Origin of the sequence: Capnocytophaga sp. oral taxon 863 str. F0517 (assembly GCF_000466425.1) — a bacterium.
Taxonomy (GTDB): Bacteria; Bacteroidota; Bacteroidia; order Flavobacteriales; family Flavobacteriaceae; genus Capnocytophaga.
On record NZ_KE992168.1, the window covers coordinates 19,908 to 77,578 of the forward strand.

The following is a 57,671-nucleotide window of genomic DNA, read 5'->3' on the forward strand; positions in this document are numbered from 1 at the left end:
GAACCCTACCGATAAAGTACAAATCGCTGATGAGAAAATTGTAGCCCTACAAGGAGAGATTACCGATAACAAAATCAACCTCTTAGCTAAAAAAATAGGTACTTCCAAGGTAAGTATTCTCTCGGCAGAAGGAAAGGAAAGAGGAAGCTTTGAAATTACCGTGACACCTGTATTCCAACTTTCTTTTACTCCTGAAAAACTAACTATAGAACAACAGAAGACTGCTCAGATAACCATCGTCGGCACCCTGAACCCTACCGATAAAGTACAAATCGCTGATGAGGAAATTGTAGCTCAACAAGGAAAGGTTACCAACAACAAAATCAATCTCTTGGCTAAAAATATAGGTACTACCAAAGTAAGTATTCTCTCAGCGGAAGGAAAGGAAAGAGGAAGCTTCGAGATTACTGTAACCCCTAAACTATTACTTTCTTTTTCTCCTGCAAAAGTGGTTATAAAGAAGGGAGAAACTGCTACAATTACTGTAACAGGGGTATGGAATGCTTCCGATAAGATACGTATTGTCAATGAGACTATTGTTTCCCTACAAGGAGAAGCTACTAATAACAGAATCAACCTCTTAGCCCTTAAGGTTGGTAGCACACAGGTACAAGTATTAACTGCTGATAGTCGTGATAGAGGTAGTTTTGAGGTGGTAGTATATGAAGATCTCAAGAAAATAACCCTTCCTCATAAAGGCGATATCCCTCACTACAAAACAGAGATCACTAGTAAAGAAGAATACAAGCAACTTATCGAGCAAACACTCAGAACACATGAATTATTAAAAAGAGTATTAGAACAGTTAGAGAAATATCCTTTAGAGAAATATCGTTACAATGATCAAAATGCTCTTTACCTTGAAGGTATCAGAATCTCCAGGGCAGCGAAACTGTATTACAAGGAAAATAAGGAAACAGCCGACCTTAAGAACCTAAAGAATACCTATGAGAATTTGCACCAATATGGGATTGGTTATACCGAAGTAGAGATTATGGTACGTTTGGCCGAGCTATATCGCCAAGAGTTTCCTCATAATACCGAGATCGAAAGAATTATTAAGGACAACTTCAATGGAGAGTATGGAAATTTGGACGGGCCTATCCTTACCAATTACCTTAATAAAAATATCGTAAAGGCTTTCAACGATATTATTGATATAGTCAATAAGCTTAAATAACCCCAGATGAAGCGTGGAAATGAAGTTTTCACGCTTCATTTTTTACTAACCGATACCCTACTCCCTTGACGGTCTTTATTCTCTCCTGACCGAGCTTGTCGCGGAGCTTCCCAATATGGACATCTATGGTACGACTCTTAGCAGCGGAAACCCCTCCCCAAATTTGGACAGCTATCTCCTCTCGGGAAAAGAGGTGATTCGGAGCCGAAAGTAGAAAAGCAAGTAGTTCACACTCCTTTTTGGTGAGTAGGTATTGCTGTCCCTCTCGGGTAAGGGTATAGCTCTCTTCGTCCAAGGAGAAGTCTGCGCATACCAAGGGTTGCTTTACCTCTTTTCGTTTGTGAAAACAGAGATTGACAAGGGCTTGGAGCTTATAGATAAGGAGCTTGACCTTCATATCCTTACGAACAAAATCATCCGCTCCGGCTTCGAAGCCTGCCAAGAGGGCATAGTCCTGATTTTCCTCAGCCAAAAGGACAACTACAGGACGGATGGTCAGCTGTATTTGGCGCAACTGACCACATATCTCCACCCCATCCGTATCGGAGAGAAAGATGTTCAGAAGCAGCAGTTCAGGAGTAGCTCGCTTAAGCACTCGTAAGGCTTGCGCTCCCGTTATAGCTGTAAGCACCTCAAAACCTGCTTGTTGCAAAGTAGGGGCTATATATTCCAACCATTGGGTATCACTATCCACAATCAGGAGCCTGATAGGAGTGGTATCAGGGGCTAAGGTATTCATGCTAATATTGTTCTAATACGGCAATACGCTTTTCTATAGGAGGATGTGTGGCTAAAAGAGCACGCAAACCTTCTGCCTTATAATCAATAAAAAGCTCTTTTACTTCCTCATTATCAATCTCTTCAATGGCGGAATGTCCTGATATTTTCCTTAAGGCACTGGCCAGTGCCAAGGAATTATGAGTAAGCTCCACAGCTCCCGCATCGGCCATATACTCCCGTGAACGTGAAAGTGCCAATTTAAAAAGTATAGAAATTAGGTATATCAGAAAAAAGACTACCATTACAAGAATGACCATCAATAGCAGCCCTATCACTACAGCTCCTCCTTTCCCACTAATATTCTTAGAGGAACGAGAATCAAGAAGATTGCTATGCAGTACCAAGCGAAAGGCAACATTGGCTATGGTGGCAAAAATCCCTACAAATACTATCGTTACAATCAGCAAACGTACATCACGGTTACGGATATGGGTCAGCTCGTGTGCTATAACCCCCTCCAACTCTTCATCATTGAGCGCATTAATGATCCCACGGGTAAGAGTAATGGCAAAGGTCTTTTCATTGATACCCGAAGCAAAAGCATTCAGCGCCTCACTCTCTATGATATAGAGCTTGGGCATGGGCATTCCCACCGACATACATAAGTTTTCCGTTAGGTTATAGATTCGTTTGTTATCCCTTCGTTCCAGAGGGTGAGCATGGGTAGCCATTTGGATCATTTGGGTATGAAAAAAGTAAGAGATAAAGAACCATATAGCTACTCCTATAAGAATGGTTGGGATTATAGTAAGGAAAGAAGTATTTGTTTGCTCTATGTCTCTACCTGATGCTATATACAAGACCACATATACCCCTACCAAAATAAGTAGCGGAAAAGCCAAAAGAAACAATACTGATTTGGTATTGTTTCTTGTTATTTGCTGTTGTATACCCAGGTATTGCATCCTAATTAATGACTAATTCTTAAAAATGATATATAGGAAGTCTGTAGCGCTGCTGGCTCTATCCCAAACTTATCTCTGACAGATTGATATAATTCTGCAATGGTCACCATTGTTTTTATTGTTTTTTGTAGAGTTTTTGCCTAAGCTCCTCAGTTGTAACAAAAAAATGTCCATATCCCTTTGCTGTAAGCCCTTTCCTCAACTCTTTATCACCCGACCATATTTTGTGCTTATATTGTAAATAAAATGCTACAAAAGGAGCATCATCACTATCTATACCTTCTACTATTTTTTTTGCCTTTTCATTATTTTCTTTTGAAATTTCTTCCATGGATAACATCTTTACCCCCTTCAGTAAGCTTGATAATTCCTTCCTTATTTCCTTATTTGTTTTATTCAAAAACTTTGAAAGTCTTGGTAGATGTTCTTCTATTTCATCTAATAAATATTCAGGTACTAAGTACTGTATCGTTTTCCTCTCTTTAAGCACTGTTGCTACAACTCCGTTAGGAGAAATCAAGGCACTAAAAAATATATTACTATCAGTTATAACTATCATTTTTCAGCATATTTTTCCTCCATCACTTTAAAATATCGCTTAGCAAAACCTCTCTTCACCTCTTTAGACAATTCCATAATGAAGTCACGATGGGCTATAGGTATCCCATCCTCATCTTCTTCTAAGATCTCTACAGAAGGGGAGGCTATAGCTTTTCCCTTAGCCTTAGGCAGCTCTATCTCTACAAAGGGAAGAGACTTTACATATTCTAAGAAGGCAGCAGCCCATTCGCTGTTGTTATTTACTTTGAGTATTGTGGTATCCATAGCTGTTTATTTTAGTATATTTTCCTTTTTACGAAAAAGAAATCTCAGGTGCCTTATCCAATTGCTTACGTTCTTCTTTCCCTAAGTCAAAGAACGGTTGTGGGGTCATATGCTTGAATCCTGCTACGATATTGGTAGGAATGGATTGGATCGCGGTATTGAGCTCCTTGGTAGTGGAGTTAAAATAGCGACGTACAGAAGCCAATTTGTTCTCTATATCAGCGATTTCCTCTTGTAGGTGCATAAAGTTGGCATTGGCTTTGAGTTCGGGATAGGCCTCTACTTGTACATTGAAGGCGCTCATTGCAGAAGAGAGTTCCTGCTCTGCTTCTATTTTATCATTTACACTTGTAGCACTCAGCGCTCGGGAGCGTGCTTGGGTTATTTTGGTAAGCACCTCCGATTCGTGATTCATATAGCCTTTTACCGCAGCTACCAGCTGTGGGATGAGGTCATGGCGCTGCTTGAGCTGTACATCTATATCGGCAAAAGCATTCTCTCGGTTATTGGCCAAAGCCACTAATTTGTTATTGGCACTGATGTACCATAGCACGATCACTCCTACTATGGCTATAACAATAATAAGTCCGGTCATAATATTCTATTTTAAGTTTGATGCAAAAGTACTAAAAAGTATTCAATATTCCTAATTCCTATTTTTTAACTTAGAAGCTGATAGGCCGCGAAGGCGGATAGATAGGCAAAACCTGTCATGAAAATCCACTGCAAAATCGCCCATTTCCAGCTATTGGTTTCCTTGCGTACGATAGCAAAGGTACTGATACACTGCATGGCAGATGCAAAGAATAGGAGGATGGAAACTCCCGTGGCCAAATTGAACACTGAGGTACCATCGGGGCGCATTTCCTGCTGTAGGCGTGTCACTACGGTACGCTGCTCGGCATCTCCTTCCTCTACATCTACCTCCCCTAAGCTATAGATAGTGGCCAAGGTGCTGACAAAAGTCTCTCTTGCTGCAAAGGATCCTAATACGGCTATACTAATCTTCCAATCATAGCCTAAGGGACGGAATACAGGCTCTACAAACTTACCCATATTTCCCAATAGGGAGTTTTCAGTTCGGTAGCTTAAGAGGTAGTGTTCCTTCTCGTCCTGATCCCAACCATATTCAGTAGCCAGTTGCTCGGCATGAGCCTCTGCATTGCGGTACTTCTCACTCAGTCCATGGGTTTGTAGGAACCATATGAGTACGGTTATAAAGAAGATAATCTTCCCAGCACTCAGCACAAAGGCCTTTGACTTGTCATAGACTGTTAATAGCACATTTCGTGCCAAAGGCACTTTGTAGGTCGGCATTTCTACAATAAAATGGGTTTGTATAACATTCTTCAGCACTAAGAACTTACTCAAGAGCCAAGCGGAGAAGATGGCCATAAACACCCCAAAGAGATACAATAAGAAAAGAGCTACCGCCTGATTATTGAAAAAGAAGTAATTCCCCTCGGGGATCACGAGCTTTATCATAATCAGATAGATAGGGAGTCGTGCTGAACACGTGATAAAGGGAGTCACCAAAATGGCAATCAAGCGCTCGCGCCAACTCTCAATGGTACGGGTAGCCATCACAGCAGGGATGGCACAAGCCGCCCCCGAGATCAGAGGAATGGTACCTTTTCCATTTAGTCCAAAGGGGCGCATGATTCTATCCATAAGAAAGACCACCCTACTCATGTAACCACTCTCTTCCAAGAGAGAGATAAAGAAGAAGAGCAAGGCTATTTGTGGCACGAAGGAAACTACCGCAGTAAGCCCAGGTATCACGCCATCGACCAAGAGCGAAGTGAGAGATCCCTCGGGAAGTATGCTTCCTATCCAAGTACCTACCCAGCCCAAAGCACTCTCTATCCAGCCCTTGGGATATTCACTCACGTAGAAGATCATTTGGAAAATGAGCAGTAGTATCGCCATAAAGATCACATACCCCCACACCTTGTGCAGAAGGATTTTATCTAAAAGGGCACGTGTCCCCACAGCAGTTACCTTATAAGTATCTTTAAGCGCATGATTGATGGCCTGATAACGGAGAATTGTTTCTCTCTGCTGCATTTTCTTGATTTCTGCATCCGTCTTTATATTCTCTTTTTGAAGTTCTACCTTACGCAAAGCACCAATGACTTCAAAATTCTGAGAGATGACCATCCAAAGTTTCCCTAATTCTTCGTTGGGAAATTTCTCTTGGAGCGACTTGAAATAAGGAGGATCAATGCGGTTGATGTCAATAACCTTTTCTAAAGGAAGTTTTTTGTAATTGATAATCAACTCCTTGAGTTGTTCCATTCCTACTTTCTGTCGGGTACTGACAAGGACGATGCGTGTATGGAGGGCTTCCTCTAAGGCTGGGATATCGATGGTTATGCCACGAGGCTTCATTCGATCGGCCATATTGATAGCCAAAATGATCGGAATTCCAAAATCTTTTATCTGGGTATAGAGATAGAGGTTTTGCTTGAGGTTCTCCACATCGGCTACCACCACCACTACATCGGGAAAGTCTATATCATCTTTGTCCAAGAGGCAGCTTACGGCCACCTTTTCATCCATAGAATTAGGGTTGGTACTATAGGTGCCTGGCAGGTCGTATATTCGAGCATTGATTGTTTGGGAGAGCTTGCAGAAGCCCACCTTTTTATCCACAGTAACTCCTGGGTAGTTCCCCACATGCTGGTTCATCCCTGTTAGCAGGTTGAAGATAGAGGATTTCCCCACATTGGGGTTTCCTATCAAGGCTACTTTTATTTCATGTTTACTCATAGTGGTCGGAGTTAATAGGTTCTACTTCGATATACTGTCCCATTTCCTTTCGAATAGCCATATGAGTATCATTAATAATCAAATAGAGTGGATCACCCAAGGGAGCTATCTCGACCAATTCTATCGTATTTCCGGGAAGGCATCCCAGCTCCAATAGTTTTATAGGCAGCTGTTCTGTCGCTACATCTTTGATAAGACATTTATCCCCACGCTTAAGGTCGTTGACGGTAAGTATCATATTTATTTATACTTAATTTAAGGTGGCAAAGATACTATTTTTTCCCTAAATATAAAAAAATTATTTCAGCTTTTCTCCTTAATAAAAACTAAAAAACGGAGCAACTCAATTGAGTTGCTCCGTTTTTCATCATATTATAAGAAGGTTTTTACTTTTTCTAAAGCCTCTGCGATACCTTCCGGTTTTTTACCTCCTGCGGTAGCGAAGAAAGGTTGACCACCGCCCCCTCCTTGGATACATTTACCCAATTCGCGTACAATTTTACCGGCATCCAAGCCTTTATTTTTAGACAATTCCTTGTTGATATAGCATAAGAGCAAAGCCTTGCCGTCTTCTTGTGCAGCTCCAAAGAAAATAAAGGCGTCTTTGACTTCTTCACCGAGCATAAAGGCTAAATCCTTGAGAGTAGCCAAATCCAAATCCAAGCGCTTGGTCAGGCATTGCACATCTCCGACAGCTACAAATTCGCTCTTGAGTTCGCTCTTGAGCTGTTTGGCCTGTTCTCGCTTGAGCTGTTCCAACTCCTTGTGTAGGCGTGCATTTTCCTCCTGTAGATTGGCTATAGCCTTAACGGGATCTTGAGGATTCTTAAGGGAGGATTTAACCTCTTCCAAGAGTTTCTCTTGTAATAGGAAGTGCTTAAGAGCACCTGCATTGGTTATAGCCTCTATACGACGCACCCCAGCGGCTACTGCGCCTTCGGATACAATCTTAAAGAACCAGATGTCCCCTGTATTCTTCACATGGGTACCTCCACAGAGTTCTCGGCTTTCGCCAAACTGTATCATACGCACCTTATCACCATATTTTTCTCCGAAGAGTGCCATAGCTCCTGCTTCCAAAGCCTGTTGGATAGGAATATTGCGATGCTCCTGAAGTGGAATTTTCTCATAGATACGTTTGTTCACCAATCTCTCTACTTCAGTAAGCTCTTCCTGAGTAAGTTTGGCAAAGTGTGAAAAGTCAAAACGCAAAGCCTCTGGTGATACATGCGATCCCTTCTGCTCCACATGGGTACCCAACACCTCTCTTAAGGCCTGATGCAATAGGTGAGTCGCACTGTGGTTGGCTTGAGCTAAAGTACGACCTACAGGGTGTACTTCCGCCTTGAACGGATCGGTAAGGTTCTCAGGCAGGTGTTCCGCCAAATGGATAATAAGGTTGTTCTCCTTCTTAGTATCTATAATATAAGTGATTTCTCCATTGGCCGACTGTAGCGTGCCTCGGTCTCCTACTTGTCCTCCTCCTTCTGGATAGAAAGGAGTGGTGTTGAATACCAATTGGTAAAGGGTACCGTCCTTTTGACTCTCTACCTTACGGTATTTGACTAAGCGAACCACTGCTTCCAAAGTGTCATACCCGATAAATTCTTCTTCTTCATCATCACGAAGTACTACCCAGTCACCTGCTTTTACCTGAGCAGCGGCACGAGAGCGTTCTTTTTGCTTTTGGAGGTGCTCCTCAAAAGAGGCCTCGTCCAAGGTCATCCCACGTTCTGAAAGAATAAGGGCAGTGAGGTCTTTAGGAAAGCCATAGGTATCATAGAGTTCAAAGGCTTTACCACCAGAGAGTTGCTTATCAGTGGTGTTCTGTATCATGACATCCAACATCAACAGACCTTGTTCCAAGGTTCGTAAGAATGAAGCCTCTTCTTCCTTAATCACACTGACAATGAGTAGGAATTCCTTTTCCAATTCAGGGAAAGTACCGCCCATCTGTTTGGCTAAGGTCTCTACCAACTTATAGATGAATGGCTCTTTCTGTCCTAAGAAAGTAAAGCCATAACGAATGGCACGGCGCAAGATACGACGAATCACATAGCCCGCTCCATTGTTGGAAGGCAATTGCCCATCGGCTATGGCAAAGGCCACCGCACGGATATGGTCAGAAATTACACGGATTGCTACATTGATCTGTTCTTGTTCAGCAGTTACCTTGATACCATTGGTATAGCTGGTTTTGGTAATCTCTTCCACCTTTTGAATCAGAGGAGTGAAGACGTCCGTATCATAGTTGGACTGCTTGCCTTGTAGCACCATACAAAGGCGCTCGAAGCCCATCCCTGTATCTACATTCTGGGCGGGGAGCTTCTCTAAGGAACCATCGGCCTTACGGTTGAACTCCATAAAGACATTGTTCCAAATCTCAATCACCTGTGGGTGATCATTATTAACCAAATCACGACCTGCTATCTTGGCTTTTTCTTCATCCGAACGAATATCCACATGGATTTCTGAACAAGGGCCACAAGGGCCTTGGTCTCCCATTTCCCAAAAATTATCCTTTTTGTTTCCTAAGAGGATATGGTCTTCGGCGATACGCTCTTTCCAAATGTCGTAAGCCTCTTGGTCAAAAGGTACTCCTTCTTCAGGACTTCCCTCAAATACTGTTACATAGAGGTTTTCCTTCGGAATCTTATATACTTCAGTGAGTAGTTCCCAAGCCCAGCTGATAGCTTCCCTTTTGAAGTAGTCGCCAAAAGACCAGTTACCCAGCATCTCGAACATGGTATGATGGTAGGTATCGCGACCTACTTCCTCCAAGTCGTTGTGCTTACCCGATACGCGAAGGCACTTTTGGGTATCCACCACACGTTTTTGCTTAGGCTTGGCATTGCCTAAGAAAAATTCCTTGAACTGGTTCATTCCAGCATTGGTGAACATTAGGGTGGGGTCGTTCTTAATCACCATAGGAGCAGAGGGAACGATGGTATGTCCCTTGCTCTCAAAAAATTTTAGAAATAACTCTCTTATCTCTTGTGAGGTCATAATTTATTCCTTTTTAAGCCCGCAAATATACAATAAATAATCATCAAATGCAATATAGTCACTGCTTTTTTCTACAAAGATTGTTCCTTTAGCTTTTGAGAAAAATAGTAATGAAGTCTTTCTAACAAAAAATCTTTGTCAAAAAAAGTTTTTGTGTAGTATGTTGTAAATATTTTTATAAGAGCCCCATCCTGTTCCAGCGAAAAAGGAAAAATACTCATAAAAGCCATTAAAGTATCCCTTATATAAGAATTATCCAATGCTGGCTTGTTTGTTTTGTAGATTTCTGAGAGTATTTCTTCTCTTAGGCACTTAGAGCGCAACAGAAAATCCTCTTTTTGAAGATTTTCTTTTTGAATATCTATATAGCGCTCAGCATAATTGGTAGGTATAAGCAAGTTACTTATATAGCTTTCTTCATTAAGAATGACATCAATCATAAATGTCACTTCTATTTTGAGGAAATCAAGTGCTTTTTCTGTTCCAATGACATTTTTTTTATGATACCAGCTCACCGCAGCTACATAGCTCATAATAGCCTCCATGGTTGTAGGATCTATTTCCTCAAAACGCCCCAACTCTCCAAAAAAAATTTTGAGCTTATCAAGCAAAAGCTCTTGAGGAAATCCTAAAAGAGATAAGCTACCGCAAGTATATTCCATCATCAGATCATCCTGCTCCGGTTCATTGATAAAACAATGCTGCACCACACCAATAGTATCCCAATCTTCTTTAGTCTGTAAGAGCGAAAAAGAAAAAACGCCATTGAAAAAAGTTTCCCTATATAATTCCTTTGCTTTCTGAGAATAAGTATCATAATCATTACCACTCTTTATATTCTCTAACTGTTTTTGGATTGCCTGATGAGAAATGGGATACCTACTTAAGTTAAGCAACGGGAGAAAATAAGCAGCAAACAAAGCCTCTTTTTTGATAAAGGATAATTCTCCATAAAAGTTCTCATAACAGAAATCGCTACATTTTTCTAAATATAAGTCATATGAGCTTTGCATATCTGATATTATTGTCTTTTTCAAAAGAAGGGTCTATTGACAAATGTTGTCGATGATAAAGAATCCTCTTTAAAACTTCTCATAACGAACCTCCACTCCTTCAGGAGCAAAGGATTGTAGTATCTCTGCATTTTTATTAGTCAGCCAAAGGTGGGTGGGAGTAGCTTCAGCCTTAGCCAGTAGGTTGTTTTGGGAGAGAATACGCTCGGTCTGTTTGGCTACTGCCTCAGCAGAGTCTATAATTCGGATATTCTCTGGGAGAATCTCCGAGATAAGGGAGGTAAGATAAGGATAATGGGTACAGCCCAAGACCAAATAATCCATTCCCTGAGCTACCATAGGACGGAGATATTGCTCCAGAAGGGCAAACATCTCAGGGGTGTCTATCTTTCCCTCCTCAATAAGAGGTACTAGTCCTACTCCTTCTTGCCTGAGCACATGTATTCCTTTGTCAAGCAAGTGCTGACAAGTATTGGCAAAGAAAGCACTCCTTAGCGTACTCTGTGTGGCCAAGACCCCTATTGTTTTCGTTTGGCTATAAAGTCCCGCAGGCTTAATAGCGGGTTCTATCCCTATAAAAGGCACTTGATATTTAGCCCTAAGGTGAGTTATAGCATTGGTAGTAGCTGTATTGCAGGCTACAATGATGAGTTTGCTATTGTGGTCTAATAGATACTCCGTATTTTTCTCACAAAGAGCTATAATCTCCTCGCGAGACTTTTCCCCATAGGGAGCATTGAGGCTATCAGCTAAGAATAAGGTACTTTCATAAGGAAGCTGGCGCACCACTTCCCTCCAAATGGTAGTACCCCCTACCCCTGAATCAAATAAACCAATAGGACTTGTCAATGATTAATGATTATTTAGTATTACTTTTAGTGTATCTCTTCTAAGAGCCTCCATGCGAGCTAAAAACTTTTTGCTCAACATATTTTTATGCTTTTGAATAAAAATCATACTTGAAAACATAAATCTCCCTCCCTTATAAGTTTTAGATAAGGGAGGTAGAATTATCTTGTTGAATTATTTATTTCTATTCTCTTTTCTTATTATTTTCCTTTCGCATGATCTCCCCTATTTGATTAGAGGCAGCAAAGGATGCAATCATATTGTTAAGCATTTCAGCACCTGCCTGTGGGGAGTTGGGCAAGAGTATAAGGTTGCTCTTGGTATCCTGCCCTACTGCCTGTAGGGTATCATAGTGCTGGGTGACCACAATCAGTGCAGAAGCCTCCTGAGAGCTGATTCCTACTTTGTTGAGCACATCCACACTCTCCACCAAGCCGCGTGCAATCTCACGGCGCTGGTCGGCTATACCTTGCCCTTGTAGGCGCTTGCTTTCGGCCTCAGCCTTAGCTTTCTCTACAATTAGGATACGCTGGGCATCTCCCTCATACTGTGCGGCTACTTTTTCACGTTCGGCAGCATTGATACGGTTCATAGCCGCTTTTACCTGCGCATCAGGATCTATATCGGTAACCAAAGTCTTGATAATATCATACCCATAAGTCTCCATGGATTCCTGTACCTCACGCTTTACCGCGATGGCAATATCATCTTTCTTAACAAAGACATCGTCTAGTTTCATCTTAGGTACTTCAGCTCGTACTACATCGAATACATAGCTGGTAATCTGGTCATGAGGATATTCGAGCTTATAGATAGCATCATACACCTTATCCTTGATCACGACAAACTGAACCGATACTTTAATCTTCACAAAAACATCGTCCAAAGTCTTGGTCTCCACAATAACATCTAACTGCTGGATCTTAAGGCTGATACGTGCTGCAATTTTATCAATTATAGGAATTTTCAGTTGCAAACCCGAATGGCGAATGCTTTGGAATTTCCCAAAACGCTCTATAGAAACTGCTGTTTGCTGCTTTACTGTAAAGAACAGAGAAAAGAACAAAAATAAGGCCAACAGAACAAAAATGATAGTTGTATAATCCATAAAAAAATAGGGTTTTATTTTGGGCAAAGTTATAACTTTTTGATGAAAAAAACAAGTGAAAAATCATCCGTATAAAGGTTGTACAAATGAATAAAAATCTCTATTTTTGCACTCTATTACGCAGCCTATGGAATGGACACAAATGTACATCAAATCCTTGGGTGAGATGTCGGCCAGAAGCTATGTACTCCTCCTGAAAGAAAGCCAAGGGACACGACAAGTCCCCATCGTAATAGGAGAGAGAGAAGCCATAGCGATACAATATAGTAATTTTGGGAAATTCTTCGTCACTCAACCACCTATCTATAATGTATTGTTCGATGTGATGAGGGCTTATCAAATACAGATTACCCAAATACAGATTACTGAATTTCGGGAAGGGACTTTCTATGCTCATATGCTCTGCCGAGCAGAGGAAGCTTTGGTACAGCCCATCTGTATAGGAGATGCTATGGCCATGGCTATTGTTGCTAAAGTTCCCTTATATATGGCCAGCGAACTGGTAGAGAGATATGGTACCGCACAAGCCCCTGAAGAAGACCTTCCTGAAGAGGAAGCCGAAGCGCGTGCTAAAGCCAAAAAGAACCTAAAACGCTACCTGACCACCGAATTGGAAAAACTCATGGAAACTGCCATAGCAGAAGAAAACTACGAGTTGGCCGCAGAGATCCAAGGAGAACTCACACGAAGAAAAAACATATAACACCTTGTTTATGAAATTAATATATACCTTGATATTGCTAACCCTCCCTTTCCTCGGTAGGGCACAGTCCCCAACAGGGATCATCCCCAGTACAGGAATGAGTATGGAGAGCATCCTAAGAGGCGTACTGGGCATGGGCGTACTGCTGCTAATTGCCTTCCTCTTTAGCCACAACCGTAAGGCTATTGCTTGGAAGACTGTAGGAATAGGATTGGGACTACAGCTACTTTTAGCCTTTGGGGTGCTGAGAGTGGAATGGGTTAGAGACATTTTTGAGGTTGCAGGGAGCTTCTTTCTGCTTATCTTAGACTTTACGAAAGCGGGAAGTGACTTCGTCTTTGGCAATCTGATGGATAAAGATGGAATCGGGTATATCTTTGCTTTTCAGATATTGCCAACCATTATTTTCTTCTCTGCCCTTACTTCTATCTTGTTCTATTATGGTATCATTCAGGTATTCACTCGTGCGCTGGCTTGGGTATTGAGCAAATCCCTAAAGATATCGGGTGCTGAAAGTCTTTCTGTGACAGGGAATATCTTCTTAGGACAAACGGAAGCTCCCTTGATGATCAAGTCTTATTTGGAGAAAATGACCCGAAGTGAGATTCTCCTTGTCATGGTAGGTGGTATGGCAACTGTCGCCGGAGGGGTATTGGCCTCATATATCAATTTCTTAGGAGGAGATGATCCGCAGGTGAGGTTAGAGTTTGCCAAGCACCTATTGGCAGCCTCTGTTATGGCTGCCCCTGGAGCGGTGGTAATCTCTAAGATGCTCTACCCACAAGAGGAAGCCATTCCAACGATGTATGAGACCTCCAACGAAAAGTTTGGTAGCAATGTTCTTGATGTAATTAGCACTGGTACTAGCGAAGGACTAAAATTGGCTGCCAATGTAGGAGCCATGCTCTTGGTGTTTGTTGCCCTGATTGCCATGATCAATTATTTCTTAGGTTGGGTAGGTAATATAACACACCTTAACCCTGTCATCAAAAACAGTGATATACTCCCCTATGATCGCTTTTCTCTGGAGATGATTTTAGGCTCTATCTTCTCTCCCATTATGTGGCTTATAGGAATTGCCAAAGAAGATATGATGCTGGTAGGGCAACTCTTAGGAATCAAGCTCGCTGCTTCGGAATTTGTAGGCTATACCCAATTGGCCGCACTAAAAAATCCAGATGCTCCTATACACCTCATGTACCAGAAGTCCGTAATTATGTCCACTTACCTCCTATGTGGGTTTGCCAACTTCGCCTCTATCGGGATACAAATAGGTGGTATCGGTTCGCTTGCCCCTGGTCAGCGTAAGACACTCTCTGAATTTGGCCTCAAGGCTGTATTAGGGGGTACCCTTGCCTCCCTTATGTCGGCCACCATGGCAGGAATGATCTTAGGATAATGACAAGTGACCAATGACTAATGACTAACCACTAAACACTAACCACTAACCACTAACCACTAATAACTAAACACTAATAACTAAACACTAACAACTAATTATAAAAAATGGAACGAATTGCAAGTTTTTGTGTAGATCACCTCAAGCTGCAAAGAGGAATCTACCTCTCTCGTAGAGACGTCGTAGGTAATGAAGTGATTACCTCCTTTGATATTCGTATGAAAGCCCCCTATCGCGAACCTGTCTTAGGAGGCGCTGAGATACACACTATGGAACACTTAGCCGCTACTTGGCTGCGCAATAGTGATTGGAAAGACAAAATCATCTATTGGGGGCCTATGGGCTGTATGACTGGAAATTACCTGATTTTAGCAGGCGACTATACCTCTAAGGATATCGCCCCTCTAATCACCCGCCTATTCGAGTATATAGCCCATTTCGAGGGTGATATCCCTGGTGCTTCTGCTGTAGAATGTGGTAATTATTACAACAATAATCTCCCTATGGCCAAGTACGAAGCCAAAAAATACTTGGAAGAGGTACTCTACCACCTCAAAGAAGAGAATTTGAATTACCCTAAGTAGTAAAAAGTAAAGAGCGGAAAATTAGTCTTCCGCTCTTCTCTTTTTATTGTTCTTTCTTTATTTTTCTCAACTCTTCTTTGGCATCAAACCTATTTTCTATAAGATTATCCTTAATGATATTACCGTCCTTAAGTACCACGGTACGCTTGCTAAATTGGGCAATGTCATCCTCATGGGTTACAAAGCCTATGGTGCTACCCTTATCATTAAGCTCTTGGAAGAGCTCCATAACCTCGTAGGAGGTGCGGGTATCAAGGTTCCCAGTAGCCTCATCAGCCAAAAGAATCACCGGATCATTGACTAAGGAGCGTGCTATAGCCACACGCTGTTGCTGCCCTCCAGAGAGCTCACTGGGCATATGGTGTAGGCGCGATTCCAAACCTACCTTCTTGAGGGCTTCTATGGCGCGTTCACGGCGTTCCTTGGCGGAGATCTTAGGATTGTACATCAGGGGTAGCTCTACATTCTCTATAGCTGAAGTCCGTGCCAGAAGGTTATAGGCCTGAAAGATAAAGCCTATCTTGGTATTGCGAACCTGAGCCAATTCGTTCTTGGACATATTCCTAACGGATATACCATCCAATATATAATCTCCTGAAGTGGGTCTGTCCAAGCAGCCTAAGATGTTGAGCAAGGTCGATTTGCCCGAACCACTCGGCCCCATGATGGTAACAAACTCCCCTTCATAGATATTCAAGTGGATTCCCTTGAGCACTTGCAGGGTCTCTCCACCCATTTTGAACTCCCTTTTTAGGTTTTTTATCTCAATAATTGTCTTACTCATAGCCTTAGGGTTCTTATTTTGCTTTAGAATTCTGTCGTCTGTGAGGTGGTTTCGGCATGAAGGGGCTACTACCATCCTGCTGATTGCCTTCTGCCTTAGCCGAAGGATTGAAGCTATTGAGTGCGGTAACTACCTCTTCTCCCTGAGAGAGCCCACTGACTACCTCTACATGGATGCCATCATTACTTCCTATCACAATTGCTTTTTGAGCAAGACTTCCATCTGTGTTCTCTACCCATACTTGTTTGTTCTTTCCCTTGCTACGCTTCACCTCTGGCATAGGAGTCTTGATCCCTTTCTGCACATAATATTCGGCTAAAAGAGCAAGGTCTGGAGAGAAGTTAATGGCTTTGTTGTTAAGAACTACCACATCTTTAAGCTCATTGGTATAGATGACAATAGTCGCGGTAAGGCCAGGCTTGAGCTTCTCTTCCGGATTTTCGGCATCTACAATAACCGTATAGGTCACCACATTGGAAGTTGTGGTAGGGGAAAGCCGCACTTGAGATACTATCCCTTGAAATTCCTCCAAGGGATAGGCATCCACGGTGAAGGTTACCCGCTGTCCTACTTTCACCTGTCCTATATCGGCCTCATCCACATTGGCCTCCACTTGCATTTTTTTAATATCTTTGGCTATCTTAAAGAGGGTTGGCGCACTGATAGAAGCAGCCACCGTTTGTCCTACCTCTACTTCTTTGCTGAGGATCACCCCATCGATAGGAGCATAGATATTGGCATAGCCCAAGTTGGTTTTTGCCTGATTGAGCATCGTAAGGCGTTGGGTCACGGCAGCCTTGGCGTTATGAAGTTGGTAATAAGCTTGCTCATAATCGGCCTTACTAATGATTTGGCTATCATACATTTTCTTTTTCCTATCATAGTTTTGTTGGTAATAGGACACCTCATTGAGCGCTGCATTATAGTTGGCTTGCGCATTGATCACATTCTCCTGCAGATTGGTTTTATCTAGCTCGGCTATGAGCTCTCCCTTTTTTACCTGAGAGTTGTAATCTACATATATTTTGCTCACTAAGCCTGATACTTGGGTACCTACCTCGACCTCATCTACCGGTTGTACACTTCCAGTGGCGGTCACCTCGGTAGTGACATCCCCTTTCTCTACTTTTTCTTTTTGCAAGACAATGATGGAGGGCTTTTCGCTAAAGAAAAACCGATACGCCCCATACCCTACTCCCACAAGTAATAGGGCAAATATAGTTGTTCTTACTATCTTTTTCATTCTTTTTATTATTGGTGAATCTTAATATTTTTTATAATAGGCACATGCTAAAGTCGCTACACCTACTTATATGTGAATTAGGTGATTTGTTTCCAAAAGAATCTTATCACGGAGGCGAATTGCCATTCGCCCCTACAAATTACTATTCGTTATTCACTAATGGTTATCTCTTTGCCTTGATAGAAATTCAGCAATTGTTGGTAGAGTAATACCATATATTTATTCTGTAGGTAAGTCTGTTCGGCATTGAGATAAGTATTCATACTCACTAACAGTTCGGTATTGGTTAGGTTGCCAAACTGATGTTTTTTCTGAGCCAACTCATAAGCCAATTTAGCATTGTCACGTGCCTTTTTGGAGGCTTCCTCCTGAGCCTGACGAGTGGTAGCGTTGTGCCAGGCAGTTTCTATCTTGGTATAAAGTTCTTTTTCGGCCTGCTTGCGATCCAGCTCGGCTTGAGAGACGGAAAGCTGCGCCAAGGCTACATTATTTTTGTTTTGGAAGCGAGTAAAAATAGGGATATTTAGGGAAAGCCCAATCGTCTGCCCAAAGTTATTCTTGAGTTGGGCTGCATATTTCTCAATATCTCTGTCCGAGTAACCGGTATTGACGCCTCCACTTAAGGAAAGCGAAGGGAGATAGCCCGCCTTGGCGATTTGGATATCCTTTTGCGCTAGCTCCTTTTGCTTATCATATATCTTAGTAGTCGGTAGCTGCTCCAATGCTTGTCTGTATACCTCTTCTTTATTGGCTATAGGAGCGCTAACCTCTTCCTTACGGATAATTTCGACCCCAAACTCCGTACCAGGGGGGAGTTCCAAAAGTTGTTTGAGCGTAAGCAACTGGGTTTCATATTGGTTTTTAGCCAAGACTACATTATACTGATTATTGGCATGCTGGGTCTCTATCTCTATAAGGTCTATCTTGGCTATAGCACCATTCTCATACTTTTGTTGTGCTTGAGTGAGCTGCTCTTCAGAGGAGAGCACGGTATTTTTAGCCACCGCAATATTCTCATATTGGTAGAGTACTTGCAGGTAAGCCTCCAATACACTCAGGGTAATATTGTTCTGAGCCTCTTTTACATAGAGGTCGTTCTGTTCAAGGGCAAGGGTAGCACGCTCTATTTGCAGATTGAGTTTGTTCCCCTCATACAGAGGCATAGAGGCATTGACGCCCATACTATTGGTGATAGTTGTCTGATTGACCCTATTGTTAGTAATTTGATTGATTACCGAACCATGATTGGCATTAGCCGAAATATTTGCACTGACCGAAGGCAACCGGTTGTTCTTGGCCTGATCTAAGTTAATCGCTGCTGTTTGTTGCCCTAATTGGGTTTTCTTAACGGTTATATTGTTATCAACAGCATAGCGGATACAGTCTGCCAAAGACCATATCTTTTGTTGTCCCCACATAGGTACGGACAAAAGGGAGACAAAGAGTATTTTGTATTTCATTTTCAACAATTGATTTTGAACGACAAAAATACTTATTTTTTTTCAATCAAAGAAATAAATAGTTGAGAAAATATACAGTTTTTTCATATCCTTTCCCTTTAATGCTTATATATGACATAGAAGCATCTTCTCTTAATTTATTTAACATTTATATTTATAATACAAAAGACATAAAATCACAAAAAATAAGCAGTTGCATTCTATAAAAGTTAAATAAATGTTTATTTTACAAATGTTTTATTTTCTAAATTATTTTTTATTAACTTTGTTCCTATAACCATGAAAATATGAAAACATTCGTCTTATTTCTACTCACTCCGCTTCTGTATGCTCAACAGCTTACTAAGAAATATATAGTTGATGGGCAGACAAAGCAGCCTTTGTCCTCTGTGATTATACATGATATCCACAACTATACCCTCACCAATGAGGACGGTTATTTCTTTTTTCACGCCTCTGGTGATACTATCACTATCAAGCTATTAGGATATAAGACACTTAAAATCACTCCAGAGCAACTCAACAGAGAAAAAGATACCCTTTTCCTTGACCCTAAACCGATAGAACTCAGTGAGGTTGTAGTGGGAAGCAATCCTGAAATACTATCACAGGTCTATAGAAAAGCCCTTGATAATTACCCGAACGAACCTTTTGTAGAAGATTTCTTTTTGCGCTGTGTCCTCAAGCTAAATGGAGATTTCCTAAAAATAGAAGACATCGCAGGACGTGTAAAGCGTAACAAATTATTGGGATTAAGTAAGGATATAAAATTTGATTTCCAATTACTTAACATGAGAAAATTCGGAATAGAAAACAAAGATAAGTATAGCGAAGACCTTGCATTACTTTCCCTAAGAGATGTTTTTCTTTGGTATAGTTCTTTGCTTTTCCTTGATTACCAAAGATTTAACTTCTCAGCTCCTACCATAGTTGATGACACCCATAAGAAGATCAATCATTTCCCTAAGAATAACAATTTCTATGATGGAGTGGGACATCTTGTCATCAATACAAAGGATTATAGTATTGTTGAACGTTCTGACAAGATAAATGACACTACGATAGATAAGATTCCATGGAACAAAAAATTATGGGTTAAGTTCAGGACTTCCTATTATTCCCTAAAAGAAATATGTGAAAGCAGTAGCAATGGAAAATACTTTATTGCCTCTGCCTGCCTAGCTCAGCAAGTGGAGGTATATAACAAGGCTCAAAAAAATCTCTATGACATAGAATACCAACTTGTCATAACCCGTCCTTTTTCTCTTATAAGCACCTTTAAGCCCAATGTCAATGCCAAAGCTGAACTATTCAAACTAAATATTCCCTACAACAAGGATTTTTGGGAAAAACAAAATCAACTCCCACTAACTGACCAAATGCAGGCTTTTATAAAGAATGCTCATAACCAAAAAGAATATCGCATCATATCCAATTTTTAAGAACGAGATTAAAGGTTAATTTCCTTTGTTTGCTAAAAATTATCTCTTAACTTTGCACAGAAATAAGATTATATTTCTTATGAAAGAAAATGATTTCAAAATTGTATTTGACAGTAACAAACATGAAGTTGATGTAGAGACACTTATAGGCTGTCTTATGCACACCTCTAATATTATTCAAGAGGTGAATAGAAGTCTGCAAACTGAAAAAAAGATAGAAGTAAAAATTAAAGCTCTTGAGAAAGGAAGTTTTGAGATACATGTTGAACTAATAGAAAAACTCATAGAATCTCTTTTCTCCTCCGAAAGTGTTAATTATGGAGCTTCTATTGTAGCCATTGTAGGAGGCTTATATGCCTTTGCTCAATTTCTAAAAGGAAAAAAACCTCAAAAAACGACCTCAAAAGGAGATTATATAGAAATAACCAATATCAATGGGGATATTACACTCGTCCAAACAAATGTATATAATATCTTCAATGAAAATAAAACAGTTAGGGACAATATCGCCAAACAGTTCGCTGTACTGAGTAAAAGTACGGATATATCTGGCTTCAGTTTTAACTCTAACACAGAAAGCACTTATGTTCCATATGATGATTTCCCTCTGATTGCCAACAAATTAGACGGTTTAGATGAAGTATCAAAAGAACCAATAAGAGAAGTCTTGACCGACAAAAAGATACTTATCATTCGTGCTAGCTTCACCAAAGACCTCAAGTGGGACTTTGTATTTCAAGGACAGAAAATAGCTGCTAAAATGGAAGACGAGGAGATTATCAAGATTATAGACAACGGAGAAAAATTCTCCAAAGGTGATTATATGCTTGTTGATTTGGAAGTGACCAGTTTCTATGACCCTGAACTCGAAACACACCTCCTTACCAAGGATAGCTACAAAATACTCAAGTACAAAGCTCATATCCCCTCCCCAAAGCAAGGAAAACTTTTTTAAAACGGCTAAAATCTATTATCATTACAGCTCCCCTTCTATTTCTTATGAGATAAGTGGATAGCCGCTACCGAAAAAGACTATAAAAAATTTCACGAAAAAGACTTGCCTAATACAAAATAATATAGTATTTTTGCGCCCGCTAAGTAACCTCTGGCGAGGGACGTGTATGTTGCTTAGGGTTTACCTAAAATTTTTTATACTTTTATGGAGTCTTTATTAAAGTACGTACAAGACACTTTCATTGCTAAGAAAGATTTCCCCGAGTTCTCCACAGGGGACACTATTACAGTGTATTACGAAATCAAGGAAGGAGAAAAATCCCGTGTTCAGTTCTTCAGAGGGGTTGTGATCCAGCGCCGTGGTACAGGTGCCACTGAGACTTTTACCATTCGTAAAATGTCCGGTGAGGTAGGTGTAGAGCGTATCTTCCCTATCAACATGCCTGCTATCCAAAAAATCGAAGTAAACAAACGTGGTAAAGTGCGTCGTGCACGTATCTACTACTACCGTGAACTACGTGGTAAGAAAGCTCGTATCAAAGAAATACGAAAATAATCTTTTAGCTTACACAAAGTATAAGATAAGGTTGTCAAATGACAACCTTATTTTGTTAAGAAAAAAATAACAATACAAACTTTTGAAATAATGAGTTTGTATTGATTTTTTTTATACTTTTGTAGCTTATTACTAAAAAATAATTTTTTATGTCATTTAACTTACCCCAACTTCCTTACGCCTATGATGCCTTGGAGCCTCATATCGATGCGCGTACTATGGAAATTCACTACACCAAACACCACAAAGCCTATACTGATAATCTAAATAATGCAATCAAGGGGACGCCCCTTGAAGGAAAAACAATTGAGGAAATCCTACAAAACTTAGACCCTGAGAACAAGGCCGTTCGCAACAATGGGGGTGGTTACTACAACCACAATCTGTTCTGGGAAATCCTCTCCCCTACTCCTTCTAAGCCTTCTGAGGAACTTTCTAAGGCTATAGAAGCTGCTTTTGGCTCCTTTGAGGCCTTCAAAGAGGCTTTTTCTAAGGCTGCCGCAACCCAATTCGGCTCCGGATGGGCGTGGCTAGCGGTAGAAAAAGGAGGGAAAGTAGCGGTATGTGCCACTGCTAATCAGGACAACCCACTGATGTCTCACATCAAGTGCGGCACCCCTATCTTAGGATTGGATGTATGGGAACATGCCTATTACCTTAACTATCAAAATCGCCGAGCCGACTATATCGAGGCTTTCTTCAAAGTAATTAATTGGGATAAAGTAAGCGAACTATATCACCAATATAAATAATTTTTGCTAAAGAGAGAAAATTGGCACGGTTATTGATTACTATAATAACATACGAAAACTCCTAAAAAAACGTCTATGAAACCCAAAAAAAACCCCAATGTTGACCTGAAAAAACGCACAGGACTCTTTTTTTCTATAGGTCTTGCCATTGCTACCTTTGCTAGCCTTTATGCGATCAACTACAGATCAGTAGAGGAAGGTAAGAAAAAAATAGAATTTGACAAGCTGATTGATACCACTGAGGATGTACAAGAAGTAGTCATGGAAGAGAATACCCCTCCCCCTGCTCCTACTGAACCTGAAAAGGTAGAAATCCAGCCTGAAGTTCTCACTCAGGTAGATGACGAGCAAAAGGTAGATACAGACTTCAAGTCCAATGACACCAGCAAGGATGATGCCTCCAATGTACCTGCCCCTAAGATTAGTAACACAGGAGTGCCAGGAGGTACCGGTACTGGAGACGAAGATATTGCGGATGATGTACAATTCTTCGCTATTGAGCAAAAACCTATGTTCGAGCAGTGTAAAAATGTACCTAAGGAAGAGCAAGAAAAATGCTTCAAAAAAGCCTTGGATGCCTTCGTAAGCAAAACCCTTGTCTATCCTGAAGCGGCTATGCAAATGGGCTCTCAAGGACGTGTGGTGGTACAGTTCCGCATCAAAAAAGATGGAAATGTAGAGGTAATCAATACCCAAGGTAAGGATAAAATCCTTGAAAAAGAAGCGCGCCGCGTGATCGAAAAGCTCCCTAAGCTGATCCCTGGCAAACAGCGTGACAGGCCGGTAGCCGTAATTTTCTCCTACCCTATTGTATTCAAACTGAACTAAGTAATAATTATTTGTCAAAAAGTGAATAGAGAGCGTAATCCCTACTGCTCCCTATTCGCTTTTGATTTTTTAGCTATGAAAAAAAAATTACACTCCTTCCTATATAGCGCTCTTGCCTTAGCCCTCCTCTTAGGAAGTGCTTGGGGGGTACATACGCTAAGAAAAGGAAAATCTCACGGCCTCTTTATTGTAGGGAAAGCACCCGCTTTTTGCCTGACCGACCAGCACAACCAGCCCTTTTGTAATACTGATTTTAAGGGAAAAATATGGGTGGTCGATTTTTTCTTTACCTCCTGCCCTACCATCTGTCCAGTAATGACAGCCAACATGGTCGCAGTACAAGATGCCTTCGCTGACAACTCCATTGGTATCGCCTCCTTTTCAATAGACCCAGAGACTGACACCCCTGAAGTATTACAGGCCTATGCTCAGAAAAAAGGCGTTCGCTCCCCCCACTGGCACTTACTCACCGGAGCAGAAGACCAAATCTATGACATAGCCAACAAAGGTTTCAATAGCTATGCCAAAGCAGGAGATACCCCTGAGAATTTCGAACACTCCGGCCGCTTTGTCTTAGTAGATGCTCAAGGGAATATTGTCTGCCGAAAAGAAAATAGCAAGCCTATTTTCTTCTATGATGGTATGACCCCCGAAGGTATCGCTATGCTTATAGAAGATATACATCGACTAAAGAATAATGACCAATAATATATGCCTATAAAAACAGCTGTACAGCCCAAAAAACACTTAGGACAACACTTCCTCAAAGACCTAAATATTGCCCAGCAAATCGCCCAAACCCTCTCCCTAAGCGGGTATAAGCATATACTGGAGATAGGCCCCGGTATGGGAGTACTTACCCAATTCCTCTTAGAGAAAGATATAGAAACCTTTGTTATTGAGATAGATAAAGAATCTGTAGCATACCTACAAGCGCACTTTACAAAACTCAAAGACCACATCCTATCCGAGGATTTTCTTGCGTTCGACCTGGTTAGTTACTTTGCCAAAGAACCTTTTGCGATCATAGGAAACTTCCCCTATAATATCTCCTCCCAAATAGTCTTTAAGCTCCTTGAGATCCGGGCATTCGTTCCGGAGTTTGCCGGTATGTTCCAAAAAGAAGTAGCCGAACGTATCTGTGAGCGCCCAGGAAGCAAGTCCTATGGGATCCTCTCGGTACTCACCCAAGCCTTTTACGAGGCAGAATACCTCTTTACTGTACCCGAACATGTATTCAATCCGCCTCCAAAGGTAAAAAGTGGCGTTATTCGCCTAAGGCGTAAGCAGGACTATACACTCCCTTGTGATGAGAAAACCTTTTTCACTGTAGTAAAGACAGCCTTTGGCCAACGCCGTAAGACACTGCGCAATAGCCTTAAGTCTTTCCTTATAGGAAAAGAGCATCTCAAGACGGAGTCCTTGTTCGACAAGCGTCCTGAAATGCTCTCTGTAAGTGATTTTATCACCCTTACCCAGTGGTTCAGCTAAGTAATCTTATCTGAATTTGGGGTATTTGATAGGTTTTATCTCGTTCATGATGGTATATACCTTCTCGAAGATATCTTCCATATTGGGTTTGGAAAAATAATCTCCATCAGAAGCATAAGCGGGTCGGTGATTCTTAGCCGTAAGAGTCTGTGGCTTGCTATCCAAATAGCGATAAGCATCTTGCTTTTCCAAGATCTCTTGTAGCAAATAAGCGGAAGCCCCTCCCTCTACATCTTCATCCACGATGAGTAAGTTATTGGTTTTCTGAATACTCTTCACCGTATCGTGATTGATATCGAAGGGGATAAGGGATTGAGCATCTATGATCTCCACACTGATATCCACCTTGTCCAGTTCCTTGGCAGCTTGTTCCACAATACGTAGGGTGGAGCCATAGGAGACGATTGTTATATCACGGCCTTCACGTATTTTTTCCACCACTCCTATAGGGGTAGTGAACGATCCTAAGTTGCTCGGCATAAGCTCTTTGGCTCGATATCCATTGAGGCATTCCACCACGAAGGCCGCTTGGTTTCCTTGTAGCAAGGTATTGTAGAACCCAGCAGCTTTGGTCATATTACGAGGTACCAAGAAGTACACCCCACGAAGGAAATTGAGCAGTCCTGCCATAGGCGAACCAGAATGCCAAATCCCCTCCAAGCGATGGCCTCTTGTACGTACGATAAGGGGAGCCTTCTGGCGGCCACATGTACGATAGCTTAGGGTAGCCAAATCATCCGTAAGGGTCTGCAAGGCATAAGGGGTATAATCCAAATATTGGATTTCAGCAATAGGTCTCAGCCCACGCATGGCCATACCCACACCTTGTCCTATGATGGAGGATTCTCGGATACTGGTATCATCGATACGGGTAGCACCATATTTCTCTTGTAAGCCTTCCAAGCCCTGATTTACGTCGCCTATCTTACCGGTATCTTCCCCGAAAGTAAGCAAATTAGGATATTTTGCAAAAAGCACATCGAAATTGTCTCTCAATATAATACGTCCATCTACTTCAGGGGCATCAGGAGCATAGGTAGGGGCTACTTGGGGAACTAAAATAGGATTTTTATCATCCTCACTATACAGATGAGAGCTGTAGCGCTCTTGCAATTGTTCGAGCGTTTCATTAAGCCATTTTTTTAGATTTTCGGTAGCTGGGTTCTCCTCTCCAGCCGCATAGCGCAATACACGACGAGCAGTGCTGATTATATCACGGTACAGAGGTACCTCTATAGCAGCAAGAGCTTCCTTCAGGTGAGATATTTCCAAGCTATTGAGGCACTGCATTTCCATCTCATGGAGCAGCTCAAGAAGTGCTTGCTTAGTTGCTTTTATAGGATTTTGATAGTTATTCCAGGCTATATCTCTGGCTTCTTTCACCTCTCTTTTTGCCTCTTCTTCTATGGCTTGGAGTTCGCTTTCTTGAGCTATGTTATTTTCAAGTAGCCACTTGCGGAACTGTACATTACAGTCGTACTCTCTTTCCCATTCGAGGCGCTCTTGGGACTTATAGCGCTCATGAGAGCCAGAGGTAGAATGCCCCTGTGGCTGAGTGAGTTCCGTTACATGAATCAATGAAGGTACATGTTCGGCACGTGCCAAGTGGCCTGCCTTGGCATAGGTTTCCAAAAGTGAAGGATAATCCCATCCCTTTACGGTATATATCTCAAAGCCTTTATGATTAAAATCGCGTTGGAATCCCTTAAGAGCCTCGGAAATACTTTCCTTTACAGTATGGTAGGAGGCCGGTACGGAGATCCCATAGTTGTCATCCCATACACTCATCACCACAGGTACTTGCAGTACACCTATAGCATTGAAGGCCTCGAAGAAAAGTCCTTCGCTAGTACTGGCATTCCCGATGGTTCCCCAAGCTACCTCATTCCCATTGTTAGAGAAGGCTTCACTATCAGGGATGGAAAGGGTACGATATATCTTGGAGGCCTGTGCCAGCCCTACCAGGCGCGGAATCTGCCCCGCTGTACAGGACACATCACTGGCTGTATTGTATTGGTCTACAAGTCTTTTCCAGTTTCCTTGTGCATCAAGGCTGTGGGTGGAGAAGTGTCCGCCCATTTGTCGTCCTCCACTATGGGGTTCATGTGAGAGGTCATTATCCGCATAGATGCCAGCAAAGAACTGTTGAGGAGTATATTGCCCTATAGCCATCATAAAAGTCTGATCTCGGTAATAACCACTACGGAAGTCCCCTTTTTGGAAGGCTCGAGCCATCGCAATCTGAGGGAGTTCCTTTCCATCCCCGAAGATGCCAAACTTAGCCTTTCCCGTAAGTACTTCGCGGCGGCCGGCCAAGCTCGTTTCTCGACTGAGAACAGCTATTGCGTAGTCCTCCAAGGCTTGGCGCCTAAGCTCTTCTAAGGGCATACTTTGTAACAAAGAGGTCGTTGTATCCATAAAAAATGAGTTTTCTATAACAAAATCAAAAGTACACAAATTGATGAAGTCTTCTTTAGAATCAGACTTTGAGAATTTCGGCTTCTTTTTTAGCCAAAATCTCATCTATCTGTTTGATATACTTATCTGTAAGTTTCTGTACACGTTCCTCGGCATCTTTCTTAACATCATCGGAGGATTCACTCTTCTTAATCTCTTTATTAGCCTCTTGGCGTGCATTGCGCACTCCTATCTTAGCCTCTTCACTCTCTCCTTTGGCCTGCTTTACCAGCTCTTTACGACGTTCCTCAGTCAAAGGAGGCACACTGATGATGATTGTTTCTCCATTATTCATAGGGTTGAAGCCTAAATTAGCCACCATAATAGCCTTTTCTATCACCGAAAGCATATTTTTTTCCCAAGGTTGGATACTTATAGTGCGAGAATCAGGCGTATTTACATTGGCCACCTGCCCCAGTGGAGTCTGTGAACCATAATAATCCACAAATACACTTCCAAGCATCTGAGGGGAGGCCTTCCCTGCACGAATATTAAGCAATGATTTCTCTAAGTGTGCTACTGAGCCTTGCATAGCTTCCTTAGTACTCTCCAAAATAAAGTCTATTTCTTCGTTCATAAGTTGAGTTATTTTTCATCTATTTCAATTTGCAAAGATACAAAATTTAAATCAAAAAGTTATTAGTTTTTGGTTTTTAGTTTTGAGCCGTTTCCAAAAACTTAAATTCATGTTTGGTTTCCAATCATTTACAAAATTTCCTTTTATTTAAATAAAAAAATACAGAAAAAATTTGTTTATTAAAAAAAAATAATTACCTTTGACAAAAAATAAATCCCACCTAATAGAAAGCTTTTATCGAAGCTACTATTTTATAGCATCACAAATACAAAATCTATTTTAATTACAATTACTTATGAGAAAGATTTTTTTATACACTTCTTTTTCCTTATTAGCACTCACGGCTTGTGATAATAAGGACAGCCTTACTATAGAGAATTTCGAGTCTGGCTCCTTCGAAAATTGGACTATTGAGGGGGATGCTTTCGGAGAGGCTCCTGAAAGAGAAGCCCTTCCTGGACAACAACCCGTGGTCGGTTTCGAAGGAAAATTCTTAGCCAATAGCTTCCATAATGGGGATAACTCTCGTGGTACCCTCACCAGTAAGCCCTTCCGTATAGAGCGGGACTATATCAACTTCCTTATAGGAGGTGGTATGTCTCAGGATACCTATATAGAGCTGATAGTCAATGGGCAGAGTGTCCACAAGACTCATAGTACTGTGGAGAGCGAGACCCTACAGCTGATGAGCTGGGATGTAAAGGCCTACAAAGGGCAAGAAGCTACCCTACGTATCGTGGATAACCAGCGTGGTGGCTGGGGACATATCCTTATAGATGCGATCGAACAGAGTAACCAATACAAAAGTAATATAATGGAAAACTACACTCTTACCTATGATATTTCCAAGAAATATCTACTACTCCCTATTGAGGACAGTGCCCCTGAGATAGCGGTACACCTCTTGGTTGATGGAAAGGAAATAGGCGCAGCTCAAAACATTCGCCTTGCTCGAACTCACGTTCAATATTGGTTGCCTCTGTCCGTAGAGGCTTACAAGGGTAAAAAGATCAACCTTGTTTTCGGACAAGCTACCAAAAAGGATATCGGTATCAGCCAGATAAAGGCTTCTGATACTTTTGACTACACCTACAACGAGACCTATCGCCCTAATTACCACTTTACCCCTGCTTATGGCTGGATGAATGACCCCAATGGCATGGTATATCACAATGGGGAATATCACCTCTTCTACCAACACAATCCTTATGGCGCACGATGGGGAAATATGCACTGGGGACATGCGGTAAGTGAGGATATGATACACTGGAAACACCTTCCTATAGCGCTGGCTCCTGATGAATTAGGGGCTATCTTCTCCGGTAGTGCCGTTGTGGATAAGTACAATACCGCAGGCTTTGGCGAAGGAGCTATCGTGGCCTTCTATACCTCTGCTGGAGAGAGACAAGCCCAATCCATTGCTTATAGCTTGGACAACGGACGTACTTTTACCAAATATGCCCATAACCCGGTAATTGCCAACCCTGGCATCGAGGACTTCCGTGACCCTAAAGTATTTTGGTATGCCCCTGGAAACAAATGGATTATGTCCTTGGCTACCTCTCAAACAATTACTTTTTACGCCTCTAAAAACCTCAAGCAATGGGAGAAAATTAGTGAATTTGGAGAGAATATAGGCGCTCACACAGGGGTATGGGAATGCCCTGACCTCTTCCCCCTTATCTATGAGGGAAAAATCAAGTGGGTACTCTTTGTAAGTATTAACCCCGGAGGGCCTAATGGAGGAAACGCTACCCAATACTTTATCGGAGACTTCGATGGTACTACCTTTACCCCCGATCCGCTCCCCTACCCACTTTGGTTAGACTATGGTCGTGACAACTATGCCGGAGTGACCTGGAGTAATATTCCCGAAAGTGACGGACGTAGGCTCTTCTTAGGCTGGATGAACAACTGGGATTATGGAAATGTGGTACCTACTCAAAACTTCCGCAGTGCTATGACCCTTCCCAGAGAACTTCGCTTGGCACACAATGGGCTACATATGGTCGTGGCTAGCTTTCCGGTCAGAGAAGTAGGCGATGAGAAAGAGGGTACTCCTATCATCATGAACCAACTTGCTGAGGAGAGCTTCCCTATCGGAGCAGACTATTACAATAATGGCTATGTATTGAGCTTTACCATCAAGCCCAACGGTCTTTCTAAGTTTGACTTTGCTTTACAAAACAACAAAGGAGAGAAGATTGTCTATGCCTTCGATACTGATCAGAAAACTTTCATAGTGGATAGAAGCCAAAGTGGACTTACAGACTTTAGCAGCAACTTTGCCAAACCGCTGATCAAGGCGCCGCTGACCAAAAAAGATAGCTATACCATACACCTATGGGTAGATAAGGCCTCCACCGAGGTATTTGTCAACGGAGGAGAGGTCGTACAGACTAATATCGTCTTCCCTACCGAACCTTATAATCAATTGAAATTTGATTTGAAAGGAAATACAGCTATCAGCGTAGAAAATATTACCCTTTACAAGGTTAAACATGACTAAATCACTTCAAGCAGGGAAGAAAGACTCTTTTTTCCCTGCTTTTTTATCTGATAATCACTTAAAACATTCCCTATAATGAAAAATATTATCGTTGGGTTAGGAGAAATTCTTTGGGATGTATTCCCCGAAAGGAAAGTATTAGGAGGAGCTCCTGCCAATTTTGCCTATCATATCTCCCAATTTGGATTCCAAGGCCATGCCGTAAGCGCTATAGGAAAAGATCTCTTAGGTAAGGAAATCTTAGGCAGCTTAGAGAAGAAACAACTTAATTACTTAATAGAACAAACTGATTTCCCTACCGGAGAAGTCAAAGTAAAATTGGATAACTGGGGAGTACCTCAGTATGAGATTTGCGAAGGAGCTGCTTGGGACAATATCCCATTTACGCCTGCCATAGAGAACCTTGCCAAGCAGACCCAAGTGGTGTGTTTTGGATCTTTAGCACAACGCCACGAGGTATCTCGCGCTACTATCCATGCCTTTTTGGATACTATGCCCGAGGACAGCCTTAAAATATTCGACATTAACCTAAGACTGAACTATTATACGAAAGAAATTATTGAAAATTCACTTGAAAAAGCAGATATTCTCAAGATTAATGACGAAGAAGTTGTAAAAATAGCCCAACTCTTTGGGTGGAATGCCGCTGAAAAGGAAATTTGTAAGCAACTACTGGAAAAGTACCAGCTTGATATACTTATACTTACCAAAGGAACGGAGGGCAGTTGGGTCTTGACTCCCAAGGAAGAATCCTTCTTACCAACACCAAAGATTACCATTGCCGATACGGTAGGCGCAGGTGATTCCTTTACCGCTGCCTTTATCGCCTCTCACCTACATGGGCGCTGCTTAGTTGCCTCTCACCAGTTGGCCGTAGAGGTCTCCGCTTATGTATGCCAGCAACATGGTGCCATGCCGCGACTTGCCGATGCACACTTAGAATTGTTTAAGTAATCAGCTTATTTTTTACTGTTTTTTATTCGAACAAAGATAAGCACTACAGATAAGAGTAAGGTAAAAATAGCGGTGCCTATAATCCAATATTGTAGGCGCAAGGAACTCTCTTCTATTTGCTGTGGAGAATGAGGCTCGCTGAAAATGATTTCTGCGGAATTTTCGCTTCAGCATAGCATCTTCTATACGTGGGGTGAGAAGTCTCATTATTTGCTTAAAAGGTGATGGTAAAACTTCTCAAAAATAATCTTAAACCAAGCCGTGTATTGCTCTGGTGCCTGCAAAATATCCTCTTTGATAGCCTCTAAGGAAAGCCATTTCCAAGAGGCTACTTCTTCTTGATTTATCTGAGGCTGGACATCGCTATAGCCTACCAGAACATGATCATATTCGTGTTCGGTAAGGCCATTGTCAAAGGGAGCTTTGTAGATAAAAGAGAAGGCTTCCCTAAGAGGTACCCTCATCCCCATTTCTTCTTGTAAGCGTCGTTCTCCTGCTTGCAGGTTGGTCTCCCCTTCCCGAGGATGACTGCAACAAGTATTTGTCCAAAGATTGGGGGAATGATACTTACAAGCGGCTCGCTGCTGCAAAAGTACTTCTTGTTTGGAATTAAATATAAAAACTGAAAACGCCCGATGCAGGAGTCCCTTCTCGTGCGCTTCCATTTTTCCCATAAGCCCTATAGGCTCGTCTTTTTCATTAACTAAGATGACTTTTTCTTCCATAAATATCAGTCAATCAAAGATTCATAAGTCATACGATCTCCCTTGGAAAGTCCTATTTTGTCGGATAATCCTCCATTAATTTCCAAGACATACATTGCCTCTCCTTCCGAAGGACGTGAAGTCTCAGAGAGTGGTTCGGCATTCTTAGCGATGCTTACGATACGCTTATCCTTATCTAAATAGATGATATCTAATGGAATATAGGTATTTTTCATCCAAAACGAACGAGGTCTCTCATCATGGAAGACAAAGAGCATCCCTTGGTTCTCCTTCATGGATTTTCGATACATAAGTCCCACTTCTGTTTCCTGAGCAGTACGGGCAAACTCTATTTCAAAGGTTTTGATAAGGAGGCTATCACGATCCTTTTTATAAAAGGACAGATTTCCCTCGTGCTCAAAAGGAGGTTCCCATGAACTTATTGCCTCTGAATCTGAAACGGTAGTTTGTGGCACTGAAGCACCTTCTGTATCTGAGCCATTTATTAGCTTAGAGAAATAGGGCAATATCATAGCCAAAGCTACCAATACAAGCCCTCCAATTAGAATGTTCGTAAAATGTTTTCTAAAAAAATCCACTTATAATAATTGTTATTTGTTAATTATTAATTGTCAATGGCTAATATCAAGGATAAATTAATCATTGAGCATTGTTAGCATTCATTATATGAGTTTTCCTACAAAAAAAAGTATGCTCATCAGAAAAGTAGAGAGCGCTACTACTTTCAGTTGGGAATCAAAATCCTTAGGTACTTTCACTCTTCTGACATAGAAAAGATGAAAAACCAATGGTACAAAAGCAATGATGTACAAAGCTTTGTAGCGAAACTCAAAGGTGAGTATGGTATAGCACATCATCAGGCACATAGCTATGATAATGAGCAAATAATGATAATATTTGGCCAGTGACAGTCCTATTTTTACCGGAATGGTATGCTTGCCCATCTGCTGGTCATTCTCTATATCACGCATGTTGTTGAGGTTCAAAACTCCCATACTAAGCATCCCACAAGCAGAAGCAGGCAGTAATACAAGCCAACTAAAGTGTTGTGTATAAAGCATATAAGACCCCATAACACTTACCCAACCGAAAAAGATGAATACAAATACATCTCCTAAGCCCTTATACCCATAAGCCGATTGGCCTACTGTATAGCGAATAGCCGCAAAAATAGCTCCTGCTCCCAATAGCATAAAGACAAGTGCTAAAGCCCAATGCTCTCCAAAAGAAAGCATTATAAGGGATAAGGCTGAAAGAGCCGAAAGTAGGGCTGTGACCACTACCACTCGCTTCATTTCCTCAAGGGACATAGCGCCTGATTGTATAGCCCGTTTGGGACCTATCCTATGCTCATTGTCGGTGCCCTTTTGGGCATCTCCATAGTCGTTGGCATAGTCCGAAAGGACTTGAAACAAAACCGTAGTGAGTAAAGCCAAAAGGAAGATATCCCAACGAAAAGCTCCTTGCCCATAGGCAATAGCTGAACCTAAGATAATTCCCGACATGGAAAGCGGCAGCGAGCGCAAGCGAGCTGACTGGTATAAGCTATGAAATGTAATCACAATAAGGTTATTATCTTTCCGTACAGTTACATCCACCGATACCTTGGAACATATCTATCCCGAGGGTGATCATGTGGGAGCCTGAGTTATAGGAGCGTATAGCATTGAGGTTCAAGGCGTAGCCGTAGGCAAAGTAGAACAAGCCTTTCTTAAGACCTAGCATAGGCCCCACGCTCAGTGGCTTGAACACCTGGTCGTTGATAAGGCGAACCGTAGCCCCTGCCCAGTAATAGTCCTCATAGTCGAACCAACGGAACTTGATATTCACATCCGTTAGCGAACGACCATCCCCCTCTAAGTATTGCGCAAAGATAGATGGTTCTATCTCCAAACTACTATTGAAGTCGCGCTTGTAGCGATAACCCGCATACAAATTGTAGTTCCTCAAATTAGTAGGCTCTTTGATATCGAACATCTCCTGACTTTTATTGAGAATGTTGGTAGCCGAAAGACTCGCAAAAACCCCCTTATAGCGATAGAGTACCCCTACCTCAAAGTTGTGGTTGATCGTCGAGCGGTTGTCCGTAACCCCCAAGTCCGCCGAAGGACGTCCCGTATCAGTGAACTTGTCTATATCCACTCGGAAGGAGTTCACTATATAGGAGATCCCAAAGGAGATAAAATGGTTGTCGTAACTATCCAAAGTTAAGTGGTGAGAAAAGGTAAACTTACCCCCCAGCTGCTTGGTATATCCATTGCGGTCGTTATAAAGGGATAAGCCCATTCCGCTGCGATTGCCCAAACGCATATCCCCAGAGAGGCTCTGGTAGTCCGGTGCATCCTTCAGACCTACCCACTGGCTGGTGGCCGATAAGCGCACGCGCACATTATTACCTATACCCGCATAGGTGGGCATAATCAAAAATTCACTATCGGCCAAGTACTGATTCCCCGCAGGTAGCTGCAATTCTTGCCCAAATATACTCGGCATGCCCAAAAGCATACATACGCATATCGCTAGTTTTTTCATTATTCTTTTTTTAATTTCTTTTAGTTATCAGTGGTTAGTGGTTAGTGGTTAGTGGTCAGATGAGAACAACTAACCACTAACTACCAATCCACTATTATCTAAATAGTGTAAAGTGTCCTTTGAATTCTCTTGAATCATCCTCTTCCCCTAAGGTGATGATGTACCAATAGTCTCCCGTAGGTAAGGCCTTGCCATTGTAAGTACCATCCCATCTCTGTCCGCGGGTGAGTTCCTTGAGCAAGCGCCCATAGCGGTCGTATATCTGGGTGAGGATGTTCGGATACTGCTGGCTGTTGTGTGGCCACCATACATCGTTCTCTCCGTCCCCATTCGGTGTAAAGAAGCGTGGAATCTCTATATCTACATAGTCTATATAGTAGACTTCCTGTGCCGTACAGCCCTTGCTGTCTTCCACTTTGGCTTCGATACGCTTCTTGAGCTTATTATCACTCGGATCCACGCCCTCTGGGTCTTGTATCCTTACAATATAAGTACCTTCGCTGCCTCTATGTACCCCATTGAAGTAGTATACATAGCCTGGTATACCATTCTTTCCTAGAAGTCTTAACTCGTTCAGATCTCCTGTGGTTGATGGGTCTTTTATCAGGCTCAACTGCTCTATCACTGGCACTACCACTGGGGTGGTTTCTCCTTCACATGTGGTGGTTCCCTCTGTATAGTACAGCTTGATGGTCTGTGGCAAGGACGATGGGTTCACAGAGGTGTGGTTTCTGTTAATTCTCACCTGTGCCCCTGAGGCAGATCCACTGCTAAAGTTATAGCGAGTAGCCCCTCCATCGAAGGAGTATCTTACCTTGCTATAATCTACCGTTCCATCATCGAAGGTGATCACCACATCTCCGTCATAAGCATTATCGCGACAAGTATCCTCATAGGAGGCTTTCACATCCAAGTTCGGTGCTGCCGTCAAGGCAAACAAGTCTGATTCTCCTGGACACTGCTTGCCATCGCTCGCCCTTACTCGGTAGTTGACCCCTGGGGTAAGTCCCGTGATGGTGTAAGGCAACATACTTGTTCGGATATTAGGGAAGGTATTGGTCACCACATCCGTGTCTGCCTCTACCAATTCTAATTTATAGATGAGCTCTGCTGGGGTTCCCGATGGAGAGCCTTTCGGTATGGTTGGGGTTCCTCCCGTTACATTGATCTTGACAAAGCCGGAGGTGTCTCCATAGCATACCAAGTTTGATCCATCCACCTTGGTGACCTTCACCTCTGGTGGGTTGGAGATGGTAAACTGCTGTTGCTTTTCACAGTTCCAACGGTCTCTCACCACCAAGGTATAGTTACCCGCTGGCAATTCATCGAACTTGTTGCTGGTCTGCAACGGACGTATTGCGCCTCGCTCGGAGTGGTACAACTCATAGTAATAAGTGGTCTTCGGTGTGGCTTCCGTTGGGTCGTCATAAGCTCCCCCACGGGCATTCTCTATCACGATCTCCGCATCCTCTACACCTCTACAAGATACCATCGGGATCTGTGGTGGGTCAAAGTCGATCGGATCTGGTTTGACTACTTTCTTGCTCATCGGTAGGTGTTCCATCACACAGCCCCAAGCATCTTCTACCTTGAACTCGAAGGTGGCTCCTGGACTGTTAGATCCTGGCACTTCTATAAAGAGCCAACGGTTATACATCGCCGCTACCGTTTGTGTATGGCCATTGTCTCCTGTCATGGTCACCTTATAAGGGGCTACCCCTCCGGTGATCTCTATGGAGATTTCCGCACTACCGGTGGCACTACAATCATCCGGTATCTTTAGCTCTGCAGCCAAGTTGATCGGCTGGTCGGCCTGACGGATGGTAAAGTTGGCCGGTATCTTAGTCACACAGCCGGTACTTGTGGAGGTGGCCGTTACCGTATAGGCTCCATACTTCAAGTCGGTTAGCTCTTTGGTGGCACTTCCTGGCGCTACCATTTCTGTACGTACCGGATCCGTAGGTCGGGTGATACTCTTGATTTCCAAGGTATAGCCTTCTGTGGCCTGATCCACTCCTGCGCTATTGCTTAGGTCTAAGTCGGCTAAGGTAAAGGTGATGGATCCGGTGGCGGTACCATAACACTTCACTGGTTTTTCTAGCGTAGCCGTTAGCGAGAAGGTATTCGGATCTTGTACCTCATAGGCCGTTCCGTATACAATACAGCCAGTTTCTTCATTGAGTGCCGTGATGCTATAGCTGCCCATAGGCACATTGTCAAAGGTATGACTCACGGTGGCATTGCCTGCCGCTACCGTAAGGGTCTTGCTCTGGTGAGAGCCATCCGCTACGTTTCGCATCGACAAGGTAATACGTACATCCTTCGTTGGCGTTGGTGCTAAATTGGCCGTTACCGATACTTTTTCGCCTGCTTGACAGGTGATATCCTGTACCTCGGCGGCCATCACCTGGGTGACTTTCACAAATGGATCGATCGCCTGAGCTGCCAAGAAGTCAAAGTCCTTATAGTCACAGTGGTTATACTGGGCATCCTTCACGCGCAAGGTGTAGGTACCTCCCGCTTGGTTATCAATACGGAACTTAGGTTCTGTAAGCTCTACGTTGCCATCCACTGGCTGGCCTGTGGCTTTGTCTATCAAGGTATAGCGATACACACCGCTACCTCCTTTGACATAGTTGGACTCAAGCTCTAACTTGGCTACCAACTCTTGGTCTGCGCTACACTTGAACTGAGTGGCCACTGCCTTGGTCATATCGGCCTGAATCTCTTCTACCCCGAGGATCTTAACCTCCGTGGTGGTCTTACATTCATTATTGCCTTCTACCTCTATCGTATAGATAACGCCTCGCTTGTGTCCGTAAAGTCCCTTAATCAAGGCCTTACGTCCGCCTGCGGTAATCTCTACCTTACTATTGCTAGCTGACACTGATTGGTAATCGGTAAGACTAGTTGGATCCAGACTTACCGTACTGTCATCATCCGCATAGCGGGCTGACTTGACAGTGAACTTCATTCCGGCTATAGATTCAGGTGAGGCAAATAAAGTCACTGATCCTCCTCCGTTGGTTTCTCCCAATGCTGCATTCGGATTGAAGCACTTGGAGTCCGTAAAGCCTTGTACTTGTACAATCGGTACTACCTTTTCTCTTACCACTATAGTTCGAGCAAATGGACAGTTTGGATATTTCAAGTCTACAATCTCTACCCTGTACTTGCCGGCATCGGCTATATCCAAGGTGAAGTCTGCTGGGTTGTGAGCCAAGGCTGTATTGCCTATCAGCAGCGTTTCTCCATTGCTGTCTTCCTTGTACAAGCGGTACACATAGTTGTGATTTGGGGTATTGACATTCTGTACGGTCTTGACCGTAATCTGTCCTTCGCCTGCGGCTCCTGATCGACAGCTGATCAAGCGGGTCTGCTCTACCACATAAGTAGGCTTACCGGTGAAGCTGAAAGTCTTGATGTTGGACACGCAGACATTCTGATCATAGATTCTTAACTCTCTAGCATTGGCATCGGCATATACATTGCTGATACGTCCTTCCCACTTGTTAGGGGCTACCTGCTCGAAGTTGATCGGCAAGCGAGCTGTTTCCGAAGCGGCTGACCCTCCCGAAGGACGGAAGGTATAATAGTGCTGGCCTCGACCTATCTTATTCATCGTTACCAGTAGCGTAAAGTCGGTGCCTGGGGTACACAAGTTCTCTATCTCCACTTCATCTATATGGGCTGTATCGTCCGCATAAACAGTCACTGGTGCTGTTACCCAACAGTCATTGGCATCTCTGACATGTACATGCCATATATCTCCCGATACGGTACCGGTGATCTTCTTATCTGTGGTGAAGAAGGTCTTATCCAATACTAGCTCTGGGCTATTGGTGGTCACCACCTCTGGTTCTGCCCACTTATCTACCGGATCGGTAGCTACCTTAGTAATCGTATAGCGGTAAGGTGGAATACCATCCTTCACCTTAATACGTACCTGTGCCGAATAATTCGGATTCTCCGGAGTATTACAAGAGGAGTTCTTGATTAGCTCCGGAGTACCATCCATGGCCAACGCACGGGGTGCCTTGGCTACCTGGAAGGTTCTAGAGGCTTTCATACAGTGATCTGTCGTTTGGTCTCTTACAACCAAGGTATAGCTCTTGCCTTCTTGCAACAAGCCGGTGAGGGTCTGTTGGATACGTGCCTTACCATCTGATGCTGAGGTTACCGTTCCACTGTGAATTGGTGTGGCTGTAATCGGTAGGGTGGTTACAAATGGGTTCGTATAAAGGGCATAGTCATAGTTGGTGCTTGCAACTAAGCCTGCTACTGTGAAGTCTACATAGACATCATTACCACAGATATTTGGCTTGCGGTTCTGGGTCACCACACCTGAATTGCCATTAGGAATACCCCTTGGGGTTATTATCTTTGTACAGCCCTTATAGTTGGCAATAATCTGGTATCTCAAGCCATTTTGAAGCGTGAGTGGTACCTTAATTACCCCTGGGGTACTGTCGTCATAAGTGGACGGATTGACCTTCGTATGAGCCGCATAGGTCTTCGTTGGGTCATAAACTGCAAACTCTAAGTCTGCCTTGTTAATAGTTCCCCCTCTTTCTCTAAATTCTAAGATAACATTAAGCTCATTACAGTTGCCCGCAGGCCCTGGGGTTTGAGTAATCTCAAGCTCTGAGCCGGCAATGGTCAATGTATTAGGTAATACTACCGAACATCCTGTTCTTAGGTTCGTTACCGCTACATAGTATTCTCCTTGACGCAAGTCTTGGATCGTTACCACACCTCCTGTACTATTGCTAAGGTCTTCCTTGGCCTGACCTATCGTAGCACCTGGATAGTTATTGGCTACCGTAAGTGGCTTGCCATCTGCATCCAAGTCTGTATACAAGCCTACTCTATAGTCTGAGGCAAATGGTGCGGTAAGGGTCAGTTGTACTTCTCCTAATCTTGGAGATGGGGTACAACGCTCTGGCTGATAGCCACTCACCACAAGGGTCGGTGCTGCTTTCTCTGTGACTCTTACGATTTGGTGAGCCTGACATCCCTTACTATCGGTTAGCTCTACATAGTAGTAGCCTGCCACAAGGCCTTGTCCATTGAACTTGTCTGCCGTCAAGATCGTTCCCTGATTGGTTCCATTAGAGTGATAGATCTTGATCGTATAAGGGGCTACTCCCTTAGAGCGGTCTATCGCATTTTCTATCGGTAAGAAGCTGCTGCCATTGTACACACCTATCACCCCATCTGAGGCGCCCGCACAGTTGATCTCACTGCCTGATAGCCCTGGTGAACTCAAGAAGGCTGGCTCCTGTGCCTCTACCTTCTCGGTGACAAACTGCTCACAGCCATTGGCATCCGTCAAGCGGAAGTGGTAAGTGCCCTGCGCCTTAAGGTCGATCTCATACTTGACTGTCGTACCTGTGGTAGGAGCGCCTATCTGTACATTGCCACCATCATTGTCGGTCGATGGGTTATAGCCCGTTGGGTCTGTGGCTTGGCCACCTCGCTTCCACTCTAAGCGGTAAGCGCCGGAGATCTTATTACCTCCCTTGGCCATGATTTCTATATGCTCTGATGGATTCGCATTACAGTCGAAGTGGTCATCCGAGGTATGGCCTACCTCCAAGGCTTCACTGATGGTGATCTCTATCGGAGCAGCTAACTGACAGCCTAAGGCGTCTCTTACCTGTACTTTATATGGGGTCGCTCTTGGAGCTAAGTTCTCAAATTCATATTCCGTTGGGTTGGCCGGATCACTTAGCCAGTTGCCTGAATTATCCAACTCAAATTCATAGCCTCCATTACCTGTAAGCGCATCTACAATGATCGTACCAGTGCCTCCTGGGCTAAGACACAAAGTGCCATTGGCCGTTGCCGTTAGCGCTATCTTAGCTGGAACAAAGTAGGACTGTACTGGACTCAAGCAGCCATTGTGGTCTTTGATCCTGAACTGGTAGCTCTTATTGTCATCCAAGCCTACAAACGCTCCTGTGCTGCCTGTCCATGTGATGTCCGAAGCGGCTACATCTACAAAGTCTGGGTCTTCCGGACGTTTCTTCTGTACCGTATAAGGGGACGTACCATGTACTACCTTCACCGTAGCACCGGCCGTTAGCCATGGTGCTACACAGCCCTTAGCCTGGATCGTCAAATCTTCTATCTCTAACTGTGGTACATCCACTATCGTTGCCGTTTCATTAGTGGCTACCTGGCAATAGGTCTGATCTGCCGCTATCATACGGATGTTCAAGGTATGCACCCCTATCGGGGCTTCTATCTCTAACTTATCGGTGCCCACCAGTGGTGTGGCCTCGAAGGTGCCTCCTGATAGCTGGTACTTATAAGTACTACTTGGCTTCGGATTGGTCAGTTTTACATAGATCTTACCCTTGCCTCCATGACACTTAGGGGGTTCCACCTGGGTGATGCTGGCGGCAAAGCCTTTGTTCGGATCTACTTGTACCGAGATAGGCTCACCTACCTGGCAAGTCTCCGTCGGTTGGGTTACTTCTATATCATCCAATCCTATGGCTACATTGTGCACCGTAGTCTCGATAATCAAGCGCGCTCTGGTGCTCTGGTTGAAGCCTACCAAGTCCTCAAAGGTGACCTCCGCTGTCTTCCAGCTCTCTGCTTGTGATACCGCGGCTACAGTCTTAGTGAAGCTGCTGGTGCCTACACCCGATGGATTCGGTACCTCTACCACTACGCGTATCGGTGCATTATACTGGGTCTGGTGGTTCTTTCCTAAATTGATATAGCGGAACTTCACGCTCATCGCGCGCAACTTCACTACATTGTCTAATTCCTTGACAAACAATTGTACATTGCCCGGACCGGAATGAATCGCATAGTATCTGCCAGTACCTGTCTCACTGCGGTAGATCGCACTACTTGGCAACTGCTTGGTCACCACATGGTTCCCTGCCGATAGCTCGCCTGTTTCCGTAGCGGCTCCTATACCCACTGGGGCTCCCTCACTCGCATCCAAGCGCTCTAAGTCGCCAAAACCGGTCTTATACAATTCATTGATCGGATGGGTCGATGGCTCCTTATAGTAGGCGCGTACCACATAGGCTGCTGCCTTACCTGGGATACCTGTGTAAAGAATCGCATTGCCTGCCGCATTAGGACTCTGGCGTACGGCTCCATCCAAGCTATATTCATAGGTATAGGTCTTGCCCGCTGGAGTGGTCGGAGTAACCGTAAAGGTTCCATTACCCGCACAGTCGTAAGTAACTGGTGTGGCCGATAACGTAGGCTTTACAAGCGACTTCTTGGCCATCACTTCTACCTCGGCTATACAGCCGTTATTATCTTTTACATATACTTTGATCTTCGGATCACTCTCACTACCTCCATCCACATAGAACTCTCTGTCCGTACTATAGACCCCAGTGCCCGAAGTGGACATGAAGCTATAGGTGCCCCCTGGGCCAGGTACGCCGCCCTTAACCCAATTGACCTTCAAGAGGAATTTGCCATTGTTCGTACAGGTGTTGTCCTTCACCACTCCTATAGAGGCTTCTATAGGTGCCGGTGAGCTTACCTCTACATCTTGTTTTACTGTACAACGGATCTGTGGGGAAACAGAGGAATGCAAGTAACTGAGTTCTACTCTATACTTTCCTGCACTTAAATTGTTGAACTCCCCTGATGCATTGGTCTGTACCGACCAGCTGCTGTCCTCCGTGCCGTCTGTCTTATACTTGAATAGCTGAATCTTTGGTTGTGGTACCGTGTTGTCCAAAAATCTTGCAGTGATCTTTCCTGCATCCTCACTCGAACATGTAAGACCCGTTACCTCTACATCTACCGCATACTTGGAGGTCTGACCTACCTGTACCTCATTGGTCAAGGCAACTCTATCATCCACATCCTTAATCAAGAAAATGTATTTACCCTTGCGGGGTACCTCTATCCACTCTGAAAATTTATCAGGTGGATCCGTCTGGGCATTGGTCGGAGCACTGGCATTGGTGTATTCCGAATCTGGAATCACATCCAACAACATGCCATCATAAGAACGCTTCGCATATTGTCCGTCGATCTTATAAATCAAGTATTTATAGTTTCTCCTTCCGCCTACTATCGTAAAGTCGTATTTGGCTCGGTTACACTGACGCTCCGCCCAGGTGTTCGTGAACACTACCCTGGCCGTCATCGCATCTGTCTTTGGTATATCTACCCTGATGGTGGTGCTACAATTCGACAAGGCTGAATCCGTAGGGGTCAAGGTGATATCAAAATTATCTCGTGTCAGGTCATTCGGTACCGCTAAGTTCGGTACCTTTACATAGTGGCTGCCTCTACTATCTACCGCTGGGGTGACATTGGTGGCCAATACAGCTCCATCTGATACGCGTTTTACAGTGTATTTATAGCTAGTACCCTCTGTGCTCATCACTAAGTTGGCTGCACCCAAGCTCAAAGCAGAGTGTTCCGTTACTTGTCCTTCCAATGCAGCTGTGATGCCGCCACTCTTCACCTCGAAGAAGTAGGTCTTCACACACGCACCACTACCTACCTTCAAGCGGTATCTGCCCGCTCCTGTAAAGGTATAGCTATAGTCCGTAGAGATCGTCTGCCAGCAGCTATCTGTATTCTGGTAGCAGTTCTGTGCATTGCTGGCCGGATCACAACCATTGGCTCTTTGCCACTGTACGCCTGCCTGATAGAAGTTGGCTCTCAAGGTATAGCTGCTGCCTGCACAAAGCAAGAAGTGACTTACCCATATATTATTATCATTGATACAATGTCCGCCTCTGCCTCCGGCTTGCTCCTTGATCACATCTACATTGGCATCCGTTGAAGAGATCACTCGGATGTATTCTTCCGTAGCGGTGTCCGCTACTCCTTCACAAGCTACTATCTTCTTTACCATATAGTAGCCTGCTGCTGTAGCTGCGTAAGTAGCGGCCGTCTGGCCAGCTATCTCTTGATAGGTGCTGCCATTGTCCGCACTGCTATACCACTTATAGCTGGTGTAGCCACTGCCGCGAGCTGTCAAGTTCACCGTACCTCCGCAGAAGAGCTCCAATCTTCTACAGTTGTTATCATTATTATGAATCGATGCCCATGAGCTGTTTCCATCCTTGGTGCCTGCACTCGGACAGCCATTGCCCGTGCTGTATTCAAGCGATGCTTTGGCTGTTAGCACTGCACTACAAGCATTCTCATACTGCGAGCAATCCGTCTGGTTCCTGATATTTATAGGTATAAAGACATTGACCTTTCTGTTCTGTCCAAATACGGTTCCGTTGATATTGCTGATAATCAGCACTCTCGGATTATTTGTATCATATTCTACCGTAGTGCCTGTTCCCAACTGGGTCAGTAGCCCTGGTAAGCGGCTATCTGTAGCCTGTGGCAATTCGTAATTGCCATTGGTATTATCCGGTAAAGTAATCTTCAAGGCACTCGTGCCAAAGCGCTGTGTCGTCGTGTTCTCTACCGTTACCATATAATAGGCGGTCTCGCCCTTGGCAAAGCTATGTTTCTCTGCTGCCGCATCATTATGCTCTCCTACAAACTTGCCCGTTACATTTATAGTCACCTGTGGCGCCGTTACCGTTACCTTGAGCCGCTTCTTGCCCTCCGTACCACCATCGGCCTTGCCTTTTACCGTATACTCTACATAGCTATCCCCTACCTTGAAGCCATTCCAGCTCGTAGCAGGTGTATTGCCATTGGCATCCGCAGTCGGCTTGTACAGCTCGTTGCCTCCCGCATCCAATACCCTCCAGGTCAATCTGTAACCACAGCCCTCACTGTCGGTGATCGTAGGCGCTGTCCAAGTGGCCGTCGTTGCACACAAATTCGTAGGCATGATCTCAGTTACATCCGTAAGGGTGCCGATGGCTGCATCTGTGAAGTTCGTTACCTTTAGTGGTACTTCGAGTTTAGAAGTTGTCTTTTCTACTACCGGACAACCACTATTAGATTTCATCTTATAAGTCACAAAGTACTTAGCTGCTTTTTGCGGAGAGAAACTAAAGGTTGCCTTTTTTAGCGTGTCTGCTGGCACTCCATTGAACGCATCAGCAGGATCAGCCTTCCAACGGATATCATATACAGATTCTGAAAGATCCACTGAAAAAGTCATCGGTTGGTTAAAGCAAGCCTGAGTTACACTAGCTTGTGCTGCAGGAGCTGTCAAGCTACCAAAATCAGGTACAGGTACCCAACGATCCAGACAGCCCGATTCAAACTTTACCTCATAAGTATCTCCACCGGTAAGTTTAGGTACATTGGTAAAGGTCGCAAAAGCGTCTTCAAAATTGGTTGGCTTGGTATTGACTACCTTTTTTACCTCATTACCTCCTTGAGTCACAACAGTCTTAACTCCACCTGATACTTTATATAAAGTATAAGTAATAGGATATTTAGGTACAGAGCCTTGCGGCATCTCTACTCGTATCACCCCTGTATTAGGGTTAGAGACATCACACATCCCAATGACTGATACAGGAGTTACATCTGTAATATTCTCTATTTCAAATTCTTTGTATATTTCTGTATCATAAGGCCTTGGTAAGTTAGGGTACATATAGCCATTCTTTCTTGCAGAGGTAGGATCCACTACAGAATAAAGATAACTTCCTGTCTTGATTCCTAGCAAATATTTGCCTGGAGGAAGATCTGCTACATTTGCATGATAAACATATTTTTCTTGGCCATCATTTCCTATCGAAAAGTTAGCAGATTTTACAGCTACTCCTTTACGAAGGTGAAGTTTTGCTTGTCCATTATCTAAATCCTTGTAAACTACTACAGGACTACGTAAAGATGCCGAATAATTCTTCAAAGAAGTAGCTCTAAGAGAAATGGCACCCTTACTAACGCCTCCTCCTGATGCACAAGAGGTTCCTACAACAAGTTGAAAGGTATAAGCGGGTGAAGGCACTTGATCTACTGTAAATGTCTTCACCACCGCAGGCCTGCCAGGACATTGATCCGATAAGGTCATCTTATACTGTCCTATTGGAACATCGGTAAATTGGTAGATAACTTCAGGATTCCCCTCTGGGAGTACTTTGGTATAGGGGAATTTTACCTCATATTCTCCTGCCAAGTTCCAAGGCCCTGTAGCATTGAATTTTACAGTCTTCTTCCCATCAAGGCGCTCTAACTTTACAGTAAGCTTATTATTTGCTTTGAAAAAGTCCAACTGACCACTATCTGGATCTGAAGTTCCAAGATACACCTTATTGCCTTTAATTCCCTCTTCTAAAGTTTGTCCAGGGGTTCCTCCAACGCTGAGATTTATATTACTCAATGGATTTATAGCGTTTACTTGTGCTTGGGTAAACTGTTGGGAGAGGTAGTGTTTGCAGTTCTTTGTGGTAGAGCCATCTAAACTTCCTGAAGCAGTAGCATACTCTACCTGATAAGTAGAAGCAGCACTATTGGCAATGACTGCAATATGCTCATTGTTATTGACTTCATTATAATATCTAAAGAGGTCTCCCTTGTAAGTAGCCGTTGTCCAACTTCCTCCAACTTTTACACGAGACTGTACGGCATTAACATTACAGAAAGCATTGTAATAGGCATTATTACTAAAGGTTTGGAAATAAGTCTTTAGTAATACATTTTTATCACAAGCAGTACCACTTGTTTTAGCTCCTATATTTAGATTGGTATAAGGATGAACTGTAGGAGGGGCTACAGTATGTTGTATTTGTTGGGTTTGGTTATTACTATCTTTATAAGTTATTGTTATCTTATCACCTGGTTTTACTTGATAATTATCAATTTTATAGATCATCGGATCCCACCAGTTCCAATAACCGAATTCATTTCCATTACCATAAACATTGTATTTCCCTTGCACTCTCTTAGCTAAGGCCTCATCCTTGATAAATTCACGTACTACGGTAGGACTACCTGTACGTTCTATCTTTACCGTAAGCAAGAATGGAAAATAAGTAGGCCTTGCCCCCATATGGGTATAGTCCGCTGCTACCGCAAGGTCAAAGAGGTTACAATTGTTACAAGAAGGTACCAAGAACATCTTGAGTCCCTTTGTAGAGAAGAGATAGCCCTCTCCTCCTACTTGTTTGCCCCATTCGCAAGTACCATCAGCTACAGTCAGCAAATAACGCTTTCCTGAGGTGAATTTCTTGGTACCATCAGGAGTTACATAGGCTGTAGTAGTAGCTCCGCTTCCCTTGGTAATGGCATAGCTCGCTACAAACACCTCTGAAGAATCAAAATCTCTTACCTTTACGATAAAAGGGCCAGGTCCAGAGGCTGTATTATTGATTTCTACTGTAAAATATCCTTGCTCCACACGAGCAGGCTCAGTTGTTTTCTTAGGTCTCCAAGAAGTAAAGGCAAAGTTCCTAACAAAATGTTCTGCTGCCGATTGTGTTACTATGCGATGCACATTCCTCGGCTCGGTAATGGAACAAGCCCCTCCTCCAACCTGGTCAGTTACCTCTACATAATAAGCTGAATTAGGAGCAAGCCCTGATATAGCTACAGCTGTCTCTCCTGGGGTCTTAGCTGTAGGAGCTGATATGGCGATAGGAGTAGTATCTGTAAGGGTTCTATAAAGCTTCACTACAAAAGGCCCTTCTCCGTCCTTTATCTTGAAAGTGACTCCTGCATCAGGAGTGCAGACTCCGGTAGGTCTGACATAGGTTGTTGCAGACATATCCAAGCTAAAACGCCTATAGCTGGAGGTTACCGCCTGTACTAGCTGACTCGGATGGGTATCAGTTCCTACCTTCTTAACAATTTTTACCTTATAGGTACCCGAAGAAAGGTCGGAGAACTGTGCCTTCCCGTCCGTATCAAAGTCCAGCTGGGCGAGCTTTGTTCCGCCGCTATCGTAAAGCTCTGTACGCCACTGTGATACAGGGATACTCGCTGCGACAGCTGCTGACCAGTCTACCTTGATATTACCCCCACATACCGTGTTCTCACCCGTAAGGGTGTAGGCAGGAAGCGTAGGTGCTTGTGCCCACATCAGTAGGGGCAGTAGGAAAAAACTTATATACAGTAGCGATCTTTTCATAATAATCTTATTGGTTTTTAGTTTTTAGTTGTTAGTCACTGGTCATTAGTCACTCTATCTGAACCATGTTTCTACCGCAATTAGGGCACCACTACCGGCAAGGAAGCCGATTAAGGCAAGCCAAGAGATGTGTTTTACATACCAGAAAAAGTCTATCTTCTCCATACCCATGGCTGCTACTCCCGCTGCAGAACCGATAATAAGCAAGCTACCTCCTGTACCAGCTGAGAAGGCGATGAAGTGCCAAACAGCGGCATCCAAAGGCTCTTGGAACATCCCTATGGCTGCTGCTACCAACGGTACATTATCAATCACCGCAGAGGCAAAACCAAGGATCATTACCACTATATTCTCATTAGGGATCACATGGCTAAGCGTACCAGCGAAGTTGAAAAGAGTTCCCATCACCTCCAAAGAGGCTACCGCTAAAAGAATTCCTAGGAAGAACAAGATACTAGAATGCTCTATACGGCCTAAAGCACTATGCACAGAGAAAGAAGGCTTGTCTCCCTCTACCAATTCGGTATTAGGCTTGAGCAGTTCGGAGAAGAACCACACAGTAGCCAAAGAGAACAACATCCCCAAGTAAGGTGGCAAGTGGAATATAGACTTGAATACAGGGACAAAGATAATGGCCAATACCCCAATGATAAGGATAGGAGTACTACTCTTGTAAGCCTCGGTCTTATCCATTCGTGGCATATCCAATTTTCCTTTGAAAATAGGCATCACAGAGGCAATCGCAAAAGGTACTAAGAAACAAAGTACAGCTGGAAGTACCACATAATCAATCAATCGCATCGCAGTCACCTTGTTGGCCATCCAAAGCATAGTGGTCGTTACGTCCCCAATGGGTGACCAAGCTCCCCCAGCATTGGCTGCGATTATCAAAAGCGAAGCATACCATATACGTTCCTCGCGGAAAGGTACCAGCTTGCGCAAGATGGTAATCATAATAATAATAGTGGTAAGGTTATCTATCAAGGCAGAGAGGAAAAAGGCAACAATCCCCAATACCCATAGCAGTTTTTTCTTTCTGCGAGTCTTAACCATCTTTTTGATAATCTCGAACCCACGGTGCATATCGATAATCTCAACAATGGTCATAGCCCCAATGAGGAAGAAGAGAATTTCGGCTACTTCCCCTAAGTGATGCAACAAGAGGGTGTCTATAGCCTCCTGATTGCCCCCAGCATACTGATCAGCTAAGGGGACAAGACCATCCTGTATTTTGAATACAGGCAAATCAGCCGTTTTGAGGATTGTCCAGCAGATAACGGCCATGCCTAGTGCTGAAATTGTTTTGTCAATTTTCACCTGGTGTTCTACTGTAATAAACAGATAACCAATGAAAAACACTGCTACAATTAGAAATTCTAATGCCATTTTCTATATACTTTTTTGAGGGTGCAAGTTATAAAAAATTTATCAGAAAAACCTATTTTCTTACCTCTATTTTTATTGTTTTGTTGATAACTTTTTAATAGAGAACATAACTCACTAATTACCAACAAATAAGAGCTATAATCAGAAGGTGGAAAAGTTTATTTGTATTGTTCATAAAAATAACCCCTATTTCTTTTTAAATACGGCAAAAAAATGTATCTTTGCGGAGATTTTTACCAAACAATTAATTTCCTCCAATATGATACCAAACTTCAAATATCCTACTCCTATAGATAAGGAAGTAGATTGGGATAAGTCCAAGACCATCATGAGCCGCACAGATGCTGCTGGTGTGATTGATTTTGTCAATCAAGTATTTTGTGATGTATGTGGCTATACCGAGGAAGAGCTATTAGGCTCCCCACACAACCTGATTCGCCATCCGGATATGCCAAGGGTGATTTTCAAGGTACTTTGGGATAATATACAACAAGGTATAAACTTCCATGCAGTAGCTAAGAACCTTGCCAAATCGGGCGAATACTACTGGGTGGTAACAGATTTCGACATTATCAAGGATGCACAAGGAAAAATTGTAAGCTACTTGGCTCGCCGTACCTCTATACCAACCCAAAGTGTACAGAAGTACATCGCTCCACTCTATGCCAAGATGCTCCAAGTGGAAGCGGCTGGCGGCATGGAAGCCAGTGGTGCTTATCTGGCCAACTACCTCAAGGAAAACGGCTACTACGACTATATTGACTTCATAGAACATGCTATCTTAGAGTTCAAATAATATAGTAACCAGTGACAAATGACTAGTGACAAATGACCAATAACTAAATAGATGCTATTAGTTATTGGTCATTTATCATTTATCACTACCATTGTCTTTTTATCCCATTAAAATTTCTAAAAAATAAAAATTAACTATCATTTTTTCACAAATATAGCTATACACACAGAAATATCAGTTAAAAGACAAAAAAACATCATTATTAAGGATTGTAATTTGAAAAAAAATCGTATATTTGTAGGAGTTAAAAACACATATTATTCGCTATGGAAAATACCGTAAAACTAACTTTCGAAGGAAAGGACTACGAATTCCCCTTAGTAGTAGGGACTGAAAACGAAAAAGCAATTAACATAGAGAAATTGCGCGCTCTTACTGGGCTTATTACCTTGGACTCTGGCTATAAGAACACTGGTTCGTGCAAGAGTGCTATTACTTTCTTGGATGGGGAAAAGGGTATTCTCCGCTATCGTGGCTATAACATAGAGGATTTGGCCTCCAAGGCTGAATTCTTAGAGGTGGCTTACCTGCTTATCTTCGGAGAACTACCTACTGCCGATGAATATAGCAAATTCAAGAAAACGATCCACAAATACACCTTAGTGCATGAGGAAATGCGCCAAATTCTCAACGGCTTCCCCAAGGCTGCCCACCCTATGGGGGTACTCTCAGCTGCAACTAGCGCCTTGACTGCCTTTAACCCTGTACCAGTAAATGTAAAGTGTGAGAAAGATGTATACGAAGCCGTATGTAAGGCTATCGCTAAGGTGACCATTATTGCTACTTGGGTATACCGCCGACGTGAAGGGCTGCCACTGAACTACTACAATAATGAGTTGGGCTATATAGAAAATATCCTACAGCTGTTTTTCTCGATTCCTACAGAGAAATATGAAATCAACCCAACAGTAGTCTCCGCCCTTAACAAACTACTGATTCTCCATGGTGACCATGAGCAGAATTGTTCTACCTCCACCGTGCGCCTTGTAGGTTCGTCCGAAGCGGGGCTTTTCGCTAGTATCTCCTCTGGGGTATCTGCCCTCTGGGGTCGCTTACATGGTGGCGCCAATCAGGCTGTCATTGAAATGCTCGAAGAGATTCACAAGGACGGAGGTGATGTGGATAAGTTCGTCCGCCGTGCTAAAGACAAGGATGATCCCTTCCGCCTTATGGGCTTCGGACACCGCGTGTACAAGAACTTCGATCCAAGAGCTACCATCATCAAGGCTGCCGCTGACGATGTCCTTCAGGCCTTGGGTATCAATGAGCCTATCTTCGCTATCGCTAAGCACTTAGAGAAAGTAGCCTTGGAGGACGAATACTTCAAAGCGCGTAACCTCTACCCCAATGTGGATTTCTACTCCGGTATTATCTACAAGGCTTTGGGTATGCATTTGGAAATGTTCACCGTACTCTTTGCCATCGGCCGCCTACCAGGCTGGATCGCCCAGTGGAAAGAAATGCGCCAAGGCGGAGAACCTATTGGTCGTCCACGCCAAATCTATATAGGAGCTACCCAACGCCCCTTTGTGGAACTTAACAAGAGATAGTTATGAAAAGTATTGTATATACCAAAACAGATGAGGCTCCTTTTTTGGCTACCCATTCCCTGTTGCCTATCATTGAGCGCTTTTGTGCCTCCTCGGGGGTTACCTTTGCACTGAAAGATATTTCCTTGGCTGGACGCCTTTTAGCAGCTTTCCCCGAGCTGCTCTCTGCTGAGCAACAAGTAGAGGATGCCTTGGCAGAGCTGGGTCAATTGGCCACTACTGCGGAGGCCAACATCATTAAGTTGCCCAACATCAGTGCCTCTGTACCCCAGCTCAAAGCAGCCATAGCCGAGCTGCAAGCACAGGGCTATCCGCTCCCTCCTTACCCTGAAACGCCTGCTACAGAAGAAGAAAAAGCCATCAAAGCCCGCTATGACAAGGTCAAAGGAAGTGCGGTAAACCCTGTCCTTAGAGAAGGGAACTCCGACCGCCGCGCTCCTAAGGCGGTGAAGGCTTATGCCAAAGCACATCCTCATAGCATGGGAGCATGGAGCCAGGATTCCAAAACTGCCGTAGCCACCATGGAAGAAGGAGACTTCTACCACAACGAGCAGTCCACAACCCTCAAAGCAGCCGATACGGTTCGTATAGAACTGCTCACCTCCTCTGGCAAAACAGAGGTACTCAAGGAGGGGCTTTCCCTACAAGAAGGTGAGATTATTGATGCTACTGTAATGAGCCAAAAGGCCTTACTGGCTTTCTATAAAAAGCAATTTGCACGTGCGAAGGAGCTGGGGGTATTGCTCTCTTTGCACCTGAAAGCCACCATGATGAAGGTCTCCGACCCTATTCTCTTTGGTTATGCTGTGGAAACTTTCTTTGCGCCCCTTATCAACAAATATGGCGATACCTTCCAGCGCTTAGGGGTAAACCTACGCAACGGCTTCTCTGATCTATTGGAAAAAATAAGCACCCTCCCCGAAGCAGAAAAGGCTGCTATTGAGAAAGATATAGAAAAAGTATTCGCCGAAGCCCCCGCGGTGGCTATGGTCAATTCCGACAAGGGCATCACCAACCTACACTATCCCAATGATGTGATCGTGGATGCCTCCATGCCTGCCATGATTCGCAACTCCGGTAAGATGTGGAATGCCAAGGGAGAAACCCAGGACACCCTCGCGGTACTACCCGATAGCAGTTATGCTGGAGTCTATCAGGTAGTGATAGACTTCTGTAGGGAACAAGGAGCTTTCGACCCAACTACTATGGGTTCGGTACCCAATGTAGGCCTTATGGCACAGAAAGCTGAGGAATACGGCTCTCATGACAAGACTTTTGAAGTCTCTGAAGATGGCCAAATACGCGTGGTTGGTGCTCAGGGCAAGGTATACCTCTCCCACTGCGTAGAAAAAGGCGATATTTGGCGCATGTGTCAGGTCAAAGATGCTCCTGTAAAAGACTGGGTGAAGTTGGCCATAAATCGTGCTAAGGCCACTGGTGCCCCCGCTATCTTTTGGCTAGACACCTTCCGCCCTCACGATCACGAGCTGATTAAGAAAGTAGGACGCTATCTGAATGACTACGATACCGAAGGATTGGAAATTCATATTCTCTCCCCCGAAGAAGCAACCCTTTTCTCCCTCAAACGAGCTAAAAAAGGCTTGGATACCATCTCGGTTACCGGAAATGTGCTGCGTGACTACCTCACCGACCTCTTTCCAATCTTGGAATTGGGTACCAGTGCGAAGGTGCTCTCCATTGTTCCCCTGATGAACGGAGGAGGACTGTTTGAAACCGGAGCCGGAGGCTCTGCTCCTAAGTTGGCCGAACAGCTCTTCCAAGAAAACCACCTCCGTTGGGACTCCTTAGGTGAGTTTCTCGCCTTGGGAGCTTCTTTGGAACACTTCTCACAGACTTATAGGAATCCTAAGGCACAGGTACTGGCCGATGCCTTAGATAAAGCGGTGGGTAAGGTCTTGGAAAATGGCAAATCTCCCCAATCCAAGGTTGGTACTCTTGACAATCGTGGTAGCCACTACTACTTGGCATGCTACTGGGCAGAAGCCTTAGCGGCACAAACACAGGACAAGGCACTCTCTGATGAATTTGCTCCCATCGCTAAAGCCCTCACCGAGCAGGAAAGCCAAATCCTTTCCGAACTAATGGAAGTACAAGGCAAACCGGTAGCTATACAAGGCTACTACCACCCCAATGAAGCACTAACCTTTGAGGTAATGCGAGCTAGTAAAACACTTAATTCAATTATTAACAATTAAATGATTAGAGGTTAGTCTTTAGTGACTAACCTCTAACCACTAACAACTCAAAACTCATAACTTAAAACTAACAACGTATGGCATTTGATATTGAAATGATAAAAAAGGTATACGACCGTATACCTGAGCGAGTAGATAAGGCACGTAGCATCGTAGGCCGCCCCCTTACACTCGCTGAAAAAATCCTTTATGCACACCTTTGGGAGGAAACCCCTACAGTGGCCTTTGCGCGAGGAAAGGACTATGTAGACTTTGCCCCTGATCGCATCGCTTGTCAGGATGCAACTGCCCAAATGGCACTGCTCCAGTTCATGCACGCTGGCAAATCCAAAGTGGCGGTGCCTACCACCGTACACTGTGACCACCTCATTCAAGCCAAAGAAGGTGCCGAAGTAGACCTAAAGACGGCTAACGAACAATCCAAAGAGGTTTTTGACTTCCTCTCCTCGGTATCCAACAAATATGGAATCGGTTTCTGGAAGCCAGGGGCTGGGATTATCCACCAAATTGTCTTGGAAAACTATGCTTTCCCTGGAGGAATGATGATCGGAACCGATTCCCATACGGTGAACGCCGGGGGCTTGGGGATGATCGCCATAGGCGTAGGAGGTGCCGATGCGGTAGATGTGATGGCGGGTATGGCTTGGGAGCTAAAGTTCCCTAAGCTCATCGGGGTCAAACTCACCGGTAAGCTCAACGGCTGGACAGCTCCTAAGGACGTAATCCTCAAAGTAGCTGATATTCTTACTGTAAAAGGAGGAACTGGTGCTATTGTGGAATATTTCGGCGAAGGAGCACAATCGCTCTCTTGTACCGGTAAGGGTACCATCTGTAACATGGGTGCTGAAATTGGGGCTACCACCTCTACCTTCGGATACGACGAATCCATGCGCCGCTACCTTAAGGCCACTGGTCGCGAGGATGTGGTAGCTGCTGCCGACAAAGTAGCCGACTACCTTACTGCCGACCCTGAAGTATATGCCAACCCTGAGAAATATTTTGACCAACTCATCGAGATCAACCTCTCCGAGTTAGAGCCATATATCAATGGACCTTTCACTCCTGACCGCGGTACCCCTGTCAGCAAGATGAAGGAAGTAGCTCGTGCCAACGACTGGCCTCTCAAGGTGGAATGGGGACTTATTGGTTCCTGTACCAACTCTTCCTACGAGGACTTAAGCCGTGCCGTATCGGTGATCAAGCAAGCGATAGAGCTCGGAGTAACTCCGAAAGCCTCTTTTGGTATCAACCCAGGCTCCGAACAAATTCGCTATACCATCGAGCGCGATGGTATCATAGATACCTTTAAGCAACTCAGCACCAAGGTATTTACCAACGCTTGTGGCCCTTGTATAGGTCAGTGGGACAGAGAAGGCGCCGACAAACAGGAAAAGAACACCATTGTACACTCCTTCAACCGCAACTTCTCCAAACGTGCTGATGGAAACCCTAATACGCACGCCTTTGTTACCTCCCCTGAAATGGTGGCCATGCTGGCCATTGCCGGACGTTTGGACTTCAACCCCCTTACCGATACCCTCACCAATGACAAGGGCGAAGAGGTAAGATTCAAACCTCCTTATGGAGAAGAACTTCCTACCAAAGGTTTTGCTGTAGATGACCCTGGTTACCAAGCTCCTGCCAAAGATGGTAGTGATGTAGAAGTCGTGGTATCCCCCACCTCCAACCGCCTACAGCTTTTGGCTCCTTTTGCTCCTTGGGATGGAGAGAATATCACCGGAGCGAAGTTGCTCATCAAAGCACAAGGCAAATGTACCACCGACCATATTTCCATGGCAGGACCATGGCTCCGCTTCCGTGGACACTTGGACAACATCTCCAACAATATGCTCATCGGGGCAGTGAATGCCTTCAATGGCAAGACCAATAGTGTCAAAAACCAGCTTACCGGTACGTATGACGAGGTACCTAAGGTACAACGTGCCTACAAGGCTGCCGGGGTTCCCTCTATTGTGGTAGGCGACCAAAACTATGGGGAAGGTTCCTCTCGCGAACATGCCGCTATGGAGCCACGCCACCTCGGAGTAAAAGCTGTTTTAGTCAAGTCTTTTGCGCGTATCCACGAAACCAACCTCAAGAAGCAAGGGATGCTTGCCCTAACCTTTGCCAACGAGGCCGATTATGACAAAATCCAAGAAGATGATACGATCAACTTCCTTGACCTTACCGACTTTGCTCCCAACAAACCCCTACACTTGGAGTTTGTTCACAAGGACGGCAGCAAGGAGGTCATTACCTGCAACCATACCTACAACGCCTCTCAAATAGAGTGGTTCAAGGCCGGTAGCGCATTGAATCTTATTGCTAAGAATAAGTAGGCAGTAGACAGAGGTTAGACGGCAGTAGGCAGCAGTCAGTGGTTAGTGATTTCTATAGACTGATAACTAAATTCTGTCTACTATCTACTGACCACTGATAACTGAATTTTTATTTTTTATTTTTTACTTTTTTTACTATCTTTGCAGTCTAATCTAAAGTAATAGGTCGATAGGTTGCTTTTTTACCTTTGCCTCTTACTTTTTATCTTTAACAGCATGAGTATCAAAGATCTATTACAAGAAAAGACGAATGTAGGTGAGGTTACCCTCCGCGGATGGGTGCGTACCTTTCGCAGCAACCGTTTTATAGCGCTGAACGATGGTTCTACCTTGGCCAACCTACAGGTAGTTGTGGATTTCGAACATACCCCCGAGGAAACCCTCAAGCGTATCACCACAGGAGCCGCTATCGAAGTTAAAGGGAAGGTCGTGGAAAGCCAAGGAAAAGGCCAATCTATTGAGGTACAGGCCTCCGAGGTGACCATCTTGGGCGACTGTAACCCCGATGAATATCCTATACAGCCGAAGAAACACTCCTTGGAGTTTCTCCGTGAGCAGGCACATTTGCGCGTACGTACCAATGCTTTCGGAGCAATCATGCGCGTACGCTCCACGCTGGCCTATGCGGTACATAAGTACTTCCAAGACAATGGTTTCTTCTATGTGAATACCCCAATTATCACCGGTAGTGATGCCGAGGGTGCCGGGGAAATGTTCCGTGTAACTACCCTTGACCCTAAGAATCCGCCCCTTACCGAGACAGGCGAAGTAGATTATAAAAAAGACTTCTTCGGACGTGAAACCAACCTTACCGTATCGGGTCAGCTCGAAGGAGAGACTTTCGCTATGTCATTGGGGAAAATATACACCTTTGGCCCCACTTTCCGAGCAGAAAACTCCAACACCTCTCGCCACTTGGCGGAGTTTTGGATGATTGAGCCTGAAATGGCCTTCTATGACCTTATTGACAACATGAACTTGGCCGAGGACTTTATCAAATATGTACTGAAATACACCTTGGAGGTCCGTCGCGAGGATATAGAGTTCTTAAACCAACGCTTCTTGGAGGAAGAAAAGACCAAACCACAAGCCGAACGCAGTGAGATGTCCCTGATTGAGAAGTTAGAGTTTGTTATTCATAACGACTTCAAGCGTGTAAGCTATACCGAGGCAGTGGAGATCCTCAAGAATTGTAACCACAACAAAAAGAAGAAGTTCCAATACCTCATAGACGAATGGGGAGTAGATCTGCAAAGCGAACATGAGCGCTATTTGGTAGAGAAACACTTCGGTTGTCCGGTAATTCTCTATGACTATCCTGCCAAGATCAAGGCTTTCTATATGCGCCTGAACGAAGATGGCAAGACCGTTCGTGCTATGGATATTCTTTTCCCTGGTATTGGAGAGATTGTAGGAGGCTCTCAGCGTGAAGAGCGCTATGACGTCCTCAAGCAGAAAATAGAAGACTTAGGCATGGACGAGCAGACCCTTTGGTGGTACCTCGAACTACGCAAGTTCGGTACAGCTGTACATAGTGGTTTCGGTCTAGGCTTTGAGCGCTTAGTCCTCTTTACCACAGGTATGACCAACATCCGTGATGTAATCCCTTACCCTCGCACCCCACAAAGTGCTGAATTCTAAAACATCCAAAAGGCTATCCGAAAAGATAGCCTTTTACTTTCAGTAATATTTCACTATCTTTGCCCCCACAGAAAACACTTATGAAAAAATATCTATTCTATACTTTAGCTTTAGTAGGATGTTGGCTCTTACCTATAGGAGTACATACTTTAGTGAGTGTTTTCTATCAAAAAACCTTCACTTATACCACTATACATGGAGTTTCATGGGGACTTTTTATCTATTTTATGTTTTATTACTATAATGCTGTGGGATTACTCCTTTCCTTTCTATTATTTCAATGGAAAAGAGGACTATTTTTTGTACCTTATGGGTTACTTTCCCTAGAGATACTACAGCATTTCCCCTATCGCCCTTT

At 43.7% G+C, this 57,671-nt stretch carries 41 protein-coding genes (1 of these 41 only partly in view); 19 read left to right on the forward strand and 22 right to left on the reverse strand.

Annotated elements, in window-relative coordinates:
* Window positions 1–1,180: GAG-binding domain-containing protein (locus HMPREF1551_RS14035; protein WP_021628825.1), on the forward strand; the 1,180-nt coding region annotated here is incomplete at its 5' end.
* 28 nt (window positions 1,181–1,208) lie between these two features.
* On the opposite strand, the gene HMPREF1551_RS09100 is transcribed toward HMPREF1551_RS14035, so the two are convergent.
* The 11 genes from HMPREF1551_RS09100 to HMPREF1551_RS09150 all read right to left on the reverse strand — a co-directional run bounded on the left by HMPREF1551_RS09100 (window position 1,209) and on the right by HMPREF1551_RS09150 (window position 12,438).
* Complete coding sequence (locus tag HMPREF1551_RS09100; RefSeq protein WP_021628826.1) at window positions 1,209–1,919, reverse strand: response regulator transcription factor; 711 nt, start codon at window positions 1,917–1,919, stop codon at window positions 1,209–1,211.
* 1 nt (window position 1,920) lies between these two features.
* Window positions 1,921–2,865: a M48 family metallopeptidase gene (locus HMPREF1551_RS09105; RefSeq protein WP_021628827.1), complete on the reverse strand. Its 945-nt coding sequence runs from the start codon at window positions 2,863–2,865 to the stop codon at window positions 1,921–1,923.
* 115 nt (window positions 2,866–2,980) lie between these two features.
* Window positions 2,981–3,424, reverse strand: coding sequence for a PIN domain-containing protein (locus tag HMPREF1551_RS09110; RefSeq protein WP_021628828.1), 444 nt, complete (start codon window positions 3,422–3,424; stop codon window positions 2,981–2,983).
* Window positions 3,421–3,690, reverse strand: a complete 270-nt coding sequence (locus tag HMPREF1551_RS09115; RefSeq protein WP_021628829.1) for a hypothetical protein — start codon at window positions 3,688–3,690, stop codon at window positions 3,421–3,423. The genes HMPREF1551_RS09110 and HMPREF1551_RS09115 overlap by 4 nt, the downstream gene beginning before the upstream one ends.
* A gap of 28 nt (window positions 3,691–3,718) precedes the next feature.
* Window positions 3,719–4,285: a LemA family protein gene (locus HMPREF1551_RS09120; RefSeq protein WP_021628830.1), complete on the reverse strand. Its 567-nt coding sequence runs from the start codon at window positions 4,283–4,285 to the stop codon at window positions 3,719–3,721.
* A gap of 65 nt (window positions 4,286–4,350) precedes the next feature.
* Window positions 4,351–6,462 carry a ferrous iron transport protein B gene (gene feoB, locus HMPREF1551_RS09125; protein ID WP_021628831.1) on the reverse strand — a complete coding sequence of 704 codons (2,112 nt, stop codon included), beginning with the start codon at window positions 6,460–6,462 and terminating at the stop codon, window positions 4,351–4,353.
* Entirely contained in the window at window positions 6,455–6,700 is a 246-nt protein-coding gene (locus tag HMPREF1551_RS09130) for a ferrous iron transport protein A (protein ID WP_021628832.1), read from the reverse strand. Before HMPREF1551_RS09130 ends, feoB begins: the two co-directional genes overlap by 8 nt.
* 134 nt (window positions 6,701–6,834) lie before the next feature.
* Window positions 6,835–9,468, reverse strand: a complete 2,634-nt coding sequence (alaS, locus tag HMPREF1551_RS09135) for an alanine--tRNA ligase (protein ID WP_021628833.1) — start codon at window positions 9,466–9,468, stop codon at window positions 6,835–6,837.
* Window positions 9,469–9,539: 71 nt separating this feature from the next.
* A complete protein-coding gene (locus HMPREF1551_RS09140) occupies window positions 9,540–10,505 on the reverse strand; it encodes a hypothetical protein (protein ID WP_155851622.1) in 966 nt (321 codons plus the stop codon).
* Between the two features lie 45 nt (window positions 10,506–10,550).
* Window positions 10,551–11,330 (reverse strand): glutamate racemase, encoded by a 780-nt coding sequence (murI, locus tag HMPREF1551_RS09145; RefSeq protein ID WP_021628835.1) that lies wholly within the window; start codon window positions 11,328–11,330, stop codon window positions 10,551–10,553.
* A 184-nt stretch (window positions 11,331–11,514) separates the two neighbouring features.
* Entirely contained in the window at window positions 11,515–12,438 is a 924-nt protein-coding gene (locus HMPREF1551_RS09150) for an SPFH domain-containing protein (protein WP_021628836.1), read from the reverse strand.
* A 106-nt stretch (window positions 12,439–12,544) separates the two neighbouring features.
* Between HMPREF1551_RS09150 and HMPREF1551_RS09155 the strand changes: the two genes are divergently transcribed.
* From HMPREF1551_RS09155 to HMPREF1551_RS09165, 3 genes are all read left to right on the forward strand, one after another.
* Complete coding sequence (locus HMPREF1551_RS09155; RefSeq protein WP_231374976.1) at window positions 12,545–13,141, forward strand: bifunctional nuclease domain-containing protein; 597 nt, start codon at window positions 12,545–12,547, stop codon at window positions 13,139–13,141.
* A 10-nt stretch (window positions 13,142–13,151) separates the two neighbouring features.
* On the forward strand, window positions 13,152–14,540 hold the full coding sequence (locus tag HMPREF1551_RS09160) for a NupC/NupG family nucleoside CNT transporter (protein WP_021628838.1): 1,389 nt from the start codon (window positions 13,152–13,154) through the stop codon (window positions 14,538–14,540).
* A 107-nt stretch (window positions 14,541–14,647) separates the two neighbouring features.
* A complete protein-coding gene (locus HMPREF1551_RS09165) occupies window positions 14,648–15,124 on the forward strand; it encodes an S-ribosylhomocysteine lyase (protein ID WP_021628839.1) in 477 nt (158 codons plus the stop codon).
* A 43-nt stretch (window positions 15,125–15,167) separates the two neighbouring features.
* On the opposite strand, the gene HMPREF1551_RS09170 is transcribed toward HMPREF1551_RS09165, so the two are convergent.
* The 3 genes from HMPREF1551_RS09170 to HMPREF1551_RS09180 form a co-directional block, all read right to left on the reverse strand.
* A complete protein-coding gene (locus HMPREF1551_RS09170) occupies window positions 15,168–15,908 on the reverse strand; it encodes an ABC transporter ATP-binding protein (protein WP_021628840.1) in 741 nt (246 codons plus the stop codon).
* Between the two features lie 13 nt (window positions 15,909–15,921).
* Window positions 15,922–17,151, reverse strand: a complete 1,230-nt coding sequence (locus HMPREF1551_RS09175; protein ID WP_021628841.1) for an efflux RND transporter periplasmic adaptor subunit — start codon at window positions 17,149–17,151, stop codon at window positions 15,922–15,924.
* Window positions 17,152–17,300: 149 nt separating this feature from the next.
* Complete coding sequence (locus tag HMPREF1551_RS09180; RefSeq protein ID WP_021628842.1) at window positions 17,301–18,611, reverse strand: TolC family protein; 1,311 nt, start codon at window positions 18,609–18,611, stop codon at window positions 17,301–17,303.
* Between the two features lie 287 nt (window positions 18,612–18,898).
* Here HMPREF1551_RS09180 and HMPREF1551_RS09185 point away from each other — a divergent pair, with 287 nt between their 5' ends.
* From HMPREF1551_RS09185 to rsmA, 7 genes are all read left to right on the forward strand, one after another.
* A complete protein-coding gene (locus HMPREF1551_RS09185) occupies window positions 18,899–20,053 on the forward strand; it encodes a carboxypeptidase-like regulatory domain-containing protein (RefSeq protein ID WP_021628844.1) in 1,155 nt (384 codons plus the stop codon).
* Window positions 20,054–20,132: 79 nt separating this feature from the next.
* Window positions 20,133–21,008, forward strand: a complete 876-nt coding sequence (locus tag HMPREF1551_RS09190; protein WP_021628845.1) for a hypothetical protein — start codon at window positions 20,133–20,135, stop codon at window positions 21,006–21,008.
* A 204-nt stretch (window positions 21,009–21,212) separates the two neighbouring features.
* The gene (rplS, locus tag HMPREF1551_RS09195; RefSeq protein ID WP_021628846.1) at window positions 21,213–21,563 is read left to right on the forward strand and encodes a 50S ribosomal protein L19; all 351 of its coding nucleotides are present in this window, start codon (window positions 21,213–21,215) and stop codon (window positions 21,561–21,563) included.
* A gap of 149 nt (window positions 21,564–21,712) precedes the next feature.
* On the forward strand, window positions 21,713–22,315 hold the full coding sequence (locus HMPREF1551_RS09200; RefSeq protein ID WP_021628847.1) for a superoxide dismutase: 603 nt from the start codon (window positions 21,713–21,715) through the stop codon (window positions 22,313–22,315).
* A gap of 75 nt (window positions 22,316–22,390) precedes the next feature.
* Window positions 22,391–23,143: an energy transducer TonB gene (locus tag HMPREF1551_RS09205; protein ID WP_021628848.1), complete on the forward strand. Its 753-nt coding sequence runs from the start codon at window positions 22,391–22,393 to the stop codon at window positions 23,141–23,143.
* Window positions 23,144–23,218: 75 nt separating this feature from the next.
* On the forward strand, window positions 23,219–23,851 hold the full coding sequence (locus HMPREF1551_RS09210; protein WP_021628849.1) for an SCO family protein: 633 nt from the start codon (window positions 23,219–23,221) through the stop codon (window positions 23,849–23,851).
* Between the two features lie 3 nt (window positions 23,852–23,854).
* Complete coding sequence (gene rsmA / locus HMPREF1551_RS09215; protein WP_021628850.1) at window positions 23,855–24,634, forward strand: 16S rRNA (adenine(1518)-N(6)/adenine(1519)-N(6))-dimethyltransferase RsmA; 780 nt, start codon at window positions 23,855–23,857, stop codon at window positions 24,632–24,634.
* Between the two features lie 6 nt (window positions 24,635–24,640).
* On the opposite strand, the gene HMPREF1551_RS09220 is transcribed toward rsmA, so the two are convergent.
* Together HMPREF1551_RS09220 and frr are read right to left on the reverse strand one after the other, a co-directional pair.
* Window positions 24,641–27,052: a thiamine pyrophosphate-dependent enzyme gene (locus tag HMPREF1551_RS09220; protein WP_034544588.1), complete on the reverse strand. Its 2,412-nt coding sequence runs from the start codon at window positions 27,050–27,052 to the stop codon at window positions 24,641–24,643.
* Between the two features lie 61 nt (window positions 27,053–27,113).
* The gene (gene frr / locus HMPREF1551_RS09225) at window positions 27,114–27,668 is read right to left on the reverse strand and encodes a ribosome recycling factor (RefSeq protein ID WP_021628852.1); all 555 of its coding nucleotides are present in this window, start codon (window positions 27,666–27,668) and stop codon (window positions 27,114–27,116) included.
* Between the two features lie 295 nt (window positions 27,669–27,963).
* Here frr and HMPREF1551_RS09230 point away from each other — a divergent pair, with 295 nt between their 5' ends.
* Together HMPREF1551_RS09230 and HMPREF1551_RS09235 are read left to right on the forward strand one after the other, a co-directional pair.
* On the forward strand, window positions 27,964–30,177 hold the full coding sequence (locus HMPREF1551_RS09230; RefSeq protein ID WP_021628853.1) for a GH32 C-terminal domain-containing protein: 2,214 nt from the start codon (window positions 27,964–27,966) through the stop codon (window positions 30,175–30,177).
* A 75-nt stretch (window positions 30,178–30,252) separates the two neighbouring features.
* Window positions 30,253–31,131 carry a carbohydrate kinase family protein gene (locus HMPREF1551_RS09235; protein WP_021628854.1) on the forward strand — a complete coding sequence of 293 codons (879 nt, stop codon included), beginning with the start codon at window positions 30,253–30,255 and terminating at the stop codon, window positions 31,129–31,131.
* Window positions 31,132–31,337: 206 nt separating this feature from the next.
* On the opposite strand, the gene idi is transcribed toward HMPREF1551_RS09235, so the two are convergent.
* The 6 genes from idi to nhaD all read right to left on the reverse strand — a co-directional run bounded on the left by idi (window position 31,338) and on the right by nhaD (window position 48,771).
* Window positions 31,338–31,856: an isopentenyl-diphosphate Delta-isomerase gene (gene idi / locus HMPREF1551_RS09240; protein WP_021628856.1), complete on the reverse strand. Its 519-nt coding sequence runs from the start codon at window positions 31,854–31,856 to the stop codon at window positions 31,338–31,340.
* Between the two features lie 5 nt (window positions 31,857–31,861).
* Window positions 31,862–32,434 carry a DUF192 domain-containing protein gene (locus HMPREF1551_RS09245; protein ID WP_021628857.1) on the reverse strand — a complete coding sequence of 191 codons (573 nt, stop codon included), beginning with the start codon at window positions 32,432–32,434 and terminating at the stop codon, window positions 31,862–31,864.
* Between the two features lie 84 nt (window positions 32,435–32,518).
* Window positions 32,519–33,418: a 1,4-dihydroxy-2-naphthoate octaprenyltransferase gene (menA, locus tag HMPREF1551_RS09250; RefSeq protein ID WP_034544600.1), complete on the reverse strand. Its 900-nt coding sequence runs from the start codon at window positions 33,416–33,418 to the stop codon at window positions 32,519–32,521.
* Between the two features lie 10 nt (window positions 33,419–33,428).
* Window positions 33,429–34,388 (reverse strand): type IX secretion system membrane protein PorP/SprF, encoded by a 960-nt coding sequence (locus HMPREF1551_RS09255; RefSeq protein WP_021628859.1) that lies wholly within the window; start codon window positions 34,386–34,388, stop codon window positions 33,429–33,431.
* A gap of 94 nt (window positions 34,389–34,482) precedes the next feature.
* Window positions 34,483–47,385, reverse strand: coding sequence for a T9SS type B sorting domain-containing protein (locus HMPREF1551_RS09260; protein WP_021628860.1), 12,903 nt, complete (start codon window positions 47,383–47,385; stop codon window positions 34,483–34,485).
* A gap of 54 nt (window positions 47,386–47,439) precedes the next feature.
* Window positions 47,440–48,771 (reverse strand): sodium:proton antiporter NhaD, encoded by a 1,332-nt coding sequence (nhaD, locus tag HMPREF1551_RS09265; protein ID WP_021628861.1) that lies wholly within the window; start codon window positions 48,769–48,771, stop codon window positions 47,440–47,442.
* Window positions 48,772–49,030: 259 nt separating this feature from the next.
* Here nhaD and HMPREF1551_RS09270 point away from each other — a divergent pair, with 259 nt between their 5' ends.
* The 6 genes from HMPREF1551_RS09270 to HMPREF1551_RS09295 all read left to right on the forward strand — a co-directional run.
* Entirely contained in the window at window positions 49,031–49,567 is a 537-nt protein-coding gene (locus HMPREF1551_RS09270) for a PAS domain-containing protein (RefSeq protein ID WP_034544602.1), read from the forward strand.
* A gap of 266 nt (window positions 49,568–49,833) precedes the next feature.
* Entirely contained in the window at window positions 49,834–51,117 is a 1,284-nt protein-coding gene (locus tag HMPREF1551_RS09275) for a citrate synthase (RefSeq protein ID WP_021628864.1), read from the forward strand.
* Window positions 51,118–51,119: 2 nt separating this feature from the next.
* Window positions 51,120–53,333 carry an NADP-dependent isocitrate dehydrogenase gene (locus HMPREF1551_RS09280; RefSeq protein WP_021628865.1) on the forward strand — a complete coding sequence of 738 codons (2,214 nt, stop codon included), beginning with the start codon at window positions 51,120–51,122 and terminating at the stop codon, window positions 53,331–53,333.
* Window positions 53,334–53,410: 77 nt separating this feature from the next.
* Entirely contained in the window at window positions 53,411–55,672 is a 2,262-nt protein-coding gene (locus HMPREF1551_RS09285) for an aconitate hydratase (protein ID WP_021628866.1), read from the forward strand.
* A 216-nt stretch (window positions 55,673–55,888) separates the two neighbouring features.
* Window positions 55,889–57,313: an asparagine--tRNA ligase gene (gene asnS, locus HMPREF1551_RS09290; protein ID WP_021628867.1), complete on the forward strand. Its 1,425-nt coding sequence runs from the start codon at window positions 55,889–55,891 to the stop codon at window positions 57,311–57,313.
* A gap of 80 nt (window positions 57,314–57,393) precedes the next feature.
* A protein-coding gene (locus HMPREF1551_RS09295; protein WP_021628868.1) for a hypothetical protein crosses the window boundary here: on the forward strand, window positions 57,394–57,671 show its 5' portion. The gene runs 109 nt beyond the window's last position; only the first 278 of its 387 coding nucleotides appear in the window; the start codon lies at window positions 57,394–57,396; its stop codon lies beyond the right edge, outside the window.

Coding starts and splice junctions, on each gene's coding strand:
- HMPREF1551_RS09100 (WP_021628826.1), bottom strand. CDS start 1,919: ATGAATACCTTAGCCCCTGATACCACTCCTATCAGGCTCCTGATTGTG.
- HMPREF1551_RS09105 (WP_021628827.1), bottom strand. CDS start 2,865: ATGCAATACCTGGGTATACAACAGCAAATAACAAGAAACAATACCAAA.
- HMPREF1551_RS09110 (WP_021628828.1), bottom strand. CDS start 3,424: ATGATAGTTATAACTGATAGTAATATATTTTTTAGTGCCTTGATTTCT.
- HMPREF1551_RS09115 (WP_021628829.1), bottom strand. CDS start 3,690: ATGGATACCACAATACTCAAAGTAAATAACAACAGCGAATGGGCTGCT.
- HMPREF1551_RS09120 (WP_021628830.1), bottom strand. CDS start 4,285: ATGACCGGACTTATTATTGTTATAGCCATAGTAGGAGTGATCGTGCTA.
- feoB (WP_021628831.1), bottom strand. CDS start 6,462: ATGAGTAAACATGAAATAAAAGTAGCCTTGATAGGAAACCCCAATGTG.
- HMPREF1551_RS09130 (WP_021628832.1), bottom strand. CDS start 6,700: ATGATACTTACCGTCAACGACCTTAAGCGTGGGGATAAATGTCTTATC.
- alaS (WP_021628833.1), bottom strand. CDS start 9,468: ATGACCTCACAAGAGATAAGAGAGTTATTTCTAAAATTTTTTGAGAGC.
- HMPREF1551_RS09150 (WP_021628836.1), bottom strand. CDS start 12,438: ATGGATTATACAACTATCATTTTTGTTCTGTTGGCCTTATTTTTGTTC.
- HMPREF1551_RS09160 (WP_021628838.1), top strand. CDS start 13,152: ATGAAATTAATATATACCTTGATATTGCTAACCCTCCCTTTCCTCGGT.
- HMPREF1551_RS09165 (WP_021628839.1), top strand. CDS start 14,648: ATGGAACGAATTGCAAGTTTTTGTGTAGATCACCTCAAGCTGCAAAGA.
- HMPREF1551_RS09170 (WP_021628840.1), bottom strand. CDS start 15,908: ATGAGTAAGACAATTATTGAGATAAAAAACCTAAAAAGGGAGTTCAAA.
- HMPREF1551_RS09175 (WP_021628841.1), bottom strand. CDS start 17,151: ATGAAAAAGATAGTAAGAACAACTATATTTGCCCTATTACTTGTGGGA.
- HMPREF1551_RS09180 (WP_021628842.1), bottom strand. CDS start 18,611: ATGAAATACAAAATACTCTTTGTCTCCCTTTTGTCCGTACCTATGTGG.
- HMPREF1551_RS09185 (WP_021628844.1), top strand. CDS start 18,899: ATGAAAACATTCGTCTTATTTCTACTCACTCCGCTTCTGTATGCTCAA.
- HMPREF1551_RS09190 (WP_021628845.1), top strand. CDS start 20,133: ATGAAAGAAAATGATTTCAAAATTGTATTTGACAGTAACAAACATGAA.
- rplS (WP_021628846.1), top strand. CDS start 21,213: ATGGAGTCTTTATTAAAGTACGTACAAGACACTTTCATTGCTAAGAAA.
- HMPREF1551_RS09200 (WP_021628847.1), top strand. CDS start 21,713: ATGTCATTTAACTTACCCCAACTTCCTTACGCCTATGATGCCTTGGAG.
- HMPREF1551_RS09205 (WP_021628848.1), top strand. CDS start 22,391: ATGAAACCCAAAAAAAACCCCAATGTTGACCTGAAAAAACGCACAGGA.
- HMPREF1551_RS09210 (WP_021628849.1), top strand. CDS start 23,219: ATGAAAAAAAAATTACACTCCTTCCTATATAGCGCTCTTGCCTTAGCC.
- rsmA (WP_021628850.1), top strand. CDS start 23,855: ATGCCTATAAAAACAGCTGTACAGCCCAAAAAACACTTAGGACAACAC.
- HMPREF1551_RS09220 (WP_034544588.1), bottom strand. CDS start 27,052: ATGGATACAACGACCTCTTTGTTACAAAGTATGCCCTTAGAAGAGCTT.
- frr (WP_021628852.1), bottom strand. CDS start 27,668: ATGAACGAAGAAATAGACTTTATTTTGGAGAGTACTAAGGAAGCTATG.
- HMPREF1551_RS09230 (WP_021628853.1), top strand. CDS start 27,964: ATGAGAAAGATTTTTTTATACACTTCTTTTTCCTTATTAGCACTCACG.
- HMPREF1551_RS09235 (WP_021628854.1), top strand. CDS start 30,253: ATGAAAAATATTATCGTTGGGTTAGGAGAAATTCTTTGGGATGTATTC.
- idi (WP_021628856.1), bottom strand. CDS start 31,856: ATGGAAGAAAAAGTCATCTTAGTTAATGAAAAAGACGAGCCTATAGGG.
- HMPREF1551_RS09255 (WP_021628859.1), bottom strand. CDS start 34,388: ATGAAAAAACTAGCGATATGCGTATGTATGCTTTTGGGCATGCCGAGT.
- HMPREF1551_RS09260 (WP_021628860.1), bottom strand. CDS start 47,385: ATGAAAAGATCGCTACTGTATATAAGTTTTTTCCTACTGCCCCTACTG.
- nhaD (WP_021628861.1), bottom strand. CDS start 48,771: ATGGCATTAGAATTTCTAATTGTAGCAGTGTTTTTCATTGGTTATCTG.
- HMPREF1551_RS09270 (WP_034544602.1), top strand. CDS start 49,031: ATGATACCAAACTTCAAATATCCTACTCCTATAGATAAGGAAGTAGAT.
- HMPREF1551_RS09275 (WP_021628864.1), top strand. CDS start 49,834: ATGGAAAATACCGTAAAACTAACTTTCGAAGGAAAGGACTACGAATTC.
- HMPREF1551_RS09280 (WP_021628865.1), top strand. CDS start 51,120: ATGAAAAGTATTGTATATACCAAAACAGATGAGGCTCCTTTTTTGGCT.
- HMPREF1551_RS09285 (WP_021628866.1), top strand. CDS start 53,411: ATGGCATTTGATATTGAAATGATAAAAAAGGTATACGACCGTATACCT.
- asnS (WP_021628867.1), top strand. CDS start 55,889: ATGAGTATCAAAGATCTATTACAAGAAAAGACGAATGTAGGTGAGGTT.